Origin of the sequence: Sphingobacterium athyrii, from assembly GCF_003071065.1 — a bacterium.
GTDB lineage: Bacteria > Bacteroidota > Bacteroidia > Sphingobacteriales > Sphingobacteriaceae > Sphingobacterium > Sphingobacterium athyrii.
In genome coordinates this window covers 346,029-403,699 of the sequence record NZ_QCXX01000006.1, presented here as the reverse complement: position 1 = coordinate 403,699, position 57,671 = coordinate 346,029, and the positions used below count along the sequence as shown (strand labels likewise).

44 protein-coding genes and 1 tRNA gene (2 of these 45 cut by a window edge) are annotated in these 57,671 nt (G+C 39.4%); 27 read left to right on the top strand and 18 right to left on the bottom strand.

Annotated elements, in window-relative coordinates:
* Both DCO56_RS21510 and DCO56_RS21505 read right to left on the bottom strand, forming a co-directional pair.
* Positions 1-365: the beginning of a FecR domain-containing protein gene (locus DCO56_RS21510; protein WP_108635796.1), read on the bottom strand. The gene continues 931 nt to the left of window position 1, outside the view; 365 of the gene's 1,296 nt are visible here — the first part of the coding sequence; it begins with the start codon at positions 363-365; the stop codon falls past the left edge of the window.
* 43 nt (positions 366-408) lie between these two features.
* The gene (locus DCO56_RS21505; RefSeq protein WP_108635795.1) at positions 409-936 is read right to left on the bottom strand and encodes an RNA polymerase sigma factor; all 528 of its coding nucleotides are present in this window, start codon (positions 934-936) and stop codon (positions 409-411) included.
* 259 nt (positions 937-1,195) lie between these two features.
* On the opposite strand from DCO56_RS21505, the gene DCO56_RS21500 reads away from it, so the two are divergent.
* Both DCO56_RS21500 and DCO56_RS21495 read left to right on the top strand, forming a co-directional pair.
* A complete protein-coding gene (locus DCO56_RS21500) occupies positions 1,196-1,795 on the top strand; it encodes a MauE/DoxX family redox-associated membrane protein (protein ID WP_108635794.1) in 600 nt (199 codons plus the stop codon).
* A 132-nt stretch (positions 1,796-1,927) separates the two neighbouring features.
* Positions 1,928-2,251: a hypothetical protein gene (locus DCO56_RS21495; RefSeq protein WP_108635793.1), complete on the top strand. Its 324-nt coding sequence runs from the start codon at positions 1,928-1,930 to the stop codon at positions 2,249-2,251.
* Positions 2,252-2,311: 60 nt separating this feature from the next.
* Here the strand turns inward: DCO56_RS21495 and DCO56_RS21490 are convergent, their stop codons facing one another.
* Genes DCO56_RS21490 through DCO56_RS21475 form a run of 4 tightly spaced genes read right to left on the bottom strand, consistent with a single transcriptional unit; the run spans position 2,312 to position 8,902 of the window.
* Complete coding sequence (locus DCO56_RS21490) at positions 2,312-3,658, bottom strand: RagB/SusD family nutrient uptake outer membrane protein (protein ID WP_108635792.1); 1,347 nt, start codon at positions 3,656-3,658, stop codon at positions 2,312-2,314.
* Between the two features lie 19 nt (positions 3,659-3,677).
* Positions 3,678-6,875: a SusC/RagA family TonB-linked outer membrane protein gene (locus DCO56_RS21485; RefSeq protein ID WP_108635791.1), complete on the bottom strand. Its 3,198-nt coding sequence runs from the start codon at positions 6,873-6,875 to the stop codon at positions 3,678-3,680.
* Positions 6,868-8,511 carry a TlpA family protein disulfide reductase gene (locus DCO56_RS21480; RefSeq protein ID WP_108635790.1) on the bottom strand — a complete coding sequence of 548 codons (1,644 nt, stop codon included), beginning with the start codon at positions 8,509-8,511 and terminating at the stop codon, positions 6,868-6,870. Before DCO56_RS21480 ends, DCO56_RS21485 begins: the two co-directional genes overlap by 8 nt.
* Before the next feature lie 10 nt (positions 8,512-8,521).
* Entirely contained in the window at positions 8,522-8,902 is a 381-nt protein-coding gene (locus tag DCO56_RS21475; protein WP_108635789.1) for a hypothetical protein, read from the bottom strand.
* A 999-nt stretch (positions 8,903-9,901) separates the two neighbouring features.
* Here DCO56_RS21475 and DCO56_RS21470 point away from each other — a divergent pair.
* Positions 9,902-10,528 carry a hypothetical protein gene (locus DCO56_RS21470; protein WP_108635788.1) on the top strand — a complete coding sequence of 209 codons (627 nt, stop codon included), beginning with the start codon at positions 9,902-9,904 and terminating at the stop codon, positions 10,526-10,528.
* A gap of 189 nt (positions 10,529-10,717) precedes the next feature.
* On the opposite strand, the gene DCO56_RS21465 is transcribed toward DCO56_RS21470, so the two are convergent.
* Positions 10,718-12,898 carry a S41 family peptidase gene (locus tag DCO56_RS21465; protein ID WP_181390637.1) on the bottom strand — a complete coding sequence of 727 codons (2,181 nt, stop codon included), beginning with the start codon at positions 12,896-12,898 and terminating at the stop codon, positions 10,718-10,720.
* Positions 12,899-13,109: 211 nt separating this feature from the next.
* Between DCO56_RS21465 and DCO56_RS21460 the strand changes: the two genes are divergently transcribed.
* From DCO56_RS21460 to DCO56_RS21445, 4 genes are all read left to right on the top strand, one after another.
* The gene (locus DCO56_RS21460; protein ID WP_108635786.1) at positions 13,110-13,712 is read left to right on the top strand and encodes an SMI1/KNR4 family protein; all 603 of its coding nucleotides are present in this window, start codon (positions 13,110-13,112) and stop codon (positions 13,710-13,712) included.
* Between the two features lie 273 nt (positions 13,713-13,985).
* Positions 13,986-14,375: a hypothetical protein gene (locus DCO56_RS21455; RefSeq protein WP_108635785.1), complete on the top strand. Its 390-nt coding sequence runs from the start codon at positions 13,986-13,988 to the stop codon at positions 14,373-14,375.
* 167 nt (positions 14,376-14,542) lie between these two features.
* Positions 14,543-14,812: an esterase/lipase family protein gene (locus DCO56_RS21450; protein ID WP_108635784.1), complete on the top strand. Its 270-nt coding sequence runs from the start codon at positions 14,543-14,545 to the stop codon at positions 14,810-14,812.
* A 54-nt stretch (positions 14,813-14,866) separates the two neighbouring features.
* Positions 14,867-15,328, top strand: a complete 462-nt coding sequence (locus DCO56_RS21445; protein WP_146191111.1) for a hypothetical protein — start codon at positions 14,867-14,869, stop codon at positions 15,326-15,328.
* A gap of 241 nt (positions 15,329-15,569) precedes the next feature.
* Here DCO56_RS21445 and DCO56_RS21440 read toward each other — a convergent pair whose 3' ends face one another.
* On the bottom strand, positions 15,570-16,466 hold the full coding sequence (locus DCO56_RS21440; protein ID WP_108635782.1) for an Rpn family recombination-promoting nuclease/putative transposase: 897 nt from the start codon (positions 16,464-16,466) through the stop codon (positions 15,570-15,572).
* Between the two features lie 161 nt (positions 16,467-16,627).
* Between DCO56_RS21440 and DCO56_RS21435 the strand changes: the two genes are divergently transcribed.
* Together DCO56_RS21435 and DCO56_RS21430 are read left to right on the top strand one after the other, a co-directional pair.
* The gene (locus tag DCO56_RS21435; RefSeq protein WP_206531792.1) at positions 16,628-17,152 is read left to right on the top strand and encodes a hypothetical protein; all 525 of its coding nucleotides are present in this window, start codon (positions 16,628-16,630) and stop codon (positions 17,150-17,152) included.
* Between the two features lie 158 nt (positions 17,153-17,310).
* A complete protein-coding gene (locus DCO56_RS21430) occupies positions 17,311-18,192 on the top strand; it encodes a hypothetical protein (protein ID WP_108635781.1) in 882 nt (293 codons plus the stop codon).
* Positions 18,193-18,510: 318 nt separating this feature from the next.
* Here the strand turns inward: DCO56_RS21430 and DCO56_RS21425 are convergent, their stop codons facing one another.
* Positions 18,511-20,721: a TlpA family protein disulfide reductase gene (locus DCO56_RS21425; RefSeq protein WP_108635780.1), complete on the bottom strand. Its 2,211-nt coding sequence runs from the start codon at positions 20,719-20,721 to the stop codon at positions 18,511-18,513.
* 693 nt (positions 20,722-21,414) lie between these two features.
* On the opposite strand from DCO56_RS21425, the gene DCO56_RS21420 reads away from it, so the two are divergent.
* From DCO56_RS21420 to DCO56_RS21410, 4 genes are all read left to right on the top strand, one after another.
* Positions 21,415-22,932, top strand: coding sequence for a TROVE domain-containing protein (locus tag DCO56_RS21420; protein ID WP_108635834.1), 1,518 nt, complete (start codon positions 21,415-21,417; stop codon positions 22,930-22,932).
* Between the two features lie 130 nt (positions 22,933-23,062).
* A tRNA-OTHER gene (locus tag DCO56_RS29355) sits at positions 23,063-23,191 on the top strand.
* Between the two features lie 300 nt (positions 23,192-23,491).
* On the top strand, positions 23,492-24,169 hold the full coding sequence (locus tag DCO56_RS21415; RefSeq protein ID WP_108635779.1) for a hypothetical protein: 678 nt from the start codon (positions 23,492-23,494) through the stop codon (positions 24,167-24,169).
* 295 nt (positions 24,170-24,464) lie between these two features.
* On the top strand, positions 24,465-24,992 hold the full coding sequence (locus DCO56_RS21410) for a hypothetical protein (RefSeq protein WP_108635778.1): 528 nt from the start codon (positions 24,465-24,467) through the stop codon (positions 24,990-24,992).
* A 66-nt stretch (positions 24,993-25,058) separates the two neighbouring features.
* Here DCO56_RS21410 and tamL read toward each other — a convergent pair whose 3' ends face one another.
* Positions 25,059-27,410, bottom strand: a complete 2,352-nt coding sequence (gene tamL, locus DCO56_RS21405) for a translocation and assembly module lipoprotein TamL (RefSeq protein ID WP_108635777.1) — start codon at positions 27,408-27,410, stop codon at positions 25,059-25,061.
* 8 nt (positions 27,411-27,418) lie between these two features.
* Here tamL and DCO56_RS21400 point away from each other — a divergent pair, with 8 nt between their 5' ends.
* The 6 genes from DCO56_RS21400 (at position 27,419) to DCO56_RS21375 (ending at position 34,675) form a co-directional block, all read left to right on the top strand.
* Entirely contained in the window at positions 27,419-28,168 is a 750-nt protein-coding gene (locus tag DCO56_RS21400) for a TrmH family RNA methyltransferase (protein WP_108635776.1), read from the top strand.
* Positions 28,169-28,368: 200 nt separating this feature from the next.
* Complete coding sequence (locus tag DCO56_RS21395; RefSeq protein ID WP_108635833.1) at positions 28,369-29,532, top strand: MFS transporter; 1,164 nt, start codon at positions 28,369-28,371, stop codon at positions 29,530-29,532.
* 102 nt (positions 29,533-29,634) lie between these two features.
* The gene (locus tag DCO56_RS21390; protein WP_108635775.1) at positions 29,635-30,549 is read left to right on the top strand and encodes a hypothetical protein; all 915 of its coding nucleotides are present in this window, start codon (positions 29,635-29,637) and stop codon (positions 30,547-30,549) included.
* Positions 30,546-31,223, top strand: coding sequence for an ABC transporter ATP-binding protein (locus tag DCO56_RS21385; protein ID WP_108635774.1), 678 nt, complete (start codon positions 30,546-30,548; stop codon positions 31,221-31,223). Before DCO56_RS21390 ends, DCO56_RS21385 begins: the two co-directional genes overlap by 4 nt.
* 27 nt (positions 31,224-31,250) lie before the next feature.
* Positions 31,251-31,784 (top strand): GNAT family N-acetyltransferase, encoded by a 534-nt coding sequence (locus DCO56_RS21380; RefSeq protein ID WP_108635773.1) that lies wholly within the window; start codon positions 31,251-31,253, stop codon positions 31,782-31,784.
* 158 nt (positions 31,785-31,942) lie between these two features.
* Positions 31,943-34,675, top strand: a complete 2,733-nt coding sequence (locus tag DCO56_RS21375) for a DNA gyrase/topoisomerase IV subunit A (RefSeq protein WP_108635772.1) — start codon at positions 31,943-31,945, stop codon at positions 34,673-34,675.
* Positions 34,676-34,867: 192 nt separating this feature from the next.
* Here the strand turns inward: DCO56_RS21375 and msrA are convergent, their stop codons facing one another.
* Together msrA and DCO56_RS21365 are read right to left on the bottom strand one after the other, a co-directional pair.
* A complete protein-coding gene (msrA, locus tag DCO56_RS21370; RefSeq protein WP_108635771.1) occupies positions 34,868-35,383 on the bottom strand; it encodes a peptide-methionine (S)-S-oxide reductase MsrA in 516 nt (171 codons plus the stop codon).
* 171 nt (positions 35,384-35,554) lie between these two features.
* On the bottom strand, positions 35,555-36,583 hold the full coding sequence (locus DCO56_RS21365; RefSeq protein ID WP_108635770.1) for a glycosylasparaginase: 1,029 nt from the start codon (positions 36,581-36,583) through the stop codon (positions 35,555-35,557).
* Positions 36,584-36,903: 320 nt separating this feature from the next.
* Between DCO56_RS21365 and DCO56_RS21360 the strand changes: the two genes are divergently transcribed.
* The 4 genes from DCO56_RS21360 to DCO56_RS21345 all read left to right on the top strand — a co-directional run bounded on the left by DCO56_RS21360 (position 36,904) and on the right by DCO56_RS21345 (position 44,127).
* On the top strand, positions 36,904-38,130 hold the full coding sequence (locus DCO56_RS21360) for a C40 family peptidase (protein WP_108635769.1): 1,227 nt from the start codon (positions 36,904-36,906) through the stop codon (positions 38,128-38,130).
* A 6-nt stretch (positions 38,131-38,136) separates the two neighbouring features.
* A complete protein-coding gene (locus tag DCO56_RS21355; RefSeq protein WP_108635768.1) occupies positions 38,137-39,192 on the top strand; it encodes a dipeptide epimerase in 1,056 nt (351 codons plus the stop codon).
* A 216-nt stretch (positions 39,193-39,408) separates the two neighbouring features.
* Positions 39,409-42,621 carry a SusC/RagA family TonB-linked outer membrane protein gene (locus DCO56_RS21350; protein WP_108635767.1) on the top strand — a complete coding sequence of 1,071 codons (3,213 nt, stop codon included), beginning with the start codon at positions 39,409-39,411 and terminating at the stop codon, positions 42,619-42,621.
* An 18-nt stretch (positions 42,622-42,639) separates the two neighbouring features.
* The gene (locus DCO56_RS21345; protein WP_108635766.1) at positions 42,640-44,127 is read left to right on the top strand and encodes a RagB/SusD family nutrient uptake outer membrane protein; all 1,488 of its coding nucleotides are present in this window, start codon (positions 42,640-42,642) and stop codon (positions 44,125-44,127) included.
* A 166-nt stretch (positions 44,128-44,293) separates the two neighbouring features.
* Here the strand turns inward: DCO56_RS21345 and DCO56_RS21340 are convergent, their stop codons facing one another.
* The 6 genes from DCO56_RS21340 to alaS form a co-directional block, all read right to left on the bottom strand.
* Positions 44,294-45,697, bottom strand: a complete 1,404-nt coding sequence (locus DCO56_RS21340) for a M14 family zinc carboxypeptidase (RefSeq protein ID WP_108635765.1) — start codon at positions 45,695-45,697, stop codon at positions 44,294-44,296.
* 1 nt (position 45,698) lies between these two features.
* Positions 45,699-46,754, bottom strand: coding sequence for a S66 peptidase family protein (locus DCO56_RS21335; RefSeq protein WP_108635764.1), 1,056 nt, complete (start codon positions 46,752-46,754; stop codon positions 45,699-45,701).
* An 11-nt stretch (positions 46,755-46,765) separates the two neighbouring features.
* Complete coding sequence (locus DCO56_RS21330; protein ID WP_108635763.1) at positions 46,766-48,103, bottom strand: dihydroorotase; 1,338 nt, start codon at positions 48,101-48,103, stop codon at positions 46,766-46,768.
* Positions 48,104-48,255: 152 nt separating this feature from the next.
* On the bottom strand, positions 48,256-48,951 hold the full coding sequence (locus tag DCO56_RS21325) for a response regulator transcription factor (RefSeq protein ID WP_108635762.1): 696 nt from the start codon (positions 48,949-48,951) through the stop codon (positions 48,256-48,258).
* Between the two features lie 102 nt (positions 48,952-49,053).
* On the bottom strand, positions 49,054-50,151 hold the full coding sequence (locus DCO56_RS21320) for a TlpA family protein disulfide reductase (protein ID WP_108635761.1): 1,098 nt from the start codon (positions 50,149-50,151) through the stop codon (positions 49,054-49,056).
* Between the two features lie 272 nt (positions 50,152-50,423).
* The gene (gene alaS / locus DCO56_RS21315; protein ID WP_108635760.1) at positions 50,424-53,039 is read right to left on the bottom strand and encodes an alanine--tRNA ligase; all 2,616 of its coding nucleotides are present in this window, start codon (positions 53,037-53,039) and stop codon (positions 50,424-50,426) included.
* A gap of 429 nt (positions 53,040-53,468) precedes the next feature.
* Between alaS and DCO56_RS21310 the strand changes: the two genes are divergently transcribed.
* The 4 genes from DCO56_RS21310 to DCO56_RS21295 form a co-directional block, all read left to right on the top strand.
* A complete protein-coding gene (locus DCO56_RS21310; protein ID WP_108635759.1) occupies positions 53,469-54,317 on the top strand; it encodes a universal stress protein in 849 nt (282 codons plus the stop codon).
* 14 nt (positions 54,318-54,331) lie between these two features.
* Positions 54,332-55,174, top strand: a complete 843-nt coding sequence (locus DCO56_RS21305; RefSeq protein WP_108635758.1) for a universal stress protein — start codon at positions 54,332-54,334, stop codon at positions 55,172-55,174.
* Positions 55,175-55,264: 90 nt separating this feature from the next.
* The gene (locus DCO56_RS21300) at positions 55,265-56,611 is read left to right on the top strand and encodes an OmpA family protein (protein WP_108635757.1); all 1,347 of its coding nucleotides are present in this window, start codon (positions 55,265-55,267) and stop codon (positions 56,609-56,611) included.
* A 305-nt stretch (positions 56,612-56,916) separates the two neighbouring features.
* Positions 56,917-57,671 carry the 5' portion of a S41 family peptidase gene (locus DCO56_RS21295; protein WP_108635756.1) on the top strand. The gene runs 610 nt beyond the window's last position, so 755 of the gene's 1,365 nt are visible here — the first part of the coding sequence; it begins with the start codon at positions 56,917-56,919; its stop codon lies beyond the right edge, outside the window.

Genomic DNA, 57,671 nt, shown 5'->3' with positions numbered 1-57,671 from the left:
TGCCCCTCCAAATGCAATATGATATCCTCTTTTTTATGTGGATAAGATAAGTATAACAATATGCCTCCAATAAATAACAACAAGGCTGCGGCATATCCAAATTGGACGTATTGCTTTATTTTCTTCTTTTTCCGTATACCCTCGCCGTGGATTTTTATTGCATCAAAATCGGGATTCCAATTGTCCAGCGAATCTTTGGGCAGCTGACCTTCCAGCTTTCTGAGTCCCTCAATGAGCAGAGCGTCATATTCCTCTTCTGTATAGTATGCTTTTCTAACTAACAGTTCTGCCTCTTCCTCTTGGGTTATTATTTCCAGCAGCTGCTTCTTGATCAGCTCTTGAACTTTTATATTATCGCGTTCCATTTTTCGTAGATTGTAATCTGTAATCAATTATAAGTTGGTATTATTATCCTTTTAGGAGCCGCCGCATCTTAGCGAGTGCCGTACTGAGTAAGTTTCGGACCCGTTGGGGGCGTAATTTATGCCGGATTTCCAATTCCTTATTGTCCAGACCATTTATTTTCGCATCTATCAATATTTTCTTTTCCATGGGGGTAAGCTGTTCTGCTTTTGATAAGACCACTTCCAGCATTTCTCTATAATGTAGATCAGCGTCACAGTCATTGCTGTGAGGTTCATTCCGGAGCTCTTCTATTGCCATTTTTCGATCTATCTTTTCCTGTCTTCGCATTTTCAGGGCAATATTTTTCGCTATCACCATCATCCAGACAAAAGGATCATTACGCAAAGCAATCTTCTCCCTTTCCACAAATAGCAGTTTCAGTGTTTCTGAAATCACGTCTTTGACAAGTTCATCGTCATTGTTGATAAAGTTTTTGATTCGCTTTTTTAGCTGGCTACCATGTTTAGCCATAATAAGCCTCAACCCGCGGTCGGGCTCCCTAACTAAAATCTCAAAAGGATCTTCCCCCATATCTCATCATTTAAGTGTAACAAAGGTTTATATAACCGACTAAATAAAAAATAAATACCTAATAAACAGCTATTTAAAAAATAAATCTATTTACAGCAGGTACATATCGCTTACTTATGGTAGCTATATATAAACAGGAATGAAATAATTGAATTGGCAATACTAAAATAGAAATAAAAAACCGACAAAACAAATACAAATATTTGATTTTTAAATAGTTATACAAAAAGTATGACCTGAAATTATAGTGCATAAAAAAATGAAAACAAGAGCTTTACATATCACCACCACCAGTATCCGTGTCTTTATGATACTCTTTTGGGCATGGGTCGCGCTCGACAAGCTATGGGATCTGCAAAGTTTCCGCATGGCCTTGACAAAGCAGCCTTTTCCGGACTGGTGGGCAGGGATCTTGGTTTGGTTGTTGCCTTTGGTGGAAATGGGCATCGTGGCGCTTTTAGCAATAGGTTCATTCAAGATTAGGAAGCTTATATTACCGGATCCTTTTTTTCTATCGGCAATCTTATTAACGGTCTTTACAATCTATATCGGTCTGGGCGTTGCAGGACTGTACGCGCAAAAGCCCTGTGGTTGCGCCTCGGTACTGAGCAGACTATCCTGGGGCTGGCACCTTGTTGTCAATCTGCTATTGTTGTTTCTATCCATATTGGGGTGGTACTTGAGTGGCCCAACTACCCCCATGGCCAAGTCTAAACGATACAAAAAGCAGGTGGTTTTATTTCCCGTCAGGTCTCTGTTGTTAAGTACTCCGATCTATGCGATCATCTTGGAGCGCGTCAAGAAATACAAAATGCGATTTGCTGTCTTCCCGGCCGGGCCGGTGCAGTTTAAATTATGATACGTGATGGACAGCCCGTAAAAACAGATCCCGAGGTATTAGCGACCAATATACCTCGTTAAAGAAAGTTATTGGTCATCATTAAAGTTTTTTGAGGTAATCTTTTTTTGCTATTATAAAAAAGGCCCTAAAATGAAAGCAATATCTTTCATTAAAAAGCATGCAATGGTGGGGTTAGCCGGAGCTGCAATAGTTGGTTTTAGTTCGTTTAAGTTTGTTGAACAATATGATAGAGCTGGTTTAATGTGGTATCCGGTAGATTCATCGGGAAATATTTCCAATACAGGTACTACCTCTCCCACAAGCGGCTGTAGCGAGGAAGAACTTCCGATTGTCTGTGAGATACAATTGGAATCAAACCCCAACGGGACTCCGCCAGCTACACATATCAATGACACACAACTCCGAGGGGGGGCTGTTCCTTTCGAAGATGCAAAATTCCGTAACGAAAATTAATCCCTAAATATAGATCAGATACCTCCAATGCCAAAGGAGGTATCTGATTGATAGCCCTATTTATTTATACTTCCCTAGATCAGTCACAACTTTTGGAAACGGCATAGCATACCGTTTACTATTGGGCTCCAAAATATATGTATTGCCATCAAAACTTTTTTTAATTGTTCTCGCAGTTTCCTTTTCTAGATTAAGACGCTTTAAATCCGACCAAGCAATACTCCGCAAAAGCAGCTCTTTTCTTCTTTCCAAAAGTATCCGCTTCAATAACTCGACATTTGACAAATCTCTTATAGATTTAAAATCCGAATACCGATGCGCTAATAAGTGATTAAGATCTAGCAAGCTTTTCTCAGGGTCGCCAGTGCGCAAATACGATTCGGAGCGGATAAGATAGAGTTCATCTGTCGCAAGTCCCCCAAAATAGACTCCAGATCCAAGATAAGATCCCTTAAAATTATAGTTTCCATTTTTCATAGTAAAGAATCCTATTTTGCGAAGATCATTATCTTCATACTTGTCCAATAGATCTCTATTAACATCAATACGGGTATCTGACATGATCTGGGCATAACTCATCGAGGTATAAAATATCACTTCCTTATTGTTTTCTTTAAACGGATAAGCCAGTGAGAGATTCAGTTTGTTGTAATCCAGGAGTGCGCCGTCAATCTTGATCGCCTGATCACTATGGTTTAGAGCATCCACAAAATCTTGCATAATCAGATTAACCCTTGCCAACATCATTAGGGCCGCCTTTTTATTGGGCTGATAAATATTTTCAGATGTATTATCCAATAAAGATACTGCTTCTTTCAAATCCATCTTTATTTGTTGATAAGTCTGTTCCAACGTTGAACGCTGCAACTTTATGTCAAGATCAGTACCATCCCGCAGTGGTAAGCCCTGAGCGTTCTTATTCTCTTCGCTGTATGTGAAACAATATACTTGCGCCAGTTGAAAATATGCCCATGACCTAAAGAATAGTGCCCTACCGCGGACATTATTATATTTCTTTAAGTCACTATTTCTTTCAATTTTTGCCAAGATATCCAACACCAGATTTGCATAATATATCTGCTGATAAGAGTTTCCCCAATTTTCCAATCCAGCATTATCGATAAAGATTTCGTCCCGCCAGAGGTAGGCGTTAGCTTGCCATGGAACCAAACTAGACCAATAGGAAGGAGGAACCACAAAATCACCAGCAGCGATATCACCCAAAGGTATTGCTCTGCTTGCATTCATAATTGACGTCCTGTTTAAAATAGCTTCTGCATCAGAAAGTGTACTGGGGATTACGAGCCCTTTAGAAGATCGAACCTCCAACCAATCCCTTTTACAACCCTGTATCGATAAGATAACAGCGATAACGGGCAGAATTAATACTGCACTTTGAATTTTCATTATATCCGTTCCTTTAAGATTAATAATTCATTTTTATTCCTACAGAAAATATCCGTGGCGCTAGATAAAAAGAAGCTGACGGATAGTCTGGATCCAAACCCAATTTATTTTTATGCCAAAGGATCCCTATATTGTTCAGATAACAATAAATCGACAGATCATTTATCTTTGATCGAGTATTCAAAAAGTGGGACAACGAATAATCGACCCGGATATCCCGCATCCGAATATGATCCCCTTGTTCCACCAAAATTTCAGACTGCGTATAAACGACATCCCTATTTGCTACATTGGCAAAAGGATTTGAAGGTATATTGGTCTTTAGTTCATCCCCAGGTTGTCTCCAGCGATCTAAATAATCTACATGCATCCCTTTACCGTTGGTCAGCAGCAGGCCATATTCTACAGAATTGCGCCTAAAAAAATAACCAAGTTTAAAAGCAATATTAAAACTAAGCGATAGATCTTTCCATCTAAGGTTATTTCTCCAGGCACCTGTCCAGAGCGGCACACTACTACCGTGGTTAATGAGATCATCCATGGATAGACTATTTATATATTTTGTATACTCTGTATCCATACCGTTATTGTCCACTAGTGGATTTCCGGTATTATGATCCAGCCCCTCCCATGGCAGACTATATAGTGCATCCAGCGATTTATATTTTAGAGGGCGCTTGTCCATACCTGTTGTATACCCCAGGACAGAGACCGTATTATCACCATAATAGTCAGTTACTACGTTACTTGTTCTTGATAACCAAAAATCATTGGACCATTTAATTTTATTTCCAATCTCAGCATGTCTCAAAGTCAAGTCTACCCCTGTAGTTTTCATTTTGGCATAATTACGCTTTAACTTAGCCTGAGAACCGCCATAGTATACTGTGGGATCGATCAGGTCTATACCAATAAGATCGGCTGAATTTTTTCGGTAGTAATCCAACGATCCGCTGAATTTTCCTTTTATCCTGAAATCCATTCCTATATTCATTGTAGCAACCTTCTCCCAGCGCAGATTTTGGTTACCGGGCGAAGTTACCAGCGCCTGGCGTAAATTAGTCGTGGAGTTGACGCTATATGAAATCGTCGGATAAGCAGTCATGCTTCTATCAATATTCCCGTTTTTACCATAAGTGACCCGCCATTTCAAGAACGGTATAATATCATTTTTAAAGAACTTCTCTTCCCCCATATTCCAGGCCAGACCTGTAGACCAGAGAGGAACTCCTTTTTGGTTCGTATTGACTCCGAATAAATTTGATGCATCCCAGCGTATGCTCCCCGAAAGTAAGTATTTAGACTTCCAGTCATAACCTAAGTTTGCGTAATAGGAAAGATATCGGTCGACATTTTCCCTAAGTGTACTCATCGGGAAAGGAATTCGCCCGGACGACTGTGGACGAAGTGGGTAAACCTCTGTGTAATCCAATATCATCTGCGAGGTTAACAATTGGTCATCGTAACCATATAGCGTGTAATCATCCAGTTTACTCACAACTTCACGTTGCTCCATCCCGGAGAGAAAAACAATTCGGTTAGGGCCAAATTGACGGTCGACATCGAGTTGCAGCCTTCCTGATCTAGACAACAACTGCTGCCTGCTTTGGCTAAGTATATCTCCATTGGGAAATATCCTGTCCCCTTCTGCCTGTGTATAACGATTGACCAAATTTCGCACATAGTAACTCTCCTTTTTTTCTAAATTCCGATAGTTTGTCAATGCCTTCAATGACTGTAGATTGAGTGACAAACGTATTCCCTTCATAATGTTGTAATTGATTGCCAGAGACCACCTATTCTCAGACAGGTCTGCACGCTTATCCTGTAGCTTGAGCTCATCCAATGGCCTATAATCCCAATCCAGCAATCCAAAGGCAGGAGCGTCCGCCACATATTCCAAGTTATAATCACGAAGTACCGCCGCAGAACCTCCGTCTTCTTGTTTCAATGCCATATAGGGATAGAGGTATGAAAAATTTCTAAAATCCACAGCATTTGACACACTATTATTTACCATAAAACCATATCCAAAATCAATCTTCAGCTGTCTTAAAGGGGTGTAGCTAATTGAAGATGAAAAGGTGATTCTTTTTTGGCTGTTACCGACATCATTGAGGCGCTGGCCATCCCATCCGCCCGAAAAATAATAGCTAAGGTTTGAAGAGCCGCCCTGCATATTTAGATTATACTGTTGATAAAATGCCGGTCGATACAGATAACGCTTGGCATCATCACGCACATCTATCTTTGCCATGTCATTTAATCGCTGATTAAGCTCCGCATCACTCAGTTTATTATTTTTGTGCTGATATAACCACATCACTACAGGAGATAATGGTGGTTTACTGGCGTCATTATACCGCGCATCATAGATTCCTCTTTCAAAAAAATCCCGTTCCAGATCAATGTAGTCTTTAGCTCCTATAAATTCCTTTCCATATTTCAGGTCTGGTCTAGATGAAAAAGAATTTAGGACATTCAATCCGATAGACAATGGTCGATCTTTCAGTCCTTTTTTTGATGTCATTACAATAACACCATTTGAAGCCCTGGCACCCCATATCGAAGTTGCGGCAGCATCTTTGAGTACCGTGATAGATTCGATATCATTTGGATTGATACCATTGATATCACCGTCATAAGGAAAGTTGTCAAGTACAATCAGAGGTGAGCCATCAGCATAGATGGTGTTTGTGCCCCTCAATCGCATAGTGGCACGACCATTGTCCCCACTCATATTGCTTATACGTCTCTTGTCAAACTGTAAAGAAGGTGCAATATCTTCTAACCTCTCCAGCACAGTTGAAGATGTATTCCGTTGTATTTTCTTATTATCTATATAATCAAAGCTTCCGGTAGCTCGCTCCTTAGGTAGTGAATAATAGCCTGTATTAACCTGCACCTCATCCATCATAACCAGTTCAGGTGTCAGGCTTATCAGGAAATTATTCCGTATCCCGTCAATTACAACTCGCCTGCCTTTATACCCTACAGACGATATCCATACCGTATCATACCTAAGCGTCGAAAAACTAAATTCCCCATCGGCGCCCGTTTTTGCCAAAATAACTGACTGTAAGCTTTTTATAGTACCCCCTGCGATCCCCTCTTTCGTTTTTTCGTCGACCACCCTTCCTTTAATATCCCATTGTGCATTGACTATAAAACATACACAGGTTAATATGACAACAACAACATATCTGCAACTAATCATTTCCAGCCCTCCTTTCTATCACAAGCATAGGTAAGACTGTCATATCCTTTTTTATTCCCAACCCGAACTCTCGAAGTGCCCCATCAACTGATAGGAGATTTTTAGGATCAGCATGGAGCTCAATATTTACGTTACCCTTATATCCAGTAAGGTCAGCAATGGGTAAACTATCCCTATAGTTACTAGCTGCAAGATGTGAAACAAGGCTTTGAAAGGGCCGATTGATCAGTTTATAGGATCTTTCTTCGGCAAGCGTTTTTCCAGCAGCTTTGTCCATCGTCCAATATTTTTTAAAAAGTATCGCATCCCTCACATATAGACACCAGGCTTCAACTTTTCGATCCGCAACGTATGCATTTACGTTAAATTCTGAGAGAAGTAATCTGGATAAATCCCTTCTGAATAGATCCATTTTTTCTTGTTCGTCCAGCACCTGGTGGCTGCTCAGGTAATAACAATACAGATTGATTTCTTTCCATAGGCGCAGACGCCTTTCAAGTTCATAATTTTTTGTATTGAGAAGTTCTAAAGGCAGTTCCATACGATATCGCGATGAATCCGGAATATTCCATATTACCCTATTACGGATCCCCACAAATGGTATTTCTTTACGATTCGCATAGTGTATAAATCCCAGAATAGAATGGTTATATAAAATCAATGAATGTTTTTTATTTATTACTGCAAACACACTGTAAGGCAAAGCTTTAGAAAAATAACTACCAAAGATCAAATTATCCGTTTTGATAGAAATAGCATCCTGTGCGGATAAAGTTTCCAGATCTTTACGGTTTATTTCAGATGGTTTGGACAAGAGTTGGACAGCTTTGTCCCGCACCAGATTGTTGATGGTGGCAATGGACGTTAAATTTCCATCGGTAATATACGCTACCCGCCCATCTTTGATCCAGATCTGATGCGGCACACTTACGTGCGGAAAATATTTTGTGAATAGTGTGTCTTTATATACACAAGGGAAAACGATGTCGTTCTGTTGTAATATCCGTAAGGTAGATCTTGCGTCATTCATGGTGATTGGCAAGATCACCGCATCACTATCTATCAAATGATTTTGTGAAGATAGATCCTTTAGCTTATTTATACAAGGGGCACACCATACGGTCCAAAAGTCAATGATTATCAAATTTTTATTCTGAAACTCGCGCAATGTTTTTACATTTTCGATATCCTTACTATTTATAATTGGCAATGGAACGTCCCACAGCGATGCCGGAATACTGTCTCCTACTCTCAAAGGCTGGATAGAAAGCCCATCGACCCCGCTATCCCTGCGGGGCGTCTGAGCTGATAAACTAAACATATGAAACAAACAAACCAAAATAAACAGGGCTTGTTTATTCTTCAACGTCTTTGAAAAACAAATAATAAAATTAAAAACCAAAAAGTGTAGCTTCAGCGCTAACGGTATTATAACATCCTTTAAACTCTTTGGCATCGGCGCAGTGGTAAATGCCGAAATGATCTGCCTCAGACGATACACTATACGATCTAAGGGGGCCTTTCTATCCCATGTGAATTGAACTTTTTTTAATTTATTTTTTCCAACGCCATTCATGGACACCGGATGTGCTACCCTATCCAATAAGGCAGACACCAGATTTGATCTATTTGTCATCTGCTTATTGTTAAGGCAGGTTTACAGCCGGTCCAAAAAAATCATGGATACGCTTAGTTATTTTAAGATCTTCTTTATAGTGTTCCGATACTTTAAAACAGGAGAAACCGATATCATCAAGTTTTATAGCATGACTGTGTACCTGATAATATGCAACAAGCAAACGCAATAGATCAAGAAAAAATGTATGCTTTTTATTGGCATCGAAGACATTAGGCACCTCTACCACATACTTATATTTTTCTATCACTAATTCGATATTATCATAGCAGTCATTAATGTGGTAATTGGCCCAGAAGTCTCGTATCACTTTTAAAGGGTCATATCCTTTGTCGTTTATTTCATAAAATGCTATCTCTAAGGGTAGCACTGGAATATATTTTTGGTTCATTTTTAAGGTTCATAAAGATGACTTGAGCCCTGCTCTATCTTATGAAAAGGGCATAGCTTCCCCCTTTGCGATTTTTTCGCATTAAAAAGGGTTGTCATTAGCAGAGTTTTTTTAACACTACTGATCAACAAATAGAAAATTAACAGATCCGAAAAACGCCTAAAAATTGGTTACAAGTTATCTCTAGAGGTCATTATGGCGCTTCCTCTCGGAAAGAAATAAAAACCCGACCTTATCGATATAGAATAACAATACAAAAATATAGTTTTTAATTTTGCTGTTTAAAAATAAAATCCTACTTTTAAGGTGTTAGAAGTCTCGAAAAGAGCAATTTTATTAATTACACAAAATTAAGGGTGTAGTGTATCAAATACAGATCGGGAAAAACCTAGTCTAAGGGCCTTTTCTAGTTATACCTATTCGGCACAGACTATATGCGGATGCCGCTATCCCCTATTTTGGTTTTATACTGTTTTTAACCGATTATTCTGGAGCCCGAATAATCTTACTTATTAAAATTGAATAGCAAAACCGAATGCTAACCTCTTTGGGGTAAGCATGGTGTTTTTGGCGGTCTTTGAATCGTTTTGTCATAATCCATTTTGGTTATAAAAACGATGTGACTCTCCAATTAAGGAAGTTCGGAGTGGTAGAAACCAATAGGGCGAACCTTGCTGCTTATATGGTTGAGGGAAACCGGCAGGAAACCCTATAGCAGTATAATCTACAAGAGATTTTTCTGCTTCACCTCCAAAAAGACTGATGCAAAGCTCGCCCTATTGGCTATTAAATATCGGTAAAGATAAAAATAATCCAATAGAATGGCGAACTCGCAGTCTTCTCGCAGGTAAAATTTTGCCGGTTTTCTCAAACGAGAGACATCGTTAGTGTAGGACTACTCCCACACTTATTGTCGCAATTAACATAAAGCAAATATAAACAACCATTTCCATTTTTCAAAATAATATTAAAAAATGGAAATGGATTTATTTAAACAACATGAATATACCTCTTATTTTTCTAAAGAATGTTGAGATCGCAAGAGAACATTTAGGTCTTTCTGCGAATGATATAGACAATTTACTTAATCAGTATCATATAAAATACTCTTCATTAAAGAAAAAAGTTTCGATAGAAGCTGCTTACTATATATCTAAAATATTTAACAGAATTATTGAAGATTTTATTAATGACAATTTTCATCCATTCGAGCTGAATACAGTAAATATTGAAACACAGCAATATATACAACATAAGACAACAAATGAAAAAACAAAAGTAATTTCCGGTTTTATAAACGCTTATGTTATAATTATTATAAAAAATTTCCCAAAGGGTAGTCAGTTTATTAATTCTGATATAATTTCAAAACTGCCGCCAATTTTGAACTTAGAAACCTCTATAGATTGGACAAGTGGTTTATTAAAGGGATTAGTAAAGAACACAAATACTTTTAGGAAATCAGAAAATGATAAAGAACCTAGAAATCGTGGTGAAGCCATTTACGAATTAAAGATGGAAGTACCAGAGCATACTATAATGAAAGCAATTAAGAAAGTGGATGCTCAATGGCTAAAAGAGTTTGAAGAAAAAATTAGTGACGGAAAAAAACGTAATTCGATATAGAAACGTGACGCGTTATGGCCGCACAAGAACAGGCATTTAATTTGTAATACCCTTCAAATAAAAATACTTGATAGAATGTCTTAATAATATATTCTATCAAGTATTTTTATTTTTAGAAAGACCCCCACTCTTCTCTCCCCTTACTGACAAAACTCTCCAGTTCTTTGGCAGGATATTTTTAAAAATGACCTATTTATTTAAATAGTCCAAAGCTTTCTCCAATACCTCATCTCTACCCTCCTGAACACCTTTAATACTTGGCTTAGCAATTTGGTCTATTTTAATACCGACACGTTGGGTTTCACGCTGATCTGGGTAATATACACCCAATCCAGATAGCATTGTCCTTTGATTGCCTGGTAAATCAATATAACTGACATTACCGTCTGCACCCGCTGTCTGTGATCCGAAAACCTTGACATTGGCAGCGGCCTGGTAAGCCATCACATGATATTCCGCAGAACTCTGCGTATCTTCATTGACCAGAATAGCCACTTTACCCTGATAACAATCATTGGCATTCTCCCCAACTTGTAATGGGCTGCTCATTACAAAAGTGCCGGGATATTGAAGACTCGTGCTGGTAAAACGAACGAAATCAGTAGGCTTGGTTAACAACAAGGGTGTAAGCTTGAATACTAAAAAATCACCAGGATAATTGCGGTCATCAATCACAACACCTTTTACCTTGCTCCAGTTTGCCATATTTTCTGTGATCATCTTACCACGCAGCAAACTGTGATTGATATACAAAATATTATTGTCCATCATCTTAAAAGGCACGGTATCTCTTGAAGCAGGTTTAATTTGGCCAGAGGGTATTGCAGCAATATCTACTTTAATCTGCTGGCCATCACGTACTAACTCACAGCGCACAATCTCGCTATTGCTTGTCACAAGCTTTCGCGCCAGATCACGATTGGCAACCGCTTCATTTGGTGTGCTCATATAAGCCCATAGGGAATCTCTGATTTCTTCCACCTTTTTATGCTCTTTAGTGATTAACACATCCCCTATCCTAAGTTTATCTCCTGATTTCTCACTGTCAAAGACTTTAGTCACCACGGCTTTTCCCTCTATCATGCGTATTTCAACAGGCATTCGGTACTTACCATAAAAACCTACTAAGCCTTTAGGTATGCTCCATAATCCTGTATGCGCATCTTTAACACGTGACACCATCTTCAACAGTGAAAGGCCATAAGATCTATCATCCCGGCTAAGGATCATTTCCGGTACCGAGATTTTTAATACAGTGTCCCATTTGGGATCCGTCAGATTTTTATAGGGAGAAAAGTACTCAATCATATTCCAAAAGCGAAAGAGCGTCAACAAACGAAATCCCGCATCCGCAGAATATACATTTTCGTATTTTTTTTCATTCTTAAAAAGAACATTGCCTGCACCCTTAGCAAAATCAAAATAATGATGCTGATCGAAACTACTATAACGAATACGTCTTAATTTATCCTTGAGGCCATCGTTAAAAGGAAGACCGTCAATCCAGCTATAATCTACCTCATGAACGACATTTTCGACATGTGGTTTAGCATAATTGGCTGTGGTACCAAGGCTATCTAGCAGCGCTGCGTAATGCGACTCGATGGATTTATTATCTTTTGCCATAATAACAGTATTCATAGACTTAAATAACTGTTGATCCCAATCGTACTTCCCTTGTGCTACCGCTGGATGCTTATATTTCAAAAAGCCCCAGATTCTTCCCAAATCCACCAAGCGTTGATCAATCTCAGCCGTATTGTTAAAATCAGAAATACCTGAACTCACAGGGTCACTAATCCCTTTTGCAAACGGAACAAATATTCCCATTTCTCTAGTAATATCTTTACCATCGACAGTAATAAGTACATCATCAACCCACATCTTGCCCTCCCCAGACAGAAAAAATGCAATGGATATCCCTTCGGTTTGGTCGGGTACCAGCTTCGTCTTCAGCTTAATATTTTCCCAATTTTTTGTTCCCCGAATTTGACGATTAGCCATATTATCAAAAAAGACTTTCGGATCTATTCGCAACATCATCGCAGCATAGGATCCTTCTGTGATATTCTCGCGCTTGATCATGGCAGATACCTCAATGGAATCGCCTTTTAAATTTGACGGCAACCACATCATGATTCCACCAAATCCTTTATTTTTCTTTATGCTTTCAATCTGGAGTGCTCCCTTTGCACTGTAATATGTATTCTGATTGATACGGCTCTTGAAGGCGGTAGTGTCTCCGATATTGAACCAAGGGCTACCAATGGGCTTATCAAATGAAAAGTTAAAGTTTTGTTGACCATACAGACGATTCGAGATCGTCGTTAGAAGAACAACAAGGAAAATAAATAGGCTATTAGATCTCATAATTAAAATTTTCATTAAATTAACCATTTAATGAATTAATTGCAACTACCTTTTTAAGGCTTATACAAAAATATTTTTGATCTTTTATTTTGCATAACATTGTAAATTTAACCGCTTTTTATAAAAATTAGATAGAAAAGGAAAATTGACAGTATTTGCTTTTATTGCCTCATAAAATTTAATTAACTTCACATTACTAGAAGAAAAATAAATGGAAATAGCGGAAAAATATCTATTGGGCTTAAAAAAGACTTACTATGACAACAATGGCGAGGAAGCCTGGGATCATTTTGAACAGATTAAACATGGTGCAAATAAAACAGATCTGGAGAAGCTCAAAGAGATATTTTCAGATATCCCCCAAGCACTCGTAGAACTGCTCGAGTATGTTGATGGGACCTATTGGCGAACCTACGCCGATGAGGAAATAGCTTTCTTCTTTCTAGGGTCTGACTTAAATGAGTATCCATATTATCTACTTTCTTCTAAAGAGATGATCGAAAATCAATCTATTGCACATACCTATTATGCTGATTATATCGATCGGAAATATGACCACGTGGAAATTGATAGCAAGATTACTGATAAATCAGCGAACTTAAAATGGCTTCATTTTTCCGACTGTATGAACAACGGTGGCACTTCACAATTATTCGTAGATTTCAGTCCTTCAGAAAAAGGTAAAAAAGGGCAAATAGTACGTTTCGTGCATGATCCCGATGAGTTTTGCGTCATAGCGGATAGTTTCGATGAATATCTCCAGTTGCTGATCAATAATGGTTATAATTTTATTGATGAAGAAGATATGTATTAATGATAGGCTTATGTGTGAATCCAATGAAGAGTAACCCCATATTGTTATTGTAAATTTTGTAATTTCGGAAATGAATACTCAAATAAACAGCAAAAACTAAATGGGATGGATCACATATTTTACTTCATGATCTTTCTTTTATTTTTTTGCGTACCATGCCTATTTATATATTTTCTCTATTGGATCTTGAAAAAATCAGGTCGTAAAAAAACTGGCATCATTGCTTCGATAGTTTTAATCTTACCGTTTCTTTTTTTCACTTCATACATCATCATGGATGACCTATTATTTTCCAAATCCGAAGCGAGAGAAATATTAAAAGAACATCAGGTCATACTGCATGATGATTTCGAGGTCACTTTCAACCAAAGCGGTGGTTTTAGAGACTATACACATAAATTTGAACTGTCCATCTCCGAGAAAGATAAACGAACATTTATTGAAGGGAGAATTTGGGATGATAAACCGGATGAACGCATACAGATTCACTCGCCATTAGTGGACAGGTATGAAGGTGATACATTGAGGGCTAATTATACAAACGGCAAGTATTATATCTATTCTATGTACCGTCCTAATGGCAAAGGAATAGCACCGACATTCGTAGAGATCAGTGTACTAAAAGGTAAAAATACACTTACATACGAAGAGATTTTAGATTAGATCTTTTAACTCCTCCATTTTATAAGAAACCCTTCCATATTTTCCTTCGATTTCATTAGATATTCATACATGGTATAAATCTTCATTATTTTTCAAAAATTAACACTTTTTGATTGGATTTATCAATATTAGAGTTTAAATCATAGCTTTGGTAAGATATTTCTCAAATGACAGATCTTAGCTTAAAATATCCCATCGTTCTTATCCACGGTACATCTGCCAGAGATAACAGTTTGTTTTGGGGAAGAATTCCAAAGACATTTAGAGACAACAACATTCTGTTTTATTACGGAAAAACAGATGGCTGGGCTAATGTTTCCAATAACGCACAGATGTTAAAAGCAAATCTATTAAGACTTGTAGAAACAACAGGTGCTGAAAAATTTAATCTGATCGCTCATTCCAAGGGCGGAATAGACGCTCGGCATTTTATTTAAACACTAGGGGGACATGAAATAGTCGCATCTCTAAGTACGCTATCAACCCCACATTTGGGAACACCAATAGCAGACTATCTAATAGAAAAACATCTATCGGAAGATTCTATCACTAAAAAACTTGTACACCGTATTTCATTCTTATTTGGTGGTCAATCTCCAAACCCAATCGAGGTAATTCGAGATTTGAGTGTAAGGGAAATGCAGAGTTTCAATCAGTTCAATCCCAACATGGACAATGTATATTATCAGAGCTTTGCCTCAACAATGAACATAGCACAAGATGATCTGTTATATGCCCTGACGTTTAAATATCTGACACGGGTAGCTGGTGAGAATGACGGGATGATACCGTTACAAAATGCCGCCTGGGGTGATCGATTTGAACACATACGTGCGCAAAAAGGTATTTCCCATGCTGCTATAACCGATATAATGCGTAGAAATATCGGAAATTTGCAAATACCACAAATTTATTTAGACATTATTAGCGGACTGGGGTCATTGGGATTATAACTATCTGAAAAAATAACGATAAATTAGCGTATTTTGTCCAGCTCAATACCTTGGTCAAACTAGTGCGTTTGCCAAAAGTGGTGAAGTGTCTATGTCATTAACATTATTTTTGAGACGATATTTCACTTTTTTCGACACGCATCACAATAGAACAAGCACTGGAGACGAAATCAACATATTTCAATAAAAAAGCCAGTCCCTTTTTAAAAAGAACTGGCTTTTAAAGTATTTTGAATGAATATTATTTTAGTTTTTCGATCTGCTCAACAGTCAACCCAAGAGCTTTCGCAATATTCTCTATAGCTACACCTATTTTCTTAAGTTCTAATGCGGATTTGAGTTTCTCCGCTTCGGCTTTGGCGCGCTCTTCCAGCTTACCCTTTTCAAAACCTTTTTCCATACCCTCCTTTTCAGCATACGCAATCGTAGCATTATAGGCACGTTTCTGTTCCAAGCTTGATATGTATGACATCTGTTCCTCTGGCGTTAACTTTGCCAGTTCTCCTATTGCAAAGATACGGGAGAATATTCTTTTATCCAAATACTTAGGCAATCCCTCCAACTCATCGAGGTGCTTCATCAGGTACATCCACTGATCGATGATTGTATCTAGTTTGGCCAGGGGTTTATTAAAGTTGGACAACACCAGCAGCTTGTAACTTAGCTTGGGATAAAGGACTTCCTGATCGAACTCATCGATGATCTTTGCGCTATAATAATACTTTTCCCTGTTTGCTAAATCTATCGGAAACCCCAGTACAGCGATAAAATATACAGGTGGAAGTTCATAATTATTTCCAGCACGTCCTTTCTTGGGCAGACGGCTTATCGTCCGAGAAGTATAGCTGACAGCACGGTCAAAAAAGAAATCTTGATTTTGAAGCTGCATTTCCACCAAAAAAACCTCACCACCAGTGCCTACACAGCGTAGGTCAAAGATTACTTTCCGATCGTACGGTTGATCCCCATCCTCCTCTACATTGCTGTATGTAAGATCCGCTACCACGTGCTCTCCCTCAAGCAGACTATTCAACAGGTTGATTAGATTTTCCTTGTGTTCTTCTCGTCCAAAATAGAGCTTCCAGCCAAAATCAGAAAGCATACTGATGTACTTCGATGTGTTAGCTCTTTTATTCATTTAGATCTATAATATTGGTTATTCGCCTTAAAGATAATAAAAAAAAACTAAATATATTAGTATTTTTATTTATAAAGATTAATAAAATCACCGATATCAGGGATATTCTTATCAGACAGTCTGTGCTAACTTTAATTCGAAAAATTGATTAAAAATAAGCAATGAGAAATATCATGATTGTTTCAACTTTTTTGACACTATTGAGTTGTAAAACCAACGAACAAAAATTCCGGATTTCCCCTATTTATGCGGAGCCAAAAAAAATAACAAGCGATGTTTCTGAAAACGGCGTCTCCCATAAATTTAACACGTTTAAAGAGATTACAGAGCGACTTAATCCCCTGATTTTTATGATATCCAAAGAGGAAAACTTATTAAAATTCCGTCTGCAGGGCAATATTTCCTCTAGTAGCCATTATATCAATCACATACAGAAAATCCGAATCGAAGAGGAATTAACGGGGAATACTCTTAGGCTGAAATATATTGTCGAGATCAAAAGGATAGCGGGCAAAGAAAATTCGAATATTCGGGGTTACAATTATACAAAGGATGAAACCTATAAAATCCCTGCTGGAGCTAAGATTATCACGATCGAATTGTATGAAAATTTTGTAAATAAATCGTCAGATGCGAAGCCTAGATTAACTGCTCAACAAAGCTTCAATTTTTTTGCACATATGTAGTCCAACATAAGATATAGAGTGAAAAAATTAAAACAAAAAGAAGCATAAATTAGGAAATGGCCTATTCAAAAAGTATTTTTTAATTTCATGGAAAGGAAATTGAAACAAAATTTATTCTTGTCAAAAAAAAGTGTATCTTAATCATAAATCACAGCCACATGAAACGCTTATATATCCTATTTAGCTTTGCATTGTTATTCTCTTCGATAGTGACAGTAAAAGCTGCTCTTTCTTCCAATAAAAATTATTCAAAGCAGTTAACTGATACGCTTTCTGATAATATCCGAAAGTATATTACACAATTAGCTGTTTCGGAAGGCTTAGATAAAAGCTCAATTAAAATAAAAACCGATAGCTGGGGAGAAGTAACCGTTTCAGACAACTGGGGTAAAAGTGTCAAATATAGCAAAGACCACTGGGACGGATATACAAAAAAGGATAACAACGGACTTAAAACTTCGATAAAACAGGATTTTTCCGGCAATATAGTCGTAAAATATAACAACGGAAAGGAAAAAACGGTCAGAAAAAATATAAGTGGGGATTTTGATATTTCTGATCAGGACGGGAGTCCATCCACTGCTTCCATAAATACCCTCGATAATTTGGAGATACGTGACAACCATGGGAACCTCACTACTATTTCAAAAAATATCTTCGGCGGTTTAGATATCCGTGATGCAAGTGGCAACCACGCCACTGTATCTAAAAATGTTATAGGTGGCTTAGACATTCGTGACAGCCAAGGAAATAGCAGTCGTGTATCAAAGGATATTTTAGGAAACCTGACTATTGAAAGTAACACCGGTAAAAGTACAACCATTAGAACAGACATATTGGGTGGCAAAACAATTGAAGACAACAAAGGGAGCCGTGTTTCTGTAAGAAAGGATATATTTGGAAATTATGAAGCCAGCGATAACAATGGAAACCATGCGTCTATTAAAAAGGATATCTTTGGAAAAGTAGTCATTGATGATCCAAAAGGGATCTTGGAAAATGTGAAGCTTCAACTGATCGAAGATTTATTGAAGGAATAAAATCAGCAGAGACACTCTAAATAAGCTTAAAGCAATTATGAATGATACACAAGATTTATTTTTATCAAAAGACATTTTACCCCTATTTGATTATACATTAAACTCAGATAGTCATTCGGCGCTCTGCGAACTTCTACAAAATCCTTTATCATCTATGGGCCAGATCAACGATAGACAAGCAATCCTTAAACAAATTATTTTGTCAATATCACGCTGGAATGACTACTATTACCCCAAAATTGAATATGTAGATTCACATAAGTTCTTATGTCATTTCCCATTCGAGAAAAATATTGTCTCAGGATAATAAATAATCCATCAAAAAGTCGCGACTTCTTCCAACAACGGCTGCCAATCAAAACCAAATGGCATAGCGATTAGCTTCCCATCAGGCGTTAAAATATACTTGCTCGGATACCCACTGACCTTAAAGTTTTTTTCCACCTGATTGTCTGACATCAGCACGGGGATGCTGTAATTATTTCTAGCAATAAAGCTTTTCACTTTATCTTCTGTATCATTACATGCAATACTCATAAAACCAATCTTGTCCCATTGTGATTTATCGGCCTTCAAATCTTCATAAAACCTATTGAGTTTTGGCATCTCCGCGACACATGGACCGCACCACGTGCCCCAAAAATCAACCAATGTCCATTTACCTTTTAAGTCAGCTTTCGCGATTTGGCTATTCTCCAGATTCGTCAAAGCAAAATCTGGCGCATCGGGCAATTGGGGAACGACCTTCTGAATGAAAAATTCACTGAATTTCTGTTCCGGATAGTAATATTGGTAAAAATCACGTAACCCGTTATAGCTAGTACCTTGAACCGTCAAAAACTCATCAATATATTTCTGTAAAGCGAGATCTTTCTTACCGCCTGCGGCCAATTCTGTAAGATATTCTTCCGCATAGCTTCTCTTAGATTTCAAAAACATAATATCGTAAGACGAGTTGTACGCAACCTCTGCCTGATTTTTTGGTGAGTATAGGGCAGCTTTCTCCAAATAGTTCAAAGCTTCTTGCTTATTGTTTTTATTCGTCACTTGGAAGGCTAAATAGTTGGCCGTAGCGAGATGCGCACGTGTTATATTGCGATGGTCGGTCTTATCTGCATTATAAAGTACCGTAAGTTTTGAAATAATATCTGCTAACAATTGCCGACTGTAGTCCAGATCTACAGAGGCCATCCGCTGATAAGCCAATAACGCATATCGCCCGATATTTCCATTTATCCAATAGTCGTCATTAAGATCCATCAACTCATTAAGCATTTTTTTTGATTGCGATAGATTGTCGGTCTGCTGAATAATCCGCCGTCCCAATACCATCGGATAGGTATATTGTTTTTCAATTTCGGAAAAATAATTGACTAATAAGTCGGTCTGTTCATCGGAAGACAAGGCTCCTGCTTTCGCTGGTCGCCCCAAGTGTTGATATAAACCATTCTGCATCCAATCATATCGTTTTTCATGGTCTAGTAACGGAATTGCTGCGATAAACTTATCTCTTGATAAGTCCCCATTGTAGAGGAAATTCAAAAGATGATGTGTACCCGCAAGAAAATTGACCGGCGCATCGTTCAAACTTAGGTCATAAAGTTTATGGTTCTTAATTTGCTGAAGTAGACTTAGTTTTCGCTGTACGAATGACCTATCATTTGGAAAAATAGCATCATACTTAACGATATAATCCATCACCTTCAAACTATCAATTGCCTCATCGGTATAAAGCGCCTTACTGGCAAAGCTGCCATTCAGTAGCATCTCCGCGTATGCTACATTGTAAGTACTGGACACAACGGTATCGATCACTTGTAATTTTGTTGTATTGATAAATGTCCGACTATCATAACTATATTCATTTTGCCGCGAGAGCATAACAGGTAAAAGTGTCTTCTTATCGACAACAAGCTCTCCCTTCAAAAGCGTTGATGTGTCCCTTAAAGTGAGATACAAATTTTTCTTATCGTTTTTGGCAATTTTGTACAGTTGTTTTTTGACTAGCACTGGTCCGGATTGAAGTCTCTTTAAGATATCTTTACCTAGATACTTATAATTTAACCCGCTACAAAGAAACTCTGCTCCAACCATAACATTATTCCTTACCATATCCGTGATATCGTCCGATAACTGCCAGTACTTTGCTTTTGACAGGATCTCTTTTCTAAGTGAAGATGTATCAACAATAGTCTCTTGATGCTGGAAATTGAAGCGAATAGGTTGTTGTAAGTTCGTCAAAATATCAATCAGTATGCTGGAAGATAAAACATTTTGGTTACTGTCAGGATAAAAACTGGAAAAGAAAAATGGATTACGGGAATCCTTATATTCAATAGCATTAATCTTTATTTCTGAAGGGAATTCTTCTTTTGATGCTGATTTGTTCTTAGACAATGTAAAATAGGTTGATTTAGACTGTATAAGCTTCCCTTCGGACATCAATTCCTCGGTTATCTTATAATTAACGCCCTTTTGGCCGAAACAGACAGAATTCAATAAAAGGAATACGAATAATAATCTTCTCATCAACAAATAGTTTTATATGGTTATCACTAAAATTAATAAAAATTCCGTTTAAAATACAATATACAACCAATTAAAAAATATATAAAGCAAAAGATGACTCCTTTGTTCTTCAGTTCTTTATGATCTTCCCCGCATCGGAAAGACTCGTAACTTTGGACAAAACCAATTGATATTCTTTCAGATAGAAAAGTAATAAATCCATTGATCTTGATTCCATAAAAACTCGATTTTAAACCACTATGCAGGTTGCAATTTAACGGATTATTATAACAGATGTTTAATATCGGCCTACCGATTGGTAACGAGTAAGGGAGCAGAAACGCAAGCTTATTACTTTGAGCCGATCAACGAATACCCTATAATCCGGAAACTTCCAAAATGCCAATCGCTCAAACCAAGCCTTGTCCAACATGATATCTACACATCTACGTTTTTTTTATAACGAATCTTAACCCTTAACGCGAGGCAGGTAAAACAGATTGAAGCAATACCACGCAATAAACCTGCGCACTTAAATATACTAAACAAATAATTTTTCGAAATAAAAAAAATAACAAACTAATAATCAGATAAATAAACATTAACCGCACATTAACCTCTTATTACGCACATATAACGCGTAGGTCAGCTCGCAATTTTGTAATGTCAGTTCAGAATAGTCTGGCACAAATGTTTAACGATAATGCAATGATTATGAAATTCAACTTCCTTAACACTAAAAAACAGCTGATTACGAATCATGAAAAAGCAAAGGCTTATCTCATGACACCAGAACTGGAGTTGTATACTATGGTAGTCACAACTGGATTGAATGACTCATTTTATGAAACCGGCAACAGTAGATTAAATCGAATCAAGGAGCTGGTCATGACATGCGAATCGATATTTGTCGCCAAACTGGCCATCTATGCACGTACTGCGATGAACTTAAGGTCCATCCCGATAGTACTAGCTGTCGAATTAGCGAAGAAAGCCTCTGGCGAGTCGATCGTTAGTAAAGCAGTGAGCCGTGTAGTATTGCGTGCTGACGAGATAACTGAACTTCTGGCTTATTACCAGATTGCAAATAACAGAAATGGAGCGAAAAAGTTAAGTAAACTTTCCAAACAAATCCAAAAAGGTCTTGTAGCCTCTTTTAACAGATTTGATGAATACCAGTTTGCAAAATATGACAGGAAAGCTGAAATTAAGTTAAAGGATGCATTGTTTCTTGTACACCCTCGCCCTAAGAACGATCAACAGCAGGCTATTTTTGACAGGATCGCAGCGGATAAACTTTCAATCCCTTATACTTGGGAAACGGAACTTTCTAAATTGGGTCAGGAAAATTTTGATAACGCCCTGGCCAGAGCTGATGCTTTCGCCAGAAAATGGGAAGAGTTGATCGAAAGTAAAAAAATGAGTTATATGGCTTTGCTCAGAAATCTTCGTAATATACTGGAGGCCAACGTATCAGCACAACATATCTTGATGGTCTGCAATTATCTAACGAATGAGCAAGCGGTATTCAACTCTAGACAACTTCCGTTCAGGTTTCTTTCAGCTTATAGAGAGTTGAAAGTGCTAAAATCGGGTTTAACGTCAACTGTATTGACAGCATTGGAAGATGCCACGTTATGCAGTGCCAGAAATATAAAAGGCTTCAGTTTTGAGACTTCTGTCATAATCGCCTGTGATGTATCTGGATCTATGCAAAAACCTATTTCGGCAAAAAGTACGGTTTTACTGTATGATGTAGGCCTAATGCTAGCAATGCTATTACAGTCACAATGTAAAGATGTAACAACAGGGATATTTGGTGATACATACAAAATAATCAATATGCCTAAACATCGGGTGCTGACGAATGTAATGGAATATTACAAACGAGAAGGTGAAGTAGGCTATTCGACAAATGGATACCTGGTCGTTGACGATCTAATCCATAGAAAAAAGATCGTGGATAAAGTCATGATATTTACTGACTGTGAATTATGGGATAGTAATTATAATGGTAATTCTTTGGAGAAGTCATGGAATAATTACAAAAGTTTAGCCCCAACGGCGAAACTCTACCTATTCGATCTGGCGGGATATGGAAAACAGCCCATAGATGTTAGACAAAATGATGTTTACCTATTAGCAGGCTGGTCGGATAAAGTGTTTGACATACTTTCTGGTATGGACAATGCCCTATCCGCTGTCGAACAGATCCATCAAGTGGAAATATAAGATCATCCCGCAGTAATTTGGCTGCGGGATTAATAAAAGGAATAAAATAAGCAAGTGTCGTAGAAGAGAGTTACTTCGCATTTGAGTTGCCCGTGTCACAGGTTCGAGTCCTGTCTCTATAGGTATTTAGAGTAGCTCAGTTGGTAGAGCAGGAAAAACAGTCTCTTTTCGTTAGTTACCTTGCTTTATGATAAAATTGGATAAGTGCCGTAGAAAAGAGTTACTTCGGTCCAATGGCAGGTTCAAATCCTGCTTCCGATCAGTTCTAGATAGACGATATCGAAAACGTCGGAAAAGACTCTTTTCGTCAGTTGCCTTTTTGATGCTAAACAGAATGCCGTAAACGATAGTTACTTCGTCACCATGAAGGGGAGGAATAATGAAGTTGTAAAATCAACAAGATTATCCGGTTCGAATCCGGCAATGGCTAGCCCCCACTATTGTTGCTTTTTGCTTCTGTTTTTTAAACTAGAAATTTGTCAAGTACAATGTATTCTCTTACATTGTACTTTTGATGGCAAGTCCTCCCAAAAGACTGGATATATGAGATTCAACACGAATGAAGTTAATGGACAAAATAGATTTTATACCACTTATTGAACTTCCTACCATAAAGGGAGCACAAAGCAATATAGTACCTGCAGGAACTTCCTTTACGAATACGACAGAATGGGATCTATATCAAGAAATTGAATTAAGGAAAAACTATATTGATATCCCCCGTCCAATCACAACAGGAATTTATCAATATAGACTTTTTGACATTAAGATTGAGGATTTAAGAACAATCATCAAACTACATATTGGAGACATGCCCATAAAAGACTCTTGCACACTATTTGGTGGGTACGCAATTTCCATTAATGGACAGATCGAATTGTATCCACAATGCTGTGGCCTCTTAGAAGAAATCCAACAATGGAAAAGAATACTAAATGAAAATTTCGAAGATTTTTCACTATTGGAGTGCCACCCCTCACCCCGAATCACCAAAAATCAAGACAGGATTATCATTTTCTGCGACGATAAAGACGAACCTTTCTTTCCATATTTTTCAAAAAATAAAATCGAACTTGACTACCAAACCATAAAAAAAGCATTGCTAATCTTATTAAATCAGTTACATTTTTTCTCCGAAAAATTAGAGAGTCTAGCAGCGGAATTTAAGGTAAATAATATTGCTAACATCTTGATTTGGGGACAGAATGAAAATAAAGAATCTAACAAGGAAGATTAATTTCGGCATATTGCTAATACACAAAAAAACAAACAGAAGAACCCAAGCTTCGCTTGATGGAAAAAATTAACCATAAGATCTGAGAAGAAAAAGAGAAAGTTTTCGATTAGAATAATCCCCCAAATAATTTAAGATTTCCAAAAGAAGATTAAAATTCCTAAAATTGCATGCTCATTTCGACGAGATCTATTGCGACATCGCCAACATGAATTTGCCTTGGCTTGTAGAAAGGAATATAAGCAAATAAGTCAAATCTCTTGCTACAAATGGGCTAAAATTAAACGCTTATAATAAGATGAAAAAGCTTATATTTTTTCTATTACTGATACCTTTCTGGGCAGGTGCTCAGGAGCAGAATATCCAAGACTTTGTCATAAAAGAGAATCTTTCCAAAAACGGAAAACTTGCGGTCGTCGCTTTGGATTCAATAGGCAATACCAATGAGACTATCAATGGGAACTACCTATTTACCATTAACGGTTTCTCTCAGGCGCTCCAATTTCACGAGGGCGTAGCGGTGCCGGCTCAAAAAATCGAATCATCTACTTTTGTATTTTTTAGTCACAAAAACCAGGAGAAATCCAAAGGTCGCCTGTTTTATATCTACAAGACAGATAATGGACTTTCTCCCTTTGCCATCAGCGGACTGATGTTTTTGATCATCCCTGCCGTTGTATTGGGTATCGCCTATATGTTCAAAAAAGTGATTATGACAGCCATTGCGCTGGCAATTGTTTTCTTTATATTCAATCATTCACAGGGATTAGATTTAAGCAAGATCGTTGAGTCAATTTTCTCCAGTCTAAAGAATCTGTTGGGCTAGCATGCAATAGCAGTACAGCAAAGTCATTATCCAGCTTACTGAGCTATTTATAAAAATTAGCACGCACTAGAACGGCATACCGATCCCAAAATTGTACTGGATAAAATTATACCGATCGGGCCTATGACTGTCATAATATTGCTGCTTAAACTCTTTTGAGTCAAAGAAATGCTTGATTACCCATTGGTTGCTACCCGAAAACTGCGGATCTTTAACCTTTAGTCCTGCGTCCAGGCGGATCACAAAGTAATCTGAATCAAAACGCAGTCCAAACCCTGTACCAATAGCTACCTGCCCCAAAAACTTATTGAATTTAAATTCACCGCCGGGATTTAATTCATCATCTTTTTTAAGCCGCCAAACGTTCCCCATATCAACAAAGGTGGCTCCGTTCATTTTGGCCCCTAGAAAATTATTTAAGATGCGGAACCTATATTCGGCATTTGCCTCCAATTTAATTTCGCCAAGTTGATCCAAGTTGCGCAAATTCAGACGCAGGTCCTCACTTAGGCTTTGTCGATTATAGGCGCCTGGCCCCAGTGTGCGCGCCTGCCACGCCCGGATACCATTCATTCCACCGCTGTAAAAGCTCTTTTCAAATATCAACAACTTCGAATTGTTCCCATACGGTATGGCTATCCCCGGATTAAATCGGAAAACAAATTGTCTGTTTCCTCCAAGATTCCGATACAAACGATAATCAAGCTCCGTTTTCGCATACTGCAAGAATGGCACTCCAAATATTTTTTTCTCACCATCGGCATTCGCCGGTAATTTGGCCAGACTACTGATCAGATCCAAGACATTTCCGCTGACATCCACCGTACCACGGAAATATTGAAAATCTTCTTTGCTGGTCAGCTTCTTGCCATTCAGCATAAAGGTATATTGGGTACCCAGTCCAAAATATTGACGGTCATTGCTACGTACATACAGCTGATATCCGCCCTGTTCAAGGTTTTTCCGAAAATTCGAGTCCAATCTTCCGTCCCGATATTCCAATACGATCGGAGTAAAACTGTGATACTTATTCTCTGTTTCATACCAGGAATAATTCAGTGAAGTTGTAAAATAGCGGTTGGAGTAAGTCCGATCCTGATCAAATAACTGAAGAGTCATGGAATAGGTTGTTTTGGGTAAACCATATTTTCCCCCCGGATTAATATTGAACGGCACCATGAGGCGTGGAATCACCAAATTCACACCCGCCTGAAAATCATTGTTAAATATCTTGCTGGAAAGCCCGCCCGACAAACGTGGATCAAACAACACCCCGTACCGCAGCTTCACTTCCAATTGCTCCGAACCGCCAAAAATATTACGTTGTGAAAACGTATTTCCAATATTAAAACCGCTCATCCCCGAACTAAAAGTGTACTCCCCTTCAATCTGGTTGCCCATACGCGGTCTTGGAACAAAGTCATAATGTACATCAAGTTTATTGGAATCTTTTTTTACAAACTGTATTTTCACCGACCGAAAACCGTTCATCTCATATAGCCGATCATAAGATTTATTTTCTTCGGCCAAGGAATAATAATGACCGGATCGCAAATACATATATCGCTCCAAAGGTTTCCAGCGAAAGCTATTGGTCTCATCCACAAAAAGAAGTCGTTTTGAAGAGTCAGTTATGCGGCGGGGTGGTTTCTTTGATATTGCCCCATAATTCCTAACAGTCATATATACACTGTCAATTTGATACTTTTTATGTATCGTTGAATCACTCGGGTTTTCAATAGTTATTTTTAAATCGATCTGATCACCGTTCAGCGTAGAGTCAATACCCACACGCATATATTGCCGCAAATAATCGTAATAGCCATTGTTGCGCATGACAACATATAATTTTTCGCGTTCATCCAACAATTTAGCCGCATCGTATTGCGTATTGGGTTTGACTTTAGTTTTTGGCAGAATATCCCGATCAAATAACCATTTTGCATCGCCATCTTCATATTTACGCTCAATATTCCTGATTTGATACGCATTTCCTTCATCTACCCTAAAATCGATATGTGCCCTCTTTTTTTCAACCTTAATCTCGGGACTGACCTTGGCGTTAAAATATCCCTTCGTAAATAGAAAACGTCTGATTTGATTGGCCGACAAGTCGACCATTGCCGAGTCCAACAAATGTGGTGGCTCACCAACATTTCTGATCTTCTTGGTCTTATAGCGACCTTTTTTTGTATTGAAGGTATTATAAATAAATAGGTTTACCCGCGAATTAGGTCTGATCTGATTGGAGATATAGGTCTCGGAAGACTCTTTCAGTGCTGGTGAAACTCCAGAAATCTGTACTTTTGTAACCAAGGCTTGGTCGTCATCTATATATTTTGAAGATCGGCAAGATGCAAAAAATAGCGTCAAAAGCATTATACTTGCAAATCCGATAAAACGAGGGTACTTAATCATCAATAAAAATGTTGTCAAAAGCGCAAATCAGTCTAATAACGTCTCTACAAAACAAAAAGTATAGAAAACAACATGGCTTATTTATCGTTGAGGGCATAAAATCCGTCAAGGAATTTATCTCATCGAGTTACCGGGTTGATTCCCTTTTCTATACAGACGACGCAAACACAAAAGTGGGTAAAATCTCGCATAATATAAAATCCCATGAACTGACGGGGGCTGAATTTCAAAAGATTAGTACACTAAAATCTCCGCAAGGCATCCTTGCTCTGGTCAAGCTCCCAAAACAACAACAGATTGAAGTAAGTGATTTAAGAAATTGCTACAACATCGTTTTGGATGATGTACAGGATCCCGGTAATTTGGGTACCATCATTCGCACAGCCGAATGGTTTGGGATCAAACATATCATTTGCTCCATTGGCACGGTAGATGCCTATAATCCGAAAGTTGTGCAGGCGACAATGGGCTCATTGGCAAGGATACAGGTACATTATGTGGATCTGCATGAATTTATTTCTTCAACAGACCTACCGGTCTATGGCGCACTACTTCATGGGCAATCCATTTACCAGACCGAATGGAGTACAGAAGGATTGATTGTCATGGGAAATGAAGGCAACGGTATCAGTACAGAAGTAATAACTTTAATAGATCAGGCAGTGACCATACCCCGCATCGGCCAAGCGGAATCGCTGAATGTTGCCGTAGCAACAACGATATTCTGTAGCGAGATCGCCCGGCAGCGGCTGATCTAAATGGACGTTCAACCGCAGATGATATCCGTTGATGTACCCAATGTGATGTCATAATTGGAAGATTTTTCGAAAATTTCGAACAAAAGAAAAAGTTTAATCGTTTCAAAAGCTGTACATTTGACCTACACTTCAAAAAGTACAGGTATCATCCACGGTACCGCATACTTGAGGAATTATTCATGCACGATAATTTTTTTAAAATGCCATCTGAACAGAAATCCATCTACACGCTTCAATTTATTTTACTTTGCCTGAGCTCACTCCTATTCTCGTCTAGTTTCAATATGATTATTCCCGAGCTACCTAATTACCTGAGTAGCCTGGGCGGGGCTGAATATAAGGGTCTGATCATCGCACTATTTACATTGACTGCCGGAATTTCACGACCTTTCAGTGGTAAGCTGACCGATCGCTGGGGCCGTGTACCCGTTATGGCCATCGGATCCATCGTCTGTTTTATCTGTGGTTTTCTTTATCCGATCTTAACTTCCGTCGCGGGCTTTCTGTTTCTTCGGCTGATACACGGTTTCTCCACCGGTTTTAAACCTACATCCACCTCAGCTTATGTTGCGGATCTTGTTCCTCAAAAAAGATGGGGCGAAGCCTTGGGAATGCACGGTCTTGCATTCAGTGTCGGCACTGCAGTAGGCCCAGCAATAGGAAGCGCTATTTTTGACGCTTTTGGGATTAATGTCATGTTCTACTCCTCGTCTTTCATGGCATTGTTATCAATCCTCATCGTCATCAATATGAAGGAAACCTTGGTTAAAAAGGAGAAATTTAACCTTTCCATGCTCAAAATAAACCGAAAAGACATTATTGAATGGCGCGCACTCCCTGCTGGAATAGTTACCTTTCTATCCTATACGGCGTACGGTGTGATCCTGACCCTTATTCCAGATTGGAGTGAACATCTAGGATTAAGAAATAAAGGCCTTTTCTTTCTGGCATTTACAATCGCATCCGTCATGATACGTTTTGTTTCGGGAAAGGTTTCCGATCGCTATGGGAGGCCGAAAGTTATTATTACAGGCATAGTGATTATTGCCGTTGCTTTGGTGGTGATTGGTTTTGGGGATAGCTTTATCGGTATGATGATTGGAGCGAGCATCTACGGTATTGGCACGGGTATATTATCCCCCGCAGTTAACGCCTGGACTATTGATCTAAGTATCCCCGAACATCGGGGCAAAGCGGTCGCGACCATGTATATTTCGCTCGAAGCGGGAATTGGCCTTGGAGCACTTCTCGCTGGATTATATTATGCCGATGTCATTTTCCGCATTCCGCAAATTATGTATGCAAATGCCGTCGTACTAGTGATCGCTTTACTCTATATGCTAAATTGGCAAAGAAAATCTTAGTTTTAGCTATTCGATTGGAGTCATTAAATTTAAGTACGCTAACGGCGGACTAACAAGCTCACGATAGCATCGCTTGTATGACTATTTATAAACAGATAGCAAATGATAAACAATTATTTAAAGCTTCAATATAAATTGTTGACACGCCATTTTAAGGCGACCGGCCTTCCGATTGTGGTTGCACCACTTTTGTTTATTGGAACCAGTTATCTTGCCTATTACCTTCTGCTCCAGTATCCTGTTTTTGGAAGCTATGCCCTGCTGCTTAGCAATTTTCAGTTACTCTTTCTCCTGACCGAAAAAAACAGGAACGATTTTCTTAAAAATACCTTTAGTAAAAAAAATTTTTATACGATCAGGCTAGTGGAAAATGGATTCGTGATTTTACCGACCATGGCTATTTTTCTATTTCTAGGGCTATGGCTATATGGCGCGGCGCTCATTGCACTAGCTCTTGTATTTGCTTTTTTGATCTTTAAAGCTTTTGGTAAATCTATCCCAACTCCGTTTACAAAGAAACCATTTGAATTTATTATTGGATTCCGAAGGAGTTACCTGCTAATTTTCATTCTGTATATACTCGGAGCAATCGGCTTCTATGTAATGAACCCTAACCTCGTTCTATTTTGTATCGCTGGTATTGCACTTACCGCTGTATTCTACTATCAATTACCGGAACCTATATTTTATCTTTGGAACAGCCGAGAGTCACCGGCCAGATTTCTGCTGCGGAAATTTAGGCATGGAATACTGCAATGCCTTTTATTTGCCTTTCCGCTCCTACTGACATACGCCTTTATTTTTTCATCAGAATGGTTTAATGCACTAATTGTTTTGGGCGGTATACTATTCCTACTCCCTTTTGCCATTACCTTAAAATATGTCGCTTATCCACGAGAGATCAATTTTCCGGAGGTTTTTGCGCTGGTATTATGTTTCAGCTTCTATCCATTGATATTGGCATTATTACCTTTCTATTACTTTAAAGCCCTCAAAAATCTAAAGAACTATTTATGATCGAACTTATTCATATCAGTAAATCCTTTGGGCAGCATCAGGTCTTGCATGAGGTCTCCTTTACTTTTGAGGACGGAAAAGTCTACGGCATCGTAGGCGAAAACGGGGCTGGAAAAACAACCTTATTTCGCTGTATAGCAGGGCTGGAAACAGCTTCGGGAAAGATCAGCGCAAATCTGCAACCACTTAAGAACCATTTAGGTTACCTGACATCAGATCCGTATTTCTTATCGAAACTCACAGGTGAAGAATACATCTACCTCCTTACAGATGCCCGAGGGAAAAGTATTCAGCATCTAAGCGAAAGAAATATCTTCGAATTACCATTAAAAGAGTATGCGAGCTCTTATTCCACGGGGATGAAAAAGAAACTGGCACTGACAGCGACTCTGCTCCAGAACAACAGTTTCTACATTCTGGATGAACCTTTTAACGGAATCGATCTACAAAGCAGTATTATCCTGACCGAAATCATACTACGTCTTAAAGCAATGGGCAAAACCATCCTGATCTCATCGCATATATTTTCGACACTAAAGGATACCTGTGATGAGATATTGGTTTTGGAAGAAGGTCGGATCAGCAAGACTGTTAAAAAAGAACAGTTCGGTAATTTTGAAGAAGAAATGAAAGAGAAAATATTGAAAAAAGATATTGATAAACTGTGGCTTTAAAAGCCACTAAAACCTAAAATATACCAGATGGAAAAATACCTACCAACATTAGAAACGGAACGTCTAATCATCCGTCCGATAAGCATGGACGATAAGGACTATTTTTTTGCCATGGATTCACAGGCTGAGGTACATACCTTCCTCAATAAAGAGCCAGTTCAATCCATCGAAGAAATGGAAAAAGTGATCGCTCTCATTCGGCAACAATATGAAAAATACGGTATTGGCCGACTGGGAGTTATTGAAAAATCAAGCAACCAATGGATCGGCTGGACGGGTTTTAAATATATTGATGAATTGGAAAACGGACGTATCGGATTCCTAGATCTAGGCTATCGTTTCAGGGTAGAATCCTGGGGTAAAGGATATGCCACTGAGGCGGCATTAGCCTGTATGCAGTATTATCGGGAACACCTGACTCATTTCGAGCTCCATGCCATCACCCATACCGAAAACAAAGGATCAAGGCATGTATTGGAAAAAGTGGGTTTTCAGGTCACCGAAGAGTTTTATTTCGACCGTTGGGACATCCAATGTTATTGGTACGACCTGGTCGAGTAATCGGCACAAAACTAACTATATTAGCTTTAAAAACTAATTTTTTTAACTTTTTATACTTTCACTGGGATAAAACAAAATGGTTTTGTATTTTTACACGTTCGAATAAAATAAAATTTCGAACATTTCTGTATTGTACAATTTAATCTATTGCTGAATAAATGAGTGACGAAACAAACTTCCCAACGGAAGATAACCAAGAAGAATTAGGAGCAGGAAAAACAGAGGGCGGAAGTCAGACAATACCTTTATCTGGACTGTACGAGAACTGGTTTTTGGATTATGCGTCCTATGTGATCTTGGATAGAGCTGTACCCCATATAAATGACGGCTTGAAACCCGTACAACGTCGTATCCTCCATTCCTTAAAAGAAATGGATGATGGACGATATAATAAGGCTGCCAACGTGATTGGTAATACCATGAAATATCACCCGCATGGAGATGCTTCCATCGGAGATGCCATGGTTCAATTGGGACAGAAAGACCTGCTGATCGATTGTCAGGGTAACTGGGGCTTCCCGATCACGGGTGATTCGGCTGCAGCACCACGTTATATCGAAGGACGGCTTTCTAAATTTGCGAATGAAGTTGTCTTCAATCCGGAAACGACAGAATGGCAACAGAGCTACGATGGACGTAACCGTGAGCCAGTTACTTTACCTGTTAAATTTCCATTGCTTCTGGCTCAGGGAGCAGAAGGTATTGCTGTAGGTTTGGCAACCAAGATTATGCCCCACAACTTTATTGAGCTTATAGATGGCTCAATTCAGGTACTGAATGGCGAACGACCAAATATTCTTCCCGATTTTCCGACAGGTGGTATGGCCGATGTGTCCAACTATAACGAGGGACAACGCGGTGGAAAGATCCGCGTGCGCGCTAAAATCGAGGAAAGGGATAAAAAGACCCTGGCGATCACAGAAATTCCTTTTGGCACTACTACAGGCGGCTTGATCGAAAGTGTAGTGACAGCCAATGAAAAGGGCAAAATCAAAATCAAGAAAATTGAGGACAACACCGCTGGAAATGTTGAAATCATCGTGCATTTAGCGCCGGGAATATCTCCTGACGTTACTATCGATGCCTTGTATGCATTCACTGCCTGCGAGGTTTCCATTTCGCCAAATACCTGTGTCATCAAAGATGAGAAACCTCATTTTATGAGCGTCAATGACATCTTGATTGAAAATACCAAAAACACCAAAAATCTATTGAAGCGGGAATTGGAGATCCGTTTAAATGATCTTCAGGAAAAAATATTCTTCAATAGTTTATTAAAAATATTCATCCAAGAGGGGATGTACAAACATGCCGATTATGAAAATGCCGGTGACTTTGACACTGTCGTACAGGTTTTAAATCGCTTGTTTGAGCCATTCTTTGAACAGTTTTATCGTGAAATTCTTCCGGAGGATTATAAGAAACTGATCGATAAACCAATGAGTAGTATCACACGTTTCGATGTAAAAAAATCAGACGAAACGATGAAGACGCTCGAAAATGAGATCAAAGAGGTGAAGCGCCATTTGCGTCAATTGACGGAATATGCTATTGCATGGTATGAAAAACTACGTGAAAAATACAGTAAAGATCGCGAACGCAAGACTGAATTACGCATCTTTGATAAAGTTGAGGCAACACAAGTTGCTTTAGCCAATGCGAAGCTGTACGTCAATCGCGAAGAAGGTTTCATCGGTTCAGGAATGAAGAAAGATGAATTTGTCTGTGATTGCTCGGATATCGACGATATCATTGTTTTCCGCGAAGATGGCAAATATGTCGTCAGCAAAATCCAGGATAAAGTATTTGTCGGAAAGGGAATTATCCATGTAGCGGTCTTCAAAAAAGGGGACGAACGTACCATATACAACGTGATCTATAAAGAAGGCGAAACCGGTACGAGTTATATCAAACGCTTCTCTGTCGTCGGCGTTACCCGCGATAAGGAGTATGATGTATCCAAAGGATCGAAAGGATCAAAAGTTTTATATTTCACTGCTAATCCAAATGGTGAGGCCGAAGTGGTCAATATACAGCTCAAACCACACACGAAATTGCGTAAATTGAATTTCGATATGGACTTCGCTGAAATTGCCATTAAAGGTCGTGCATCTCAGGGCAATATTGTTTCCAAATACCCTGTCAAGAAAATCGCCTTCAAAAGCTCAGGTATTTCAACGCTCGCAGGACGAAAAATTTGGTATGACAGCATCATGAAACGCTTAAATGCCGATGAACGTGGTCAGTATCTAGGGGAATTTGATGGTGATGATAAAATATTAATTGTGCTTTCCGACGGTAGCTACGAGTTATCGAACTTCGACCTGAGTAACCACTTTGATGAAAAAATGATCCGTATAGAAAAATTCTACCCGGAACATATCTATACCGTGGTACATCAAGATGGTAAGAGTGGTACTTATTTTGTCAAACGTTTTAAATTTGATGACCAGCCTATTGGTAAACGTATTTCGTTTATCAACGAAGAACCCGGTTCAAAATTAGTGCTTATGAGCAATGCTGCTGAGCCGACCGTCAGATTGGACATCCTGAAAGGTAAATCACAAACGGAGGAAACACTGGAACAACCGTTGACTGAAATTATTGACATAAAGGGTATAAAAGCACAAGGCAACCGTCTGTCCTTCCATACCGTAAAATCTGTCACCTTGATCACGGCTGATGAAGATCTAAGTGAAAAAGGAAAGGAGAAAGCTGAAGTCGCTTCAGAAGGTGGCGAAACAAAATCCGGAGAGACCAAATCCGATGCGGCAACTGATGAAATATCAGCGGATGCCACTAAGGATAAAAAAGAAGATGATATCAAATTAGAAATCACTAATCCTGACGACATCCAAATTGATGACAAAGGGCAAATGGAAATGTTTTAACAGCATTTTTCAATAAGTAATCCGCATAAGAAAAGGCTCGAATATCATATTCGAGCCTTTTTATATTATAATGATCACAGGGTATTCCTCAAAGGTAACCAAGGCCTTGTTTCAATCCTCCTCGCCCCCTAATAAACAGCCCACCATCAATTTGCTACGCTAAACACAAAACTCCCCATTAAAACCTTTACTTTAGGCTTTAAATTCTTTTAAGAATTTTTGGAGCTTCGGTGCAATGACTACTGAACAGAACGGATTTTCAGGATGATCATTAAAATAATTATGATGATAATCTTCGGCCAGCCAAAATATTGACGCCGGTTCTACCGCTGTTACAATTGGATCTTCATAGATATCCTCGTTTTCCAACTCATCAATAAAGTTTTTCGCTAAGATCTCCTGTTCTTCGTTATGATAGAAGACTACAGAACGATACTGCGTACCCACATCATTACCCTGACGGTTCAATGTTGTCGGATTATGTGTTTTGAAGAAAATCTTCAACAGATCCTCATAATTGACCAGTTCATCGTCATACTCCAACTCCACCACTTCCACGTGATCGGTTGTACCTGTACATACCTGCTCATAAGTAGGATGGTCTACATGACCTCCCATATATCCTGGCAATACGGATGTCACTCCTTCGGTATTTTGGAAAATCACTTCCGTACACCAAAAACATCCACCTCCAAATGTTGCTTTCATATTTTTATAGTATTGAGTACTGAGTATTTAGACTTTAATTTTATAAGCCCTTAGCACGCTCGTTATATTATTTTTTTACTTCCACAATGCCCACACAAAGATAATCATTATTCAATTTAATACTTCTATCTAAACGTGTATTCTATATTTAGTGTGCGTATTGAGTGATTCCTAATAATAATGTTTTCCTTTGATCAATAGGTCCTGCTGCTTACTGTCACAAACGGCGTAAGAGAATCCTTCCTGCAATGCAAAAGCTCCATACTCACCTTTCTTGTTAATCGCCAAAAATCCAACTTGTATCTCTTTGGCAATTGCAGGCTTTTTCTTCACGATACGCATCACAGCTTCCTTACAGGCATCTTCTGGCGAGTAACCCTGACGCATCAATTCAACCACCAAAAAACTGCCTACATTACGGATAACTTCTTCACCTACCCCAGTCGAAGTAGCCCCACCAACTTCATTGTCAACATATAAGCCAGCGCCGATGATCGGGCTATCTCCCACCCGGCCGTGCATTTTAAATGCCATTCCACTGGTTGTACAAGCACCGGATATATTTCCATTGGCGTCTAAGGCTAGCATACCAATGGTATCGTGATTATATTGGTTGCCCGGCAGGCGCTCCGCAGCAAAAGTTTTATTTTCGATATTAACGACTGGCTTGTATTTCTTCTCCTTTAACCACTCCTTCCAAGCTTTCTCTCCCTCAGGCGTCAATAAATTCTCTTCTTTGAAACCGTTTTCCAACGCAAATTGCAATGCCCCCTCTCCAACTAGCATGACATGTGGAGTTTTTTCCATAACCAAGCGGGCCACCGATATCGGATGTCCGATTTTTTCCATACCAGCCACAGCACCACAATTACCATCAGCATCCATAATACAGGCATCTAAGGTCACATGTCCATCACGATCCGGATACCCTCCTTTTCCGACGGTCATATTTTTCAAGTCCGCTTCGGGTACACGCACACCTTGTTCGACAGCATCAAGAGCTTTTCCGCCTTTCGATAAGATCTCCCAGGCCGCCTTATTTGCCGCTATTCCAAAATCCCAGGTTGATATGACAATCGGATATTTTTTCACCTTATCATCGGATGCAATCGTCAGCCCTTTTGTATCAAATGCGCTCAAGGTACCTATCGCCGTAGCAGCCATAAAACCTTGTTTAATAAAATTACGTCTAGAACTCATATATAAACTATTTGTCTTTTAATAACCTGTTTGCCTCCACCGTCCGGCATTTTACAAGCATGAATAATTCGTTTTTAATTGTTCATTGCCACAATTCGCAATCGCTAACCTGCTTTTTGGCAGTGAGATTCAAAAACAATCGACGGTTTTGCGATCAATAAGCAATAATACAAAATGGTTTTAGCAAATAGACAAATTAATTAAAATTAGGCCCAAAGGTTCGTTTTTTAGCAACACAATATTCAAATCACTCAAAAATCGACAACAAACGTTGATTTATATTGTGAATTAATCCTATCTTTAGAAACAAACTAATCAGCATGAAAAACACACTAAAATTCGCTATTTTAGCATGTGCAAGTCTTATTGGCACAAGTCATGGCCATGCACAGCAAGTAGATTCCACCACTTATTTCAAAATCAAAGAATTGCAAGAAAACGTAAAACGTGAATTTGCACCGGATCGGAGAACGAAAATAGTGGCTATTCAAAAAGCGGATGTTCCCCAAAATCTATATATCCTCGAAACAACCGAAAAAGATGCTAAGTTTGTTCTGGAACAAAAAGCGAAAGAAATATCCGCGAATATCCAAGTTCAGCTTTTACCGGACGCCAGTGTTGAGGGAAAAACTGTAGGGGTAATCAGACTTTCAGTTGCCAACATGCGTACCTTCCCGGATAATTCCGCGGAATTGACAAGCCAAGTTTTATTGGGTACACAAGTAGATCTGCTACAGAAGAAAAGTGGTGAATACCGGGTACGTACCCCCGATGGTTATATCGCTTGGGTGCCAGCATCTTCAATAGCTGTCATGGATCAGGCCGAGATTGACAACTGGAGACAATCAGAAAAGCTGATCTACACCACTGAATTCGGAAAATCTTATTCCGAACCCAATGAGAAAAGCCAACGAGTATCGGATCTTGTATATGGGGATATCTTGAAATTAACCGGACAAAAAGGCAGTTTTTATGAAATCGCATACCCCGATGGCCGCAAAGGTTATATCAAGAAATCTGAAAGCCTAACGCTAAAAAATTGGCTGGATACGCGTAATCCTACCGCTGACCATATTATCGCAAGTGCAAAAACCATGTTGGGACTACCTTATTTGTGGGGCGGCACATCGGTCAAAGGGGTCGATTGTAGCGGATTTACCAAGACAAGCTTCTTTATGAATGGCTTCGTTATCCCTAGAGATGCATCACAACAGGTTTTAGCAGGCGAAAAGATAGATATCTTGGACAGCGAGGGGCATTTTGATCCTGACAAAGCGCTTAAAAACCTGAAACCAGCAGATTTACTCTTTTTTGCTGCAGGCAAAAATAGTAATCCCAATGCACGCGTAACCCATGTAGCGCTTTATATAGGCAATGGCACTTTTATCCATGCTGCAGGATTGGTTCGCATTAACAGCATGCTGAAAGATGCTGCTGATTACGACGATTTTCAGACACGTACCGTTGTTGCTGCCCGTCGTTATTTAGGTGCCAAGGATTCTGCAATTCAAAAAATCGCTGAAAGCAATTACTACATCAACAAATAAACCATAATGAGCAATCAATCTGAATGGATCAGCAAGGACTTTGGGGCCTTTAAGCTAAGGTTCCGTCCATATACCCTAACATTGCGCCATGTCTTTACCGTCGCTTCTTACAGCCGAAGTACGACACCTGTTGTATTGACCGAACTGGAGTACGAGGGTATCATCGGCTATGGTGAGGCCAGCATGCCGCCTTACCTTGGTGAGTCGCAGGAAAGCGTGATCGCTTTTTTAAATCAAATTGACTTATCAGCATTCAACTCCCCTTTCCAAACGGAGGAGATCCTACATTATGTAGACCAAGTAGCAGCAAAGAATACTGCCGCAAAAGCAGCGATAGATATTGCCTTACATGATGTGCTTGGTAAAATTATGGGCCAGCCCTTCTATAAAATATGGGGATTAAATCCGGATCTTATTCCGCCAACTTCTTACACAATTGGTATTGATACGGAGGACATGATCCGCAAAAAGGTTGCTGAAGCAGATCAGTTTAAGATTCTAAAAGTAAAATTGGGTCTGGATACCGATAAAATGATTATTGAAACCATTCGGCAGGCAACAGATCGCCCATTGTGTGCAGACGTCAACCAAGGGTGGAAAACCCGAGAAGAGGCATTGGAAATGGCACATTGGCTGGCGGAGCGTAACGTCGCTTTTCTCGAACAACCGATGCCCAAAGAACAGATTGACGATAATGCCTGGTTAACCGAGCGCAGTCCAATACCGACTATTGCTGACGAGGGATGTCAACGATTGGCTGATGTACCAGCATTAAAAGGTGTCTACAGCGGCATCAATATCAAGCTTATGAAATGTACCGGTATGCGTGAAGCTAAGCGGATGGCTGAACTTGCACGTTCCCTTGAAATGAAAGTAATGATCGGCTGTATGACCGAAACTTCCTGTGCCATCAGTGCAGCGGCACAATTGGCACCACTAACCGATTGGGCAGATTTAGATGGGGCACTCCTGATCGATAACGATATCTATGATGGCATGACGGTAATCGATGGCAACTGTATCTTACCTAACCGTCCGGGAATTGGAATTTTAAGAAAATAAGATTATATTCAATGCAATGTTTTTCGGTCTTACAAGAAGAACATTGCATTGATTTCGCTATAGCATTTGTAAGCAAAGGCCAATAGCAACCAAAACATTAACAAACTAAATTAATCAATTCATAGCTTTTATGAAATATCCACGTTTGAAAAGTACAACACCGATGTAACTCGACGGGCTATTCCATATGACCTATAAAAGACAAATCTTTTTCATATGAAACAACATGTACTCACAACGTTGTGTCTCATAGCCTGTAGTTCGATGCAGTCTCTATATGCGCAACAGATTCAGATTGCCGGAAAAATCACAGACAGCAATGGAAATCCCATCAGTGGAGTTACCATAAATGTCAAAGGATCCAGCCAAGGGACATCGACCAATGATCAAGGCTTATTCACCCTTAATGCAAATTCAAATGCTACACTAATGCTATCTGCTGTCGGCTATAAAGCACAGGAGATTCAGGTCAATGGCCGAAAAACAATCAGTATTACACTTGCCAGTGGCGAACAGGCTTTGGATGAGGTCATGGTTGTCGCTTATGGTACAGCAAAAAAAAGTACATATACTGGATCTGCGGCAACAGTAAAAGCCAAAGACATAGATAATGTTCCCACAACCTCATTTGAAAGTGCCCTAAGTGGACGCGTTGCGGGTCTGACAGTTTCTACTCCCTCTGGACAAGCAGGCTCAACACCTAGCATTCGTATTCGGGGCGTAGGCTCGATGAATGCTTCGAACGAACCGCTCTATGTTATAGATGGTGTTCCTGCCAATTCCGGTTCGGGTGGTCAAATGGGCGATTATATCTACACATCCAACAATGTGATGGGAAATCTCAATCCCGATGATATTGAAACGATTACCGTACTAAAAGATGCGGCGGCCTCCTCCCTATATGGTTCCAGAGCAGCAAATGGTGTCATCTTAATAACGACCAAAAAAGGCAAAACGGGAAAACCCACGGTCAATTTTAAAAGCTCTATCGGCTTTACGCCAACCTGGGCAACAGATAATTACGAAACAGCGTCGCCTCAGGATCAAGTTAACATGCTGTATCAGATATTTCATGATTACCGCACGTCAAACGTCAATCCAAAAACTGGTGTAAACTATACCGATACGGATGCCAGTACTTACGCCCTTGGACAGCTAAATAACAAATTTAACAAACATGGTTACCGATTTGAAGTCAGTGATCCCTTGAGAATGAGCAACATTAGCATCTTAGGAATGACTGATGGAATTGAAAACCGTGAAGGCAAATATTATGATTGGGATAAAGCCCTGTTTCGCACAGGAATTTATCAGGACAACAATCTTTCACTTTCAGGGGGAACCGAGTCAACGAAATACTTTTCCTCTTTAGGTTACACCACAGATAAAAGTAGAATTAGGGTCAATGATTTCGAACGTATCTCAGGTCGTCTCAATCTAACGCAAAAAATAGTTGATAACCTGGAATTTGGGACGAATATCAATATCGGTCACAACAAGAAAAAAGGTTTTAACGACACCCGCAATACGGGATCGAACTATTTTCTACAATCCAGAAATCTCCTGTGGCCATTATACTGGCCTACAAACTATAAAACGGGTGAGGCCTGGACAGACCGCTATGGTAGCTATGCCTATAATGCCGACTATTATGACCAACAATGGGACAACAACTCGAAAACAAATAAGCTAGGCGTCATCAGCAACCTGACCTGGACAATTCTTCCCGAACTGACAGCAAAAACTGTATTCTCATATGATTATACGGACATGAAGGACTATTTATATTATAGCGCTAAACATTTCAATGGTATCAGCGATGGTGGTGTAGTGCACCAATTTAACACGAATATGCTGAAATTGGTAACTTCAAATACCGTAAATTATAATAAATCATTTGACAAGCACACTATAAACTTACTCGCTGGATTTGAGGCCGAAAAAAATAAGACGGATTTTATGCGCACAACAGGCCGCAATTTGGGTTCCGCCGAGCTTCCTTACATTTCTTCGGCAGGTAAGTTTGAAGCCAATGCGTATAGCTGGGGTTATAACCTGATGTCATTTCTCGGAAGGGCGGAATACAATTATGACAACACTTATTTTTTAGCGGCTTCCTATCGCCGTGATGGTTCTTCAAAACTAGGTCCGAAAAACCGATGGGGAGATTTTTGGTCGATATCGGGTGCTTATAGTTTGAAAAACCTTCCGTCTTTGCGTGAAAACGATGCCATCAGTACATTACGTCTGAAAGCCTCTTACGGTGTCAACGGAACCTTACCAACGGACAATTTTGGATGGAGAAGACTTGTATCTTTTAACAACTTCAATTATAAAGGACAACCGGGAGGTAACCTTGTCTCCAACCCAGACCCGGATATTACCTGGGAAACCTCTTACACTACTAATGCCGGGCTGAAATTTGGCTTCTTAAACAACAGAATCACGGGGTCAGTAGAATACTTCAACCGCACTTCTAAAAACTTATTACAGGATGTCCCAACCTCACAAACAACCGGATTCAGCACCGTATTGAGAAACGTAGGACAGATCAACAACAAAGGAATAGAAATTGAATTAGCAGGTGACATTATCAAAAAAGATGATTTTAGATGGAGTGCAAATGTAAACGCAGCTTTCATCAATTCAAAAGTCCAAAAGCTAAATGACAACCAGGATATTATCTGGTATGATCCTACTGGCTCAGTGGGCAATGATACGAAGGGGAGCGGTGATGCCCGTGCGCAATTTATTTATAGAGAAGGGCAGTCAACACTCGCGTTTTATGGTTACGAATGGGCAGGCGTTGACGCGACCAATGGCAAAAACGTCTATTATACCAATAACAGCAACACAGGTTCGGGTATATTTGACTACAATGGTCGAAAAGCAACTTATGACTTTAACCAAGCCGATTATACAATCATCGGAAATGGTATTCCGAATGTCAGCGGTGGTATAAATACTGATTTTGAGTACAAAAACTTCAATCTAGGCTTCAATTTTATATACAAACTTGGCGGTAAACTATACGATGGAGCATTCAAAGATGTAGCCGATGATGGTTACTACTGGGAAAGGATTCGCTCGGAATATGCCTTTGAGCATATGTGGACCGAAAACAATACATCCGGCACCTTACCAAAATTAGACGGGAACGACCTGACTGACCCTCAAAAATATAGTTCCAGACAACTACATGATGCCTCATTCCTTCGGCTAAAAAATATCAATTTTGGTTATAGATTACCGAAAACTGTTTTGAACAAAATAGGATTTAGCAATGCCAGAGTATATTTCAATGGAACTAATCTATTGACCGCATCAAAGTATAAAATTGCCGACCCTGAGGTTGGTCAATACGCAACACGCGGCTGGGAAACACCGCTAGGGAAGACCTACACATTTGGTATAGAACTGGGTTTTTAATCGTTAATCTTTTAAGAAATGAAAATATTTAAAATATCTATTATAGCCGCAGCTCTGGTAACGTCCTTCAGCAGCTGCAAGGATTTTCTAGACGTTGAACCGGGCAATTCCATTGATGCAGGAACAGCACTTAATGGCGCCAATGATGCCCGCAATAGAATAAACGGATTAAGCAGACTGATCGCTTCATCAAGTTATTACGGTCGAAACTTTGAACTATATGGCGAGGTCAAAGGGGGCGATCTAACGGTTTATTCCCAAGGAAGAGGGCTTGATCAACTGTATTCATTTAATCAAGATGCAGAAACAAATAACTTTTCGGGTTTCTGGTCACAGATTTATTATTGTATTGCCCAGACAAATGACGTATTGGAAAAAATTGACCAAGTGGCTATGGATTCCAGAGCGCAATATGCAAATGCACAGGGACAGTTACTTACTTTACGGGCATTATTTTATTTTGACCTCGTTCGTTTATATGGAAAATCATATACGCAGGATAAAGCTTCTCGGGGGGTTCCCATTGTTATCAGTCCGGCATCCTATAACAGTAAACCAGCCAGAGCAACTGTAGAAGAAGTCTACACCCAGATTCTAAAAGATCTCAAAACCGGCCAGGAGCTACTTGGAGCAAATAAAGCTATTGACAATGGGTATATCAATTATTATGCGAACTTAGCCATACAAAGCAGGGTTTATCTGACAATGGCGGACTATGAAAATGCCTATTCAAAAGCAAATGAGATCATCACTAGTGGTACCTATAAATTGTATGAGAATGAGAAATGGACGTCTTCTTGGGCGAGCATGTATGGCACAGAATCTATCTATGAACTTGGTATTAACGAAGGTGAAGCTGACTTGGGTACAGCAAGCTTGGGTTATTACCTGATGCGGAGAACAGGTGGACAGGGTGGAATGTTCTACGCAAGTGATTATTATCTCAATCGCATGAAAGAGGACAACAGTGATGTGCGTTGGGCAATTTTGGGAAGAGACGAAAGTTCGGCAACACGTATGGGAGCCGTTTATAAAAATCTAGGTAGTGTAAATACCAATACCTCCTTACCACTCAATTCACTTGGGGACAAAGGAAACACAAATAATACGGCTGTGAATATCAAAGTAATCAGGCTTTCTGAAATTTACCTTATCGCTGCGGAGGCTGCATTAAAAAAGCCAAGCGCAGATCCCGCAAAATCGGCAGAACTATTAAATGCTATCAGTAAACGCTCTCCGAACCGTCCTGCATTCTCTTCGGCCACGGTCAACGAAGATGCCATCCTTAATGAAAAGAGCAAAGAGTTGTTTGGTGAAGGGCATCGATACTGGGATATGATCCGGCTCAACAAGAAAATCACATTCAATGATGACTTTCAGGGATTGACGATCAAAACCCGTCCTAAGGAAATTGACCGAACTTTTGAAAAGTATATCCTGCCAATCCCTCAATCGGAAATCAATGCCAATCCGACGTTGAAAGACCAGCAGAACCCCGGATACTAAATTAAATAAATTCAAAAAGGCCACTAATAATTGGCCTTTTTGAATTTATTTAATTAGGTTGATAAAGTTTGTTTTAACATTTTGCTTAGCTAGATTAATTGTTAGATCCAATAAGTCCTTTGATAGACGCAAATCGAATTCCATCTTCAGAGCCGATAAAACAGTATTATTTCACTACATTTTTTGATTTAGTATCAATCGATTGCGTAAAATTGATTAAATAACCATTTATCACTGCATATTGTATCTCCTTTTCGGACCCAATAAAAAAATCAGCGCCCCCCCCTAATCTCAGACAGGTATCAGCAACAAAATTGGCACCATTCAGCACCTGAATCGGAAAATCATGCAGCTGCGTACCTTCGTCCCTATCAGAAACTTTCAGCGAACCGTATCCCTGTTTCAACAACTCAATCACAATAGGTAAGGTTAATTCAGCCAGTGAAAAGACCTGGTCTGTATACATTTTTGCGGGAATAAATTGGAGTCCTTTGACATCAAGATCCGTATATCCATAGAAGTCCTTCAGATCGCCTATATCTTCGATCACTCCCTCCACATAATAGTCATCTACAACAGTTTTTTCATTTTGTCGAATAGCCACATCCACCAACATCCTTTTACCATTTTTTTCGATGGATAAGTTTCGAATCAAAACATCATGCAGCTTTTCGTCATTAAAAGGAATTGCGTTGTAATCTGCAATATCATGTACTAGATAGGATCCCGAAGCGATTTCCTGAAAGGCGTGTAAAAGCGCAATGAAATTATATTTTCGAACTTCCAGTTTTTCAGGGTCACCGGCGTAGGCTCCTGATTCAATCAGAATGGTACGCGCCCCCCATTTTTGAAAATTGTCTCCAAAACCACGTGGGGTATGTTCATCATCATATTTCGCGACAGCATTCGGTATAAACTCCTGTAATATCTTGTTTATCCCAACGATAAGCCGCATGGCATCTGCCCGAACTGTATTCACACTTCTCGCATAATCGTATGCTGGTGCCAACAAGGAAATTGTTACCGGAGTGGCGCTGCCTGGAATATTGTAGTAATTATTCTGATTATGGAGATTAAAAGCAAAGTCTGGCTTAAGTAGCATCGCCTGTGCTTTTAAAAGGCTGCCCTCCACCGTTGCAAGCGCACGCGCATCCCGGTTCATATCCACATCCATGGCAGTCCGCCGCTGATAACGCTCAGCACCGTCAGGGTTCAGCATCGGAATAAAGTATAAGCTCAGTTTATCCCCCATCTCCTTTCGCAAGGCATCAAAGCCATCCGCCTCCCCATTTAAGAAATTAAACAGATCAAATAGCGCCATTGTTGCCGTAGGTTCGTCCCCATGCATCTGCGACCATAACAAAACCTTTATCGGCCCTTGCCCATATTTCAATCTAAAAATCGAACGATCCTCCACTGACTGTCCAATCTCTTCAACGGTAAATTGTTTACTGGCCTCTATTCCTTGCAAAAGTGGCAAGATATCAGCATGTTTAAATCGTCTATGCTGCAAAGCCTTTTCTTCATATAAAGAAAAGGCTTTGAGCAAATCTTCTTTTACTAAATTCATCTTAGTCTTTTAAGGCCGCTTCAAGTAAGATAATCGTTCCTTGCGATGCATCCATTCTCACCTGTGCACCTACCGGAAGGATAAATTGCTCCGCAATATGCCCAATGACAGCTCCGCTATAAGCAGGCACCTTTAAGGGCTTGATATAATCATTGAATAGCTGATCCAATGTCACAGAGCCATAGCCTCCCGACGGCTTACAATTGGTACATTTCCCAAAAATAAAACCTTTGATCACAGCTAATATTCCTGCATTTTTTAATTGGCAAAACATGCGGTCAACGCGTTCCATATCTTCATCCACCTCCTCAATAAAAAGTATCTTTTCTCTAAAGTCGGGTAGATAAGGCGAACCACACAACCCCGTCAATACGGTCAAATTTCCACCGAGCAGTACGCCATCGACAGTACCCGGAGAAATTGTGGCAATCCGGTCTTTAGTCTGTACAATATTGTCCCCTTTTGATTTAGGATTTTCAAATACCGCAGGTTTATTCGTTACAAATTGCGCATTAAATGCATCGGCAAGCTTCTTCGTCCATGTGCTTATACCGACCGCACCATGGAAAGTAACAAGTCCTGTTTTCGCATACAACGCCAGAATTAACGCCGTTATATCTGAATAGCCCAACAAAATTTTAGGATTTTGAGCAATCAGCTTATAATCAAGCCGGTCCAAAAGACGGGAAGTTCCCGAGCCTCCCCTTACACAAACTATTGCTTTAACAGCCTTATCAGCGAACATATCATGTATATCAGCAATACGTTCCTGATCTGTCCCCGCTAAATTACCGTAACGGCTACGGATATGTTTTCCCTCCTTCACTTTAAAACCCAATGTTTCAAAGATCTCGCGAGCGATAATAATTGATTCCTCATCGTCCAATACACCTGCGGGAGTGATCAATCCGATCGTATCCCCGAGCTGTAGCTTCTTTGCCAATAGAGAAGCTAGCTCTGCTAGCTCCCCAGCGATTGCTGTAGAACGCCCAGCTCCCAACACCGGAATAGCCAATGCGCCCAAAGCAATTGATTTTATAAAAGCCCTTTTCTCCATATTACGCTAACTTATCTATTGAACAATAGACGCTCTCCGGCACCTTTCTCAATAATCTGTCCTTTAGAAAATGCGACTTTACCCGATACAATGGTATGTTCGATCGTTGAACTAAACGTATGTCCTTCAAATGGCGACCATCCGCATTTAGAAAGGATATTTTCTTTGGAAACAGTATATGGTTTATTTAGGTCCACCAAAACAAGATCCGCCCAATAACCCTCTCGGATATAACCGCGATCTTCGACCTGAAACAATGTTGCGGTATTATGTGCTGACTTTTGAACCAATTGTTCCAGCGTCATTTTACCTGCTTTGACCATATCCAATAATGCTTGTAAAGCATGTTGAACCAAGGGGCCACCACTCGGAGCTGTGGCGTAAGGCTGCATTTTTTCTTCGATCGTATGCGGCGCGTGATCTGTTGCAATCACGTCAATATGTCCGTCCAATACGGCCTTAAGAATATGGTCGCGATCGTTGGCCGTCTTAACAGCCGGATTCCACTTGATAAAATTCCCCTTTGTCGTGTAATCCTGATCAGAAAACCAAAGATGATGGATGCAAGCTTCGGCTGTGATTTTCTTGTCCTTTAATGGAATGTCATTCCGAAATAGCGCAATCTCCTTTGCCGTTGATATGTGTAAAATATGTAATCTTGTATTATGCTTTTTGGCCAATTCCACAGCCTTAGATGAAGACAGGTAGCAAGCTTCCGCAGAGCGGATCAACGGATGCATCTCGATCTTCAATCCGTCCTCACCGTATTTCTCCTTGAATGCTGCCAGATTGGCCTTTATCGTTGCTTCGTCCTCGCAGTGTGTGGCAATTAATGTGGGAGCGTTGGCAAAAATACCTTCCAATGCTTTCTCATTATCCACCAGCATATTTCCAGTGGATGAACCCATAAACACCTTTATACCGCAGACATCACGCGGATTGGTTTTCAAAACCTCTTCTAAATTATCGTTAGCTGCTCCCATAAAGAATGAATAATTGGCTAATGCATTCTTTCCTGCTATATCATATTTATCCTGAAGCAGTTGCTGTGTCAAGGTATTGGGAACCGTATTCGGCATCTCCATAAAAGAGGTAGTACCACCTGTAACCGCAGCGCGACTTTCATGCCATATATCTGCTTTATAAGTTAATCCGGGCTCCCTAAAGTGAACCTGATCGTCAATTAATCCCGGAAACAAGTGCAGTCCCTCAGCATTGATTTCCTGATCCGCAGGATGATTAATCTCCTGTGCGATCATTTCGATTCGCCCATTGCTGATGTATACATCAGCAGCCTCAACTTTACCTTCGTTAACAAGTTGCGCAGATTTTATAAGAATAGATGACATGTTGATCTCTTTACTTTGGTATCTGTCAAAAGTAAAGATTTGTTGCCGTGATATCAAGTTATCTGTTCAAAGAGTTGCCCAAATAAGACGATAAAAAGCAGATAAAACTCATCCTTATCCCTAAAACAAAAAAGAGACCTAAGTCTCTTCTTTTATTCTTTATCAAATTTGTAACCCACTCCTTTTACAGTGGTCACATAATCGTCGCCTATTTTTTCACGAAGCTTACGAATATGCACATCTATCGTACGATTGGTGACAACCACCGAGTCCTCCCAGATACTTTTTAGGATTTGTTCTCTAGTGAAAACTTTATTGGGTTTGGATGCCAGCAAGTAGAGTAATTCAAACTCTTTTTTGGCAAGCACAATCTTTTGCTCTCCTTTGTAGACTAAGAACGAATCTCTGTCTATCACCAGATCTGCGATCTCGATTTTGTCCTGTACAGAAGAATCAGACTCCTCCGACGCATTTCTTCTCAATATCGCATTGATGCGGCTCATCAGCGCACGGGGCTTAATTGGCTTGGCAATATAATCATCCGCTCCAACATGAAATCCGGCAATTTCCGAATATTCTTCACTTCTGGCAGTCAAAAATACCATAAAGGTATTTTTGAATTCAGGCATCGCGCGCATGATGCGACAAGCTTCAATACCGTCCATCTTGGGCATCATCACATCCAAGATGATCAGATCTGGGTTTACTTGTTTGGCAACCTGTATTGCCTCTTCCCCATTTTGCGCTGTAGAGACCTGATAACCTTCACGATTTAAGTTGAATGCAATTAAATCCAAGATATCCTTTTCGTCATCAACAATTAAAATCTTTTGTTTCGAAGAACTCATTTGTCTTATTTTTTTGCTAAAATATGAACAAAATGATAACAATCGGTTAATCTAATGTTACCAAATCATTAAGTAATATTTCAATTAACAATAACACATTGATTACTTAATTGTTTTCTTCAGAAAATCTGCCAGCTCTTCGCCACGCAAGTTCTTTGCAACGATAATACCGTTGGGGTCGAGGATATAGGATGTTGGCAATGCCTTCACCCGATAATCAATTACGACCGGAGACGTCCAAGCTTTCAAGTCAGACACATGTGTCCACGTAAGTTTATCGTCTGCAATAGCCCGCATCCACGAACCGGGATTGTCGTCAAATGAAACAGATAGAATATCGAAACCTTTGGTATGATAAGCATTATACAACTTAACGAGGTTCGGATTTTCCTGACGGCAGGGCATACACCAAGAAGCCCAAAAGTCCACTAAAGTATATTTCCCTTTGAAACTGGACAGCTTTACTTCTTTGTTAGTAGGTGTAAAGGAGGTTAGTTCCGGTGCCGGTTGACCAATAGCCATCTTCTTCAGTTTTTGGGTTTCCTCCTTAAACTGCGTCACATATCTATTTTCCGTAAATTCATTTTTAATTTTATCTGCATAAGCAATTATTTCTGCCTCTGCTACTTCAGGATCCAGTGTTGAGATGGCGTAAAATCCAGCTAGATCATTATGCTTAGCGGAAAAATCGACTGCCTTGCTGGTATAGTCACGAAGTTCATCCGCAAATTTGGCTTTATATTCTGCACGAAGTTTTTCAATTTCGTCAGTAGTCGAATTCGCTGTTAATTTGGAAAAGACACCCTGAAGAGAATCTTGCACGTAATCGCGGTGGTTTCGTTCCCTAGCAAATGGCTGTATTGTTTTCGACAATTCAGATCCTTCAACAAGATAATCATTGACGTTCTTATGCAAATCTGCCTTAAATGAAATTGTCTCACCCGGAGAAGCGATCAGATCATAACGATTTTTGCCGACGCGTAACGACAACAGCCTAGATTGACTCGCTTGACGTACAAACTGAAATTTGTTATTATCGCTAAAAAACATAGAATCCAGCTTGGTATCCCCTTCGTACAAGGAGATAACTTTTATATTACCGGGGTTTTCTATATTTCCTTCGATGGTAAACTGCTCTTTATTCTGGCAACCAAACATCAATCCAACCACTCCAGCTACTAAAAAAATTGCCTTTTTCATCTACATATCGTTTTGTGAGTGCTTCAAGTCCATCCATAACTAGATGTTAATAGCACTCGGTTTCTTTTTTAATTGTAGAAACTATCCTATTTATTACGCCCGTCCTTGTTATTATTCATTCATAAATTGCTCTTCAGCCATATTTATGAACTCGTTACACTCGGTTTGGATAAATAGGATAGTTTCATCGCATAGCATTTTCGGAGAGACTTCCGATAAGCTTGAAATTTATTCAAGCAAGTATCCTAAGTCTCCAATCTAAATACGCAAATTTAACTTAAAAATTCCTTCGCACGTTCAATAGCCGTTTTTAATCCCGCAGAATTTTTACCTCCCGCTGTTGCAAAGAAAGGTTGGCCGCCACCGCCGCCTTGGATATCTTTTGCCAGATCACGTACGATATTGCTTGCATTCAAACCTTTTTCTTTTGCTAAATCATCTGAAATAACAACAGTTAAACTTGGTTTGCCGTCGAATTCCGCTCCTATAACCAAAAACAAATTATTGACAGCTCCCTTTACAGCATAGGCTAACGTTTTTACCGCTTCTGCATTAGGGAGATCAACCAGAGTCGATAAAAAGTTGACATCACCAACTTGTTCGATCTTTGCTTCCAAATCCGATTTCAACGCCAAAGATTTCTCGGTAATACTTTTCTCAATTTCCTTTTTCAGTGCACCGTTTTCGTCGATGATCTTACCCAAGGCTGACACAAAGTCCTTCGGATTGTTCATGAGTTCTTTTAAATGATGTACCAGTTCAAAATGCTCACGAATTACCGCAGCTGAACGCGTCCCGGTAATCGCTTCAATACGACGTACTCCTGCAGCAACAGCCGATTCAGAAACAATCTTAAAGAATCCGATCTGCCCCGTTGCTTTCACGTGGGTCCCACCGCATAACTCTTTGGAAAATTGATCTTCAAAAGTAATCACACGAACAAAATCACCGTATTTTTCACCAAACAAAGCCGTGACACCGGAGTCCAAAGCCTGCTGATAAGGTATATTACGTTCTTCTTTTAATGGAATATTTGCGCGGATTTTAGCATTCACGATATCTTCTACCTGTTTGATCTCATCTTCACTCATCTTTGCAAAGTGAGAAATATCAAAACGTAAAATATCCGCATTGACCAATGAACCTTTTTGATTTACATGCGTACCTAATACCTGTTTTAGTGCAGCATGCAATAGGTGGGTTGCGGAGTGATTATTTTCCGTATCCAATCGTTTGGTTCTGTCAACCTCGGCGACAAAGGTTCCGTTCAGATCCAATGGCAACTTATTGGTAAAATGGACGAAGATTCCATTTTCCTTTTTTGTATCCGTAATGTAGATCTTTTCGCCGGTTTCCTCCGAAATCAATTCACCGGAATCACCTACCTGACCTCCTCCTTCCGCATAAAACGGACTGACAGAAAGTACCAATTGGTATTGCTCCTTATTTTTTGCGACAACTTTACGGTATTTTACGATTTCTGTCTTTGCTGTCAATGTATCGTAACCTACAAACTCGAAGCCCTCATCATCATTAACAACAATCCAGTCACCGGTATCTATCGCTGTTGCCGCACGGGAGCGATCCTTTTGAATCTGAAGTGCCTGTTTAAAACCATCCATATCAACAGACAATCCTTTCTCGCGCGCTAGTAATTCAGTTAGATCGATCGGAAAACCGTAAGTATCGTATAATTCGAACGCAAAGTCACCATTAATAAGCGTATGATCTTCCACGTAATTTTCAAAACGTTGCACACCAGTGGACAAGGTTCTTAAAAATGAAACCTCTTCCTCCAGGATTACTTTCTGCACGAAATCCTGCTGTTGGATCAATTCATCAAATACACCACTGAATTGTGCCGCCAGTACTGGAACAAGCTCATGAATAAATGGCGTTTTAAATCCCAAAAACGTATAAGCATAACGTACAGCACGGCGTAAAATACGTCGGATTACGTAGCCCGCTTTATTGTTAGAGGGCAATTGTCCATCCGCTATCGCGAAACTAACGGCACGGATATGATCAGATACCACACGCATTGCGATATCACTCTTTTCGTCTAAGCCATATTTTATCCCCGACTTCGCAGCAATAAAATCAATGGTCGGCGTAAACACATCTGTATCATAATTTGAGGTTTTGCCTTGAATACATCTGACAAGACGCTCAAAGCCCATCCCTGTATCCACATGTTTCGCAGGTAAAGTTTGAAGTGAACCATCTTTCAAGCGATTAAATTGCATAAAGACCAAATTCCAGATTTCGATCACCTGTGGATGGTCTGCATTGACCAGACTTTGCCCCGAAACCTGTGCACGTTCTTCCGCGCTACGCATATCAAAATGGATTTCAGAACAAGGTCCACAAGGACCGGTCTCTCCCATTTCCCAGAAATTGTCCTTTTTGTTGCCAAGCAAGATACGATCTTCGGCTATCCACTGCTTCCAGAAATCGAATGCTTCCATGTCTCTGTCCAAACCTTCACTTGCATCACCTTCAAAAATGGTCACATATAAACGATCTTTGTCGAGCTTATAGACTTCGGTCAATAGCTCCCAGGCCCAAGCAATAGCTTCCTTCTTGAAGTAATCGCCAAAGCTCCAGTTTCCTAACATCTCGAATAAGGTATGGTGGTAAGTATCTATACCAACTTCCTCTAAATCATTATGCTTACCTGAAACACGCAAACAACGCTGCGTATCTGCAACACGCGGAAATTTAATTGGTGCTTCTCCCAAGAATAAATCCTTGAACTGGTTCATCCCTGCATTGGTAAACATCAATGTCGGATCATTTTTTACAACTACTGGTGCTGAAGGTACTATCTGATGCCCCTTGCTTTTAAAAAAGTCTAAAAAGGCTTGACGAATTTCTCTACTTGTCATTTAATTATCTAAAAATATGTGCAAACTTACTCAAAATTGGTCTGTTATGCAATGTAGAATACGAGATAATAACCTCGATTCAACGATTTTAACAGCCTTTCTTCTCCATAGGAAATTGACTTTTCTAACAAAAAGATCAGGACTTAAGATTCAGACGGACAGGGTTATTCTATTTTCAAGATGACAGTAATCACAATTATACATTAAATACAACATTTTAAAAGCATTAAATGTTATCCAACTTTGTATCATCATAATTAGGTCCAATACGTTTAACAATAAAAACATTTTGACTGATACGCATTCACAATTGCATTTGTTTTATTACATTTGATAGGGATAAGGGGTCTCAACAACGATTCTTTTGAATAGTTACCCTATACCGAAATAGAAATTTAAGATAAGATAGCGCAGATAAAATTCCTTCCAATGAAAAAAAACATTCTACTACCCGTAGATTTTTCGGCACATTCTAACAATGCGGTAAATTACGCTGTGGATCTGGCAACTCAGAAAGGGTACAGCATTCACCTTTACCACAATTATACCTCAGCTTCTGCTGTATTCGAGGAGGAAACAGGTTCCACAGGTAAACAGAGTCCTATATTTAAAGCTGATATTCTGATTAAGAAGCTTGCCGAGCAGATAACATCCAGAAATGCTGCTCTTGAGGTTACGACCCAATGTGAGCGCGGCATAATCACAGAAACTTTATCTGACATCGCTACACCTGATCGCTTTGATTTCGTGATCATGGGCACAAAAGGGATTACAAATGATGACAGTCAACTTATCGGCAGTACAACCTATGTCATTAGTAAAAAATCAAAAATTCCCGTTTTGGCCATCCCCGCAGAAGTTTCATTTGAACAACTTGACAAAGTTGGTTTACTGTCCAATTTCAAGGAAGAAGAAGTGCAGACGGTTCAGGATTTTGTCAATATCATGGGCAAAGATTTTGAATTAAAACTGATGCATGTACATTATGATCATTCTTCAGAAAACCGGATTGAAGACAAATTGGAAGTGTGGAAATATAAAATCAAAAAATATATCGGCGTCACCAACATCGCCATTGAAGTCGACTCTATACAGGGAGATATTGAGGATCTGGACACCGTCCCTGAGGTCATCAATGAAATGATCCATGCCGAAAAGATCAAGATATTACTGGTGACACGTTCGCGAAAATCGTTTTTTGAACGTGCTTTCACCCGATCAGTGGCAAAAGCATTGTTTAGCCATCCTTTAGTTCCAATATTTTTTACCAAAGCATAATTAAGTATATCGCTATGTCTAAATTATTAATACCCGTAGATTTTTCCGAAAATGCTCGAATCGCAGCAGACTATGCTGCTCAGATCGCGCAGGAAACACATGATGAAATTACACTCTTTCACTCCTTCACTTCACATATCAATAAATTTGCAAATGCGAAGCATTTAGTAGACCCTACTGAAGAAGAAGCACATCGTAACATGGAAAAACTTGTCGCTGAACTTCTACAAAAATATCCTTCGATAAAAATTTCTACTCTGTTTACGAACGGGATTTTAGCAGAATCTTTGGATAAACAAGAGATAAAAGATAGCTATCGGACCGTGATTATGGGAACAAAAGGAGTCACCGGACTTGAATCTGTACTAATCGGAAGCAACACTTATGACGTTATTAAAGAGTCAAAAATTCCCGTATTGGCGATCCCAAAAAATGCCGTAAAATTAAAAAGAGATAACATTGCATTACTGACTAATTTTAAGCCCGGTGAGCTTGAAGTGCTTAAGCAAGCGATTCCTTTGTATGGAAATAATTTTCATTTACAGCTTATCCACATCAACAAAAGTGAACTGGAAATCAATATATTAGGTCAGAAACTCGAAAAATGGATTGAACAGATTATTGCTGAAACAGGCATTGAAGACATTTCATATATTGTCAAAGCGCCGAGCTATTTCGCCGGTTCACGAGAGAACATCGCAAACGGAATACATACGATTATCAGAGATGAAGATATTGATGTGATTTTGATTACAAAAAGTAGGAAAACTTTTTTTCAAAACATTTTTACTGAAAATATTGTTAAGCACATGGCTTTCGAAATTGAGGTGCCAAACTTTTTCGGTCGAGTGGATTGACCAAATAATTTTTGGCAAATTTATTGCAAGAGTAGTCAATGAGTTAATTTAACAAGAATTTTATAGTAGAAAATTTTACAAGAACACATTATGAAAATTAGCCTTAAAAAATCAGGATTACTAATCGCGGCAGGAATCATCTCGACAGCATCCTTTGCACAGAGCGCAAAGCAGTCATCAATTGAAGGCACATCACCATTTGGTCCGGCAACACAATACAGGACTTGGTCAATCGGTGTGGGGGCCGGTGTTACGAGTTTGCAGAATATTGCCAAATTAAATAATGGAGGTTATGATAAACTGGACTGGAACTTAGGTTACAGTGCTTATATCAAAAAGCAAATCTCACCTTCATTCGGAATCAAGGCAACTTATTTTGGGGGCAAAACTTCTGGCTATACGGCTGATGACAAGCAAACCGGTTTTGAAACAAAAACACCTTGGTCAGTAGCTCTATCTGGAGAATTTTTGGCGGCAAACACCAACTGGAGATTCTTCAATAGCTTCATCAAACCTTACGCATCTATCGGTGTGGGTGTAATGAATGCCGAAACCGCTGGAATTACTGGAGGAAACAGAGGTGAGTATGGCGATTCTTATTCAAAAATCTTTGTACCTGCTGATTTCGGTTTTAAATTTGCCGTTGCAAAAGGTATCAATTTTGAATTGGGCTATCAGCTGAACTGGGTAAATCAACGCTTCGACAATTTGGCTAACCCAGCTAGCGGACCAAAAATTGACAAAAACGACTTGTTCACTTACGCACACGCAGGTCTAGAGTTTGCTTTGGGTAGTAGTAGCAAACCAGCCTTGAACAACTCAAACCCGGTCGCGACCCTAGTAAGTGATTATACGGTAAAATACGATGACTTAAAAGCCCAAAATGATGCGTTAAACGCAAAAAATCAAGCTTTACAAAGTCAATTGGATGGTTTGAACAGTGATTTGAAAGATGATGATGGCGATGGTGTAGCAAACAAATACGACAAATGTCCAGGCACACCTTCTGGTGTACAGGTAGATGGTGCAGGTTGTCCAATTGTAGTGAAAAACGAAACTAAAGTTGTAGAGAAAGTTGTTGTTACGGAAGCAGACCGAAAAGTCGTTGCTGACGCGATCAAAAACTTAGAGTTCGATTTAAGCAAATCAACCATCCGTCCTACTTCTTATGCAACATTGAACAAAGTTGCTGAATTATTGATTGAGAAAAACTTTAGCTTGAAATTAGCGGGTCACACCGATAATACAGGTTCACGCGAATTGAACATGCGTTTATCCAAAGAGCGTGCTGAGTCAGTGAAAGCTTACTTGGTATCTCAAGGTGCAAACGCTTCACGTATTGAAGCGACAGGATATGGTCCTGACCAACCTATTGCAACTAATAAAACTGCTGATGGTCGTCAACAAAACCGTCGCGTAGAGTTTACACTTTATTAATCGATACATCTTCAAGATATATTAAGAAAAAAGCTGTCTCAAGTTTATTGGGGCAGCTTTTCTTTTTAATATAACTACCCATTCCATTCCTAGCCGCCACTCAGTCATTGCGATTTAAGTACAACCCAACTTCGCAATAACTTAACGATATAACCAATTGAGAATAGATCAATCTTTCAGATACCGCCAATGGCGCTTTCATTTGTTAGCACCTAATTTTAAAGCAATTAAACATTGGAGCAACAAAAAGATAACATCCATTCAAGTATAATAAGTCGTATTTTTAATCTACCAAAAACAAAAAAATGCGTCAATCAAAAACTATTCTTTTGGCTTTGTTTTCAGCGGTTCTCTTATCCTGTGAAAAAGACCCGCCTCTGAACGAACCAGGGTCAAATGAAGCAATCAATGAATGGACGCTAGAGCAAATGCAGCAATATTATTATTGGAACAGCAAGTTGCCCAATCAAGTTACACTCGATGGCAAGCCAAATATCTTTTTCAAAAATCTATTGTATCGTGACGACCATTATTCTACTATTCTACAAGTCCTCAACAGTGACACCTATGGCAATACGCTCGCGAATACCTTTGGGTTTGATATAGCTCAGCTTCAGCACAATGGGCAGACCATGCAATTGGTGACACAAGTAGTTCCCTTTTCAGAAGCAGACTTAGCCGGCCTACATAGAGGTGACACCATCCAACAAGTCAACATGCAACCCTTAGAAGCATACAATTTTGCTCCTGTGTTAGAAGCGGCGTTGAAACTACCTTCTATCCAATTGCAATTGCAGAATGGGAAGAAAATGAAGTTGCCCGCTTCCTATATATCCCAGCCGGTAGTCTACACCAGTCAGATCTTTCATAAGCAAACAAATGTGGGCTACCTATTTTTAAGTCAGTTTGATTTCAGCGGTGGTTATTCGATATTGGAGGCTATCCAAAAACTTAAAGCTGGCCTGGTGCAAGATTTGATTCTTGATCTTCGCTATAATACTGGCGGACAAGTAGCCTTTGCCTCTTTTTGCTCATTAACACTTGCTGATATTGCGCCGAA

Coding starts and splice junctions, on each gene's coding strand:
- DCO56_RS21505 (WP_108635795.1), bottom strand. CDS start 936: ATGGGGGAAGATCCTTTTGAGATTTTAGTTAGGGAGCCCGACCGCGGG.
- DCO56_RS21500 (WP_108635794.1), top strand. CDS start 1,196: ATGAAAACAAGAGCTTTACATATCACCACCACCAGTATCCGTGTCTTT.
- DCO56_RS21495 (WP_108635793.1), top strand. CDS start 1,928: ATGAAAGCAATATCTTTCATTAAAAAGCATGCAATGGTGGGGTTAGCC.
- DCO56_RS21490 (WP_108635792.1), bottom strand. CDS start 3,658: ATGAAAATTCAAAGTGCAGTATTAATTCTGCCCGTTATCGCTGTTATC.
- DCO56_RS21485 (WP_108635791.1), bottom strand. CDS start 6,875: ATGATTAGTTGCAGATATGTTGTTGTTGTCATATTAACCTGTGTATGT.
- DCO56_RS21480 (WP_108635790.1), bottom strand. CDS start 8,511: ATGACAAATAGATCAAATCTGGTGTCTGCCTTATTGGATAGGGTAGCA.
- DCO56_RS21475 (WP_108635789.1), bottom strand. CDS start 8,902: ATGAACCAAAAATATATTCCAGTGCTACCCTTAGAGATAGCATTTTAT.
- DCO56_RS21470 (WP_108635788.1), top strand. CDS start 9,902: ATGAATATACCTCTTATTTTTCTAAAGAATGTTGAGATCGCAAGAGAA.
- DCO56_RS21465 (WP_181390637.1), bottom strand. CDS start 12,898: ATGAGATCTAATAGCCTATTTATTTTCCTTGTTGTTCTTCTAACGACG.
- DCO56_RS21460 (WP_108635786.1), top strand. CDS start 13,110: ATGGAAATAGCGGAAAAATATCTATTGGGCTTAAAAAAGACTTACTAT.
- DCO56_RS21455 (WP_108635785.1), top strand. CDS start 13,986: ATGGATGACCTATTATTTTCCAAATCCGAAGCGAGAGAAATATTAAAA.
- DCO56_RS21450 (WP_108635784.1), top strand. CDS start 14,543: ATGACAGATCTTAGCTTAAAATATCCCATCGTTCTTATCCACGGTACA.
- DCO56_RS21440 (WP_108635782.1), bottom strand. CDS start 16,466: ATGAATAAAAGAGCTAACACATCGAAGTACATCAGTATGCTTTCTGAT.
- DCO56_RS21435 (WP_206531792.1), top strand. CDS start 16,628: ATGAGAAATATCATGATTGTTTCAACTTTTTTGACACTATTGAGTTGT.
- DCO56_RS21430 (WP_108635781.1), top strand. CDS start 17,311: ATGAAACGCTTATATATCCTATTTAGCTTTGCATTGTTATTCTCTTCG.
- DCO56_RS21425 (WP_108635780.1), bottom strand. CDS start 20,721: ATGAGAAGATTATTATTCGTATTCCTTTTATTGAATTCTGTCTGTTTC.
- DCO56_RS21420 (WP_108635834.1), top strand. CDS start 21,415: ATGAAATTCAACTTCCTTAACACTAAAAAACAGCTGATTACGAATCAT.
- DCO56_RS21415 (WP_108635779.1), top strand. CDS start 23,492: ATGAAGTTAATGGACAAAATAGATTTTATACCACTTATTGAACTTCCT.
- DCO56_RS21410 (WP_108635778.1), top strand. CDS start 24,465: ATGAAAAAGCTTATATTTTTTCTATTACTGATACCTTTCTGGGCAGGT.
- tamL (WP_108635777.1), bottom strand. CDS start 27,410: ATGATTAAGTACCCTCGTTTTATCGGATTTGCAAGTATAATGCTTTTG.
- DCO56_RS21400 (WP_108635776.1), top strand. CDS start 27,419: ATGTTGTCAAAAGCGCAAATCAGTCTAATAACGTCTCTACAAAACAAA.
- DCO56_RS21395 (WP_108635833.1), top strand. CDS start 28,369: ATGCCATCTGAACAGAAATCCATCTACACGCTTCAATTTATTTTACTT.
- DCO56_RS21390 (WP_108635775.1), top strand. CDS start 29,635: ATGATAAACAATTATTTAAAGCTTCAATATAAATTGTTGACACGCCAT.
- DCO56_RS21385 (WP_108635774.1), top strand. CDS start 30,546: ATGATCGAACTTATTCATATCAGTAAATCCTTTGGGCAGCATCAGGTC.
- DCO56_RS21380 (WP_108635773.1), top strand. CDS start 31,251: ATGGAAAAATACCTACCAACATTAGAAACGGAACGTCTAATCATCCGT.
- DCO56_RS21375 (WP_108635772.1), top strand. CDS start 31,943: ATGAGTGACGAAACAAACTTCCCAACGGAAGATAACCAAGAAGAATTA.
- msrA (WP_108635771.1), bottom strand. CDS start 35,383: ATGAAAGCAACATTTGGAGGTGGATGTTTTTGGTGTACGGAAGTGATT.
- DCO56_RS21365 (WP_108635770.1), bottom strand. CDS start 36,583: ATGAGTTCTAGACGTAATTTTATTAAACAAGGTTTTATGGCTGCTACG.
- DCO56_RS21360 (WP_108635769.1), top strand. CDS start 36,904: ATGAAAAACACACTAAAATTCGCTATTTTAGCATGTGCAAGTCTTATT.
- DCO56_RS21355 (WP_108635768.1), top strand. CDS start 38,137: ATGAGCAATCAATCTGAATGGATCAGCAAGGACTTTGGGGCCTTTAAG.
- DCO56_RS21350 (WP_108635767.1), top strand. CDS start 39,409: ATGAAACAACATGTACTCACAACGTTGTGTCTCATAGCCTGTAGTTCG.
- DCO56_RS21345 (WP_108635766.1), top strand. CDS start 42,640: ATGAAAATATTTAAAATATCTATTATAGCCGCAGCTCTGGTAACGTCC.
- DCO56_RS21340 (WP_108635765.1), bottom strand. CDS start 45,697: ATGAATTTAGTAAAAGAAGATTTGCTCAAAGCCTTTTCTTTATATGAA.
- DCO56_RS21335 (WP_108635764.1), bottom strand. CDS start 46,754: ATGGAGAAAAGGGCTTTTATAAAATCAATTGCTTTGGGCGCATTGGCT.
- DCO56_RS21330 (WP_108635763.1), bottom strand. CDS start 48,103: ATGTCATCTATTCTTATAAAATCTGCGCAACTTGTTAACGAAGGTAAA.
- DCO56_RS21325 (WP_108635762.1), bottom strand. CDS start 48,951: ATGAGTTCTTCGAAACAAAAGATTTTAATTGTTGATGACGAAAAGGAT.
- DCO56_RS21320 (WP_108635761.1), bottom strand. CDS start 50,151: ATGAAAAAGGCAATTTTTTTAGTAGCTGGAGTGGTTGGATTGATGTTT.
- alaS (WP_108635760.1), bottom strand. CDS start 53,039: ATGACAAGTAGAGAAATTCGTCAAGCCTTTTTAGACTTTTTTAAAAGC.
- DCO56_RS21310 (WP_108635759.1), top strand. CDS start 53,469: ATGAAAAAAAACATTCTACTACCCGTAGATTTTTCGGCACATTCTAAC.
- DCO56_RS21305 (WP_108635758.1), top strand. CDS start 54,332: ATGTCTAAATTATTAATACCCGTAGATTTTTCCGAAAATGCTCGAATC.
- DCO56_RS21300 (WP_108635757.1), top strand. CDS start 55,265: ATGAAAATTAGCCTTAAAAAATCAGGATTACTAATCGCGGCAGGAATC.